The organism is Streptomyces sp. BE20 (assembly GCF_036322525.1).
Classification (GTDB): Bacteria; Actinomycetota; Actinomycetes; order Streptomycetales; family Streptomycetaceae; genus Kitasatospora.
This window is the reverse complement of sequence record NZ_JAQYWW010000341.1, coordinates 1-51,620: the sequence shown is the minus strand read 5'-3', so window position 1 is coordinate 51,620 and position 51,620 is coordinate 1. Positions and strand designations below refer to the sequence as shown.

47 protein-coding genes and 3 pseudogenes are annotated in these 51,620 nt (G+C 73.3%); 12 read left to right on the top strand and 38 right to left on the bottom strand.

Annotated elements, in window-relative coordinates; all coding sequences use genetic code 11:
• Positions 1-211: hypothetical protein (locus tag PUR61_RS02260; RefSeq protein ID WP_329875038.1), on the top strand; the 211-nt coding region annotated here is incomplete at its 5' end.
• The gene (locus PUR61_RS02255; RefSeq protein WP_329875035.1) at positions 208-480 is read left to right on the top strand and encodes a hypothetical protein; all 273 of its coding nucleotides are present in this window, start codon (positions 208-210) and stop codon (positions 478-480) included. The genes PUR61_RS02260 and PUR61_RS02255, both read left to right, overlap by 4 nt.
• A 280-nt stretch (positions 481-760) precedes the next feature.
• Here PUR61_RS02255 and PUR61_RS02250 read toward each other — a convergent pair whose 3' ends face one another.
• Positions 761-3,616 (bottom strand): DEAD/DEAH box helicase, encoded by a 2,856-nt coding sequence (locus PUR61_RS02250; RefSeq protein WP_329875046.1) that lies wholly within the window; start codon positions 3,614-3,616, stop codon positions 761-763.
• Positions 3,617-3,879: 263 nt separating this feature from the next.
• Between PUR61_RS02250 and PUR61_RS02245 the strand changes: the two genes are divergently transcribed.
• The gene (locus PUR61_RS02245) at positions 3,880-4,254 is read left to right on the top strand and encodes a hypothetical protein (RefSeq protein WP_329875033.1); all 375 of its coding nucleotides are present in this window, start codon (positions 3,880-3,882) and stop codon (positions 4,252-4,254) included.
• Between the two features lie 35 nt (positions 4,255-4,289).
• Positions 4,290-4,622, top strand: a pseudogene (locus tag PUR61_RS02240) (ArsR/SmtB family transcription factor); the annotation flags it as partial.
• A gap of 208 nt (positions 4,623-4,830) precedes the next feature.
• Here PUR61_RS02240 and PUR61_RS02235 read toward each other — a convergent pair.
• On the bottom strand, positions 4,831-6,000 hold the full coding sequence (locus PUR61_RS02235; protein WP_329875031.1) for an aminotransferase class V-fold PLP-dependent enzyme: 1,170 nt from the start codon (positions 5,998-6,000) through the stop codon (positions 4,831-4,833).
• A 95-nt stretch (positions 6,001-6,095) separates the two neighbouring features.
• On the opposite strand from PUR61_RS02235, the gene PUR61_RS02230 reads away from it, so the two are divergent.
• The gene (locus PUR61_RS02230) at positions 6,096-8,189 is read left to right on the top strand and encodes a S9 family peptidase (RefSeq protein WP_329875029.1); all 2,094 of its coding nucleotides are present in this window, start codon (positions 6,096-6,098) and stop codon (positions 8,187-8,189) included.
• Between the two features lie 67 nt (positions 8,190-8,256).
• Here the strand turns inward: PUR61_RS02230 and PUR61_RS02225 are convergent, their stop codons facing one another.
• On the bottom strand, positions 8,257-9,369 hold the full coding sequence (locus tag PUR61_RS02225) for an LLM class flavin-dependent oxidoreductase (protein WP_329875027.1): 1,113 nt from the start codon (positions 9,367-9,369) through the stop codon (positions 8,257-8,259).
• An 86-nt stretch (positions 9,370-9,455) separates the two neighbouring features.
• Positions 9,456-9,929: a MarR family winged helix-turn-helix transcriptional regulator gene (locus PUR61_RS02220; protein ID WP_329875025.1), complete on the bottom strand. Its 474-nt coding sequence runs from the start codon at positions 9,927-9,929 to the stop codon at positions 9,456-9,458.
• Positions 9,930-10,056: 127 nt separating this feature from the next.
• On the opposite strand from PUR61_RS02220, the gene PUR61_RS02215 reads away from it, so the two are divergent.
• The gene (locus PUR61_RS02215; protein WP_329875023.1) at positions 10,057-12,429 is read left to right on the top strand and encodes an immune inhibitor A domain-containing protein; all 2,373 of its coding nucleotides are present in this window, start codon (positions 10,057-10,059) and stop codon (positions 12,427-12,429) included.
• Positions 12,430-12,526: 97 nt separating this feature from the next.
• Here the strand turns inward: PUR61_RS02215 and PUR61_RS02210 are convergent, their stop codons facing one another.
• Positions 12,527-13,981 carry an MFS transporter gene (locus PUR61_RS02210; protein ID WP_329875021.1) on the bottom strand — a complete coding sequence of 485 codons (1,455 nt, stop codon included), beginning with the start codon at positions 13,979-13,981 and terminating at the stop codon, positions 12,527-12,529.
• A gap of 74 nt (positions 13,982-14,055) precedes the next feature.
• Here PUR61_RS02210 and soxR point away from each other — a divergent pair, with 74 nt between their 5' ends.
• The gene (gene soxR, locus PUR61_RS02205) at positions 14,056-14,793 is read left to right on the top strand and encodes a redox-sensitive transcriptional activator SoxR (protein WP_329875019.1); all 738 of its coding nucleotides are present in this window, start codon (positions 14,056-14,058) and stop codon (positions 14,791-14,793) included.
• Positions 14,794-14,983: 190 nt separating this feature from the next.
• Here soxR and PUR61_RS02200 read toward each other — a convergent pair whose 3' ends face one another.
• Genes PUR61_RS02200 through PUR61_RS02180 form a run of 5 tightly spaced genes read right to left on the bottom strand, consistent with a single transcriptional unit; the run spans position 14,984 to position 20,666 of the window.
• Positions 14,984-15,961: an ABC transporter ATP-binding protein gene (locus PUR61_RS02200; protein ID WP_329875017.1), complete on the bottom strand. Its 978-nt coding sequence runs from the start codon at positions 15,959-15,961 to the stop codon at positions 14,984-14,986.
• Positions 15,958-16,959, bottom strand: a complete 1,002-nt coding sequence (locus PUR61_RS02195; RefSeq protein WP_329875015.1) for an ABC transporter ATP-binding protein — start codon at positions 16,957-16,959, stop codon at positions 15,958-15,960. Before PUR61_RS02195 ends, PUR61_RS02200 begins: the two co-directional genes overlap by 4 nt.
• Positions 16,959-17,945, bottom strand: coding sequence for an ABC transporter permease (locus PUR61_RS02190; protein ID WP_329875013.1), 987 nt, complete (start codon positions 17,943-17,945; stop codon positions 16,959-16,961). Before PUR61_RS02190 ends, PUR61_RS02195 begins: the two co-directional genes overlap by 1 nt.
• Positions 17,942-18,901, bottom strand: a complete 960-nt coding sequence (locus tag PUR61_RS02185) for an ABC transporter permease (RefSeq protein ID WP_329875011.1) — start codon at positions 18,899-18,901, stop codon at positions 17,942-17,944. The genes PUR61_RS02190 and PUR61_RS02185 overlap by 4 nt, the downstream gene beginning before the upstream one ends.
• Positions 18,902-18,914: 13 nt before the next feature.
• Positions 18,915-20,666, bottom strand: a complete 1,752-nt coding sequence (locus tag PUR61_RS02180; RefSeq protein WP_329875009.1) for an ABC transporter substrate-binding protein — start codon at positions 20,664-20,666, stop codon at positions 18,915-18,917.
• 238 nt (positions 20,667-20,904) lie between these two features.
• Between PUR61_RS02180 and PUR61_RS02175 the strand changes: the two genes are divergently transcribed.
• Both PUR61_RS02175 and PUR61_RS02170 read left to right on the top strand, forming a co-directional pair.
• Positions 20,905-22,416 carry an aminopeptidase P family protein gene (locus tag PUR61_RS02175; protein ID WP_443035110.1) on the top strand — a complete coding sequence of 504 codons (1,512 nt, stop codon included), beginning with the start codon at positions 20,905-20,907 and terminating at the stop codon, positions 22,414-22,416.
• 251 nt (positions 22,417-22,667) lie between these two features.
• Complete coding sequence (locus tag PUR61_RS02170; protein ID WP_329875005.1) at positions 22,668-23,078, top strand: MerR family transcriptional regulator; 411 nt, start codon at positions 22,668-22,670, stop codon at positions 23,076-23,078.
• On the opposite strand, the gene PUR61_RS02165 is transcribed toward PUR61_RS02170, so the two are convergent.
• The 3 genes from PUR61_RS02165 to PUR61_RS02155 form a co-directional block, all read right to left on the bottom strand.
• Positions 23,038-24,078 carry a nitronate monooxygenase gene (locus PUR61_RS02165; RefSeq protein WP_329875003.1) on the bottom strand — a complete coding sequence of 347 codons (1,041 nt, stop codon included), beginning with the start codon at positions 24,076-24,078 and terminating at the stop codon, positions 23,038-23,040. The two genes, PUR61_RS02170 and PUR61_RS02165, sit on opposite strands and share 41 nt — an antisense overlap.
• A 65-nt stretch (positions 24,079-24,143) precedes the next feature.
• Positions 24,144-24,794: a response regulator transcription factor gene (locus tag PUR61_RS02160; RefSeq protein ID WP_329875001.1), complete on the bottom strand. Its 651-nt coding sequence runs from the start codon at positions 24,792-24,794 to the stop codon at positions 24,144-24,146.
• Positions 24,791-26,008 (bottom strand): sensor histidine kinase, encoded by a 1,218-nt coding sequence (locus tag PUR61_RS02155; protein WP_329874999.1) that lies wholly within the window; start codon positions 26,006-26,008, stop codon positions 24,791-24,793. The genes PUR61_RS02160 and PUR61_RS02155 overlap by 4 nt, the downstream gene beginning before the upstream one ends.
• Positions 26,009-26,172: 164 nt before the next feature.
• On the opposite strand from PUR61_RS02155, the gene PUR61_RS02150 reads away from it, so the two are divergent.
• Both PUR61_RS02150 and PUR61_RS02145 read left to right on the top strand, forming a co-directional pair.
• Positions 26,173-27,249, top strand: a complete 1,077-nt coding sequence (locus PUR61_RS02150) for an ABC transporter permease (RefSeq protein ID WP_329874997.1) — start codon at positions 26,173-26,175, stop codon at positions 27,247-27,249.
• Positions 27,246-27,917, top strand: a pseudogene (locus PUR61_RS02145) (ABC transporter ATP-binding protein); the annotation flags it as partial. The gene PUR61_RS02150 and the pseudogene PUR61_RS02145, both read left to right, overlap by 4 nt.
• A 335-nt stretch (positions 27,918-28,252) precedes the next feature.
• Here the strand turns inward: PUR61_RS02145 and PUR61_RS02140 are convergent.
• Both PUR61_RS02140 and PUR61_RS02135 read right to left on the bottom strand, forming a co-directional pair.
• A complete protein-coding gene (locus PUR61_RS02140; protein WP_329874995.1) occupies positions 28,253-28,966 on the bottom strand; it encodes a GntR family transcriptional regulator in 714 nt (237 codons plus the stop codon).
• Positions 28,967-29,190: 224 nt separating this feature from the next.
• The gene (locus PUR61_RS02135) at positions 29,191-29,484 is read right to left on the bottom strand and encodes an imine reductase family protein (RefSeq protein ID WP_329874993.1); all 294 of its coding nucleotides are present in this window, start codon (positions 29,482-29,484) and stop codon (positions 29,191-29,193) included.
• Here PUR61_RS02135 and PUR61_RS45110 point away from each other — a divergent pair.
• Positions 29,402-29,875 carry an LmrA/YxaF family transcription factor gene (locus PUR61_RS45110; RefSeq protein ID WP_443035109.1) on the top strand — a complete coding sequence of 158 codons (474 nt, stop codon included), beginning with the start codon at positions 29,402-29,404 and terminating at the stop codon, positions 29,873-29,875. The genes PUR61_RS02135 and PUR61_RS45110 overlap by 83 nt on opposite strands.
• Here the strand turns inward: PUR61_RS45110 and PUR61_RS02130 are convergent.
• The 23 genes and pseudogenes from PUR61_RS02130 to dop all read right to left on the bottom strand — a co-directional run bounded on the left by PUR61_RS02130 (position 29,805) and on the right by dop (position 51,256).
• Complete coding sequence (locus PUR61_RS02130; RefSeq protein WP_443035108.1) at positions 29,805-30,803, bottom strand: ornithine cyclodeaminase family protein; 999 nt, start codon at positions 30,801-30,803, stop codon at positions 29,805-29,807. The genes PUR61_RS45110 and PUR61_RS02130 overlap by 71 nt on opposite strands.
• Entirely contained in the window at positions 30,800-31,837 is a 1,038-nt protein-coding gene (locus PUR61_RS02125; RefSeq protein ID WP_329874991.1) for a proline racemase family protein, read from the bottom strand. The genes PUR61_RS02130 and PUR61_RS02125 overlap by 4 nt, the downstream gene beginning before the upstream one ends.
• On the bottom strand, positions 31,837-33,201 hold the full coding sequence (locus PUR61_RS02120; RefSeq protein ID WP_329874989.1) for an aldehyde dehydrogenase family protein: 1,365 nt from the start codon (positions 33,199-33,201) through the stop codon (positions 31,837-31,839). The genes PUR61_RS02125 and PUR61_RS02120 overlap by 1 nt, the downstream gene beginning before the upstream one ends.
• 44 nt (positions 33,202-33,245) lie before the next feature.
• The gene (locus PUR61_RS02115) at positions 33,246-34,250 is read right to left on the bottom strand and encodes a proline racemase family protein (protein ID WP_329874987.1); all 1,005 of its coding nucleotides are present in this window, start codon (positions 34,248-34,250) and stop codon (positions 33,246-33,248) included.
• 97 nt (positions 34,251-34,347) lie between these two features.
• Entirely contained in the window at positions 34,348-35,211 is an 864-nt protein-coding gene (locus PUR61_RS02110; protein WP_380358807.1) for a dihydrodipicolinate synthase family protein, read from the bottom strand.
• Positions 35,212-35,329: 118 nt separating this feature from the next.
• A complete protein-coding gene (locus PUR61_RS02105; RefSeq protein ID WP_443035107.1) occupies positions 35,330-36,847 on the bottom strand; it encodes an FAD/NAD(P)-dependent oxidoreductase in 1,518 nt (505 codons plus the stop codon).
• Complete coding sequence (locus PUR61_RS02100; RefSeq protein WP_329874983.1) at positions 36,828-37,142, bottom strand: (2Fe-2S)-binding protein; 315 nt, start codon at positions 37,140-37,142, stop codon at positions 36,828-36,830. The genes PUR61_RS02105 and PUR61_RS02100 overlap by 20 nt, the downstream gene beginning before the upstream one ends.
• 98 nt (positions 37,143-37,240) lie before the next feature.
• Positions 37,241-38,413 carry an NAD(P)/FAD-dependent oxidoreductase gene (locus PUR61_RS02095; RefSeq protein ID WP_329874981.1) on the bottom strand — a complete coding sequence of 391 codons (1,173 nt, stop codon included), beginning with the start codon at positions 38,411-38,413 and terminating at the stop codon, positions 37,241-37,243.
• Between the two features lie 137 nt (positions 38,414-38,550).
• Positions 38,551-39,441 carry a twin-arginine translocase subunit TatC gene (gene tatC, locus PUR61_RS02090; protein WP_443034528.1) on the bottom strand — a complete coding sequence of 297 codons (891 nt, stop codon included), beginning with the start codon at positions 39,439-39,441 and terminating at the stop codon, positions 38,551-38,553.
• A gap of 152 nt (positions 39,442-39,593) precedes the next feature.
• Positions 39,594-39,905 (bottom strand): Sec-independent protein translocase subunit TatA, encoded by a 312-nt coding sequence (tatA, locus tag PUR61_RS02085; RefSeq protein WP_329874977.1) that lies wholly within the window; start codon positions 39,903-39,905, stop codon positions 39,594-39,596.
• 341 nt (positions 39,906-40,246) lie between these two features.
• Entirely contained in the window at positions 40,247-40,426 is a 180-nt protein-coding gene (locus PUR61_RS02080) for a hypothetical protein (protein WP_329874975.1), read from the bottom strand.
• A gap of 63 nt (positions 40,427-40,489) precedes the next feature.
• Positions 40,490-40,723 carry a hypothetical protein gene (locus tag PUR61_RS02075; protein ID WP_329874972.1) on the bottom strand — a complete coding sequence of 78 codons (234 nt, stop codon included), beginning with the start codon at positions 40,721-40,723 and terminating at the stop codon, positions 40,490-40,492.
• Between the two features lie 3 nt (positions 40,724-40,726).
• Positions 40,727-41,683 (bottom strand): helix-turn-helix transcriptional regulator, encoded by a 957-nt coding sequence (locus PUR61_RS02070; RefSeq protein ID WP_329874971.1) that lies wholly within the window; start codon positions 41,681-41,683, stop codon positions 40,727-40,729.
• Entirely contained in the window at positions 41,680-42,660 is a 981-nt protein-coding gene (locus PUR61_RS02065) for a helix-turn-helix transcriptional regulator (protein ID WP_329874970.1), read from the bottom strand. Before PUR61_RS02065 ends, PUR61_RS02070 begins: the two co-directional genes overlap by 4 nt.
• 169 nt (positions 42,661-42,829) lie before the next feature.
• Entirely contained in the window at positions 42,830-43,210 is a 381-nt protein-coding gene (locus PUR61_RS02060) for an FKBP-type peptidyl-prolyl cis-trans isomerase (protein WP_329874968.1), read from the bottom strand.
• A 147-nt stretch (positions 43,211-43,357) separates the two neighbouring features.
• Entirely contained in the window at positions 43,358-44,671 is a 1,314-nt protein-coding gene (locus PUR61_RS02055) for an FKBP-type peptidyl-prolyl cis-trans isomerase (RefSeq protein ID WP_329874967.1), read from the bottom strand.
• A 219-nt stretch (positions 44,672-44,890) separates the two neighbouring features.
• The gene (locus PUR61_RS02050) at positions 44,891-45,880 is read right to left on the bottom strand and encodes an FKBP-type peptidyl-prolyl cis-trans isomerase (RefSeq protein ID WP_329874965.1); all 990 of its coding nucleotides are present in this window, start codon (positions 45,878-45,880) and stop codon (positions 44,891-44,893) included.
• 171 nt (positions 45,881-46,051) lie between these two features.
• Positions 46,052-47,413, bottom strand: coding sequence for a Pup--protein ligase (gene pafA / locus PUR61_RS02045; RefSeq protein WP_329874963.1), 1,362 nt, complete (start codon positions 47,411-47,413; stop codon positions 46,052-46,054).
• A 123-nt stretch (positions 47,414-47,536) separates the two neighbouring features.
• Positions 47,537-48,304, bottom strand: a complete 768-nt coding sequence (gene prcA, locus PUR61_RS02040) for a proteasome subunit alpha (RefSeq protein WP_329874961.1) — start codon at positions 48,302-48,304, stop codon at positions 47,537-47,539.
• Between the two features lie 35 nt (positions 48,305-48,339).
• Positions 48,340-49,134 (bottom strand): proteasome subunit beta, encoded by a 795-nt coding sequence (gene prcB, locus PUR61_RS02035; protein WP_329875040.1) that lies wholly within the window; start codon positions 49,132-49,134, stop codon positions 48,340-48,342.
• A pseudogene (locus PUR61_RS02030) lies at positions 49,131-49,208 on the bottom strand (endonuclease VII domain-containing protein); the annotation flags it as partial. The pseudogene PUR61_RS02030 and the gene prcB, both read right to left, overlap by 4 nt.
• A 144-nt stretch (positions 49,209-49,352) precedes the next feature.
• A complete protein-coding gene (locus tag PUR61_RS02025) occupies positions 49,353-49,571 on the bottom strand; it encodes a ubiquitin-like protein Pup (protein ID WP_329874959.1) in 219 nt (72 codons plus the stop codon).
• A gap of 173 nt (positions 49,572-49,744) precedes the next feature.
• Positions 49,745-51,256, bottom strand: coding sequence for a depupylase/deamidase Dop (dop, locus tag PUR61_RS02020; protein WP_329874957.1), 1,512 nt, complete (start codon positions 51,254-51,256; stop codon positions 49,745-49,747).
• Between the last annotated feature and the right edge of the window lie 364 nt (positions 51,257-51,620).

Genomic DNA, 51,620 nt, shown 5'->3' with positions numbered 1-51,620 from the left:
CCGCACCTACACCGAGTCCGAGGTCGCCGCGCTCCTCCGCGAACTCCACGAAGCGGGCCGCCCGTTCGGCATCCAGTGGGGATCGGCCGCCACCAACGGCACCACCGTCGACGGCCGCCTCCTCGTCGACTTCGGCAACGCGCCCGTCTCGACCCTCCTGAACCTCCTCAATATCCTCCGCGACACCGAGAGGCACGCCCGCTCCCAATGAGCAGCTTCCTCGTCGGCACCGCCTTGGCCGTCCTCCTCGCGCTCGCCATCACGACCGTCGTCGTCGGCGTGGTCACGAGCTTGCGCATCGAGGACACCCCGCCCCCGCCGCCCATCACCCGCCACGGCCGCTGGGAACTGCGCCGCCTTCCCGACGGCAGCACCGAGTACGCCTGGATCGCCCGCCAGGCCGGCCACTTCAGCCCCGAGACCAACCCGGCCCCCGACCGGCGGAGCCGTGGCCGCCACCGCATATCCCCTAGCCGTTGACCGCGTGCCTCGTCGGATCGCCCCGACGAGGCACGCGGCCGTCCCCGCGCGGTGACGGGACGAAGGCGTCGTGGTTGGCCTCCTCGCTCGGGTCGAGCGGGGGCCACCGAGAGCACTGCCCGCCAGCCCGAGCGTCCTTGGACGACGGCAGCCTGCGGCTGTGGAGTGGGACGTCGGACCGGCCGACTTCCTGTGCGCGCGGTGGTGCGGGCCCGGAACAGGACGATGCCGGCCTTCGAGAGGAGTCTCGAAGGCCGGCATCACGGCAGCGGAGTCGGGCTCAGCTCACCGAGGAGTAGGCGATGATGCCGCGGCGCAGGCCGTCGACGGCCTTGCGGGCGGTCTTGCGCAGCTCGACGTCCTCGCCCGCCGCGTCCTGGATCTGGCCGAGCACGTCGATCAGTTGCTTGGTCCAGCGGACGAAGTCACCGGCCGGCATGTCGGCGTCGCGCAGCACCTGGTCGAGCGAGTGGCCGAGCGCCCAGCGGTAGGCGGCCCAGGCGAAGCCGAGGTCCGGCTCGCGCTGGCCGACGCCTTCGGCCGTGTTGATCCGGTGCTGCTCCTCCAGGGCGTCGAGGTGGCCCCAGATCCGGACCATCTGGCCGAGCGCCTCCTTGGCCCCGCCCTCGGGCACCCGGGGGGCGGTGGCGTCGTCGGACTGGCGGGACTCGTAGACCAGCGCCGAGGCGCAGGCGGCCAGTTCGGCGGCGGCCAGGCCGTTCCAGACGCCCTCGCGGATGCACTCGGAGGCGAGCAGGTCGAGCTCGCCGTAGAGGCGGCCGAGCCGCCGGCCGTCGTCGGTGACGGTGTCCCCGCTGAGGTAGCCGAGGTCGGTGAGCAGCCCGCAGACCCGGTCGAAGGTGCGGGCGATGGTGTGGGTGCGGGAGCGCATCTTGCGCTCCAGCAGCTCGGTGTCCCGGTGCAGCCGGTGGTAGCGCTCGGACCAGCGGGCGTGGTCCTCGCGCTGGTCGCAGCCGTGGCACGGGTGCTGGCGCAGGACGGTGCGGAGCCGGGTGATCTCCGGGTCGTCGGCGGCGGCCGCGCGGCCCTTGCGGAACCGCTCGGGCTCCAGGTGGCCGGCCTTGGTGCGCAGCGCGGAGGCGAGGTCGCGGCGGGACTGCGGGCTGCGGGGGTTGAAGGACTTGGGGATGCGCACCCGGTCCATGGCGACGACCGGGTGCGGGAAGTCGATCATGGCGAGCCGCTTGACCTGCCGCTCGGCGGTGAGGACCACCGGGCGCGGGCCGTCCTGGAAGTCGGGGTGGCGGGGGCCGCCCCGCGGCGAGCGGACGACCGGCGGCAGGCCCGGGTCGAGGACGAGCGCCAGGCCGGCGAACTTGCCGGTGGGGACGTGGATGACGTCGCCCGGCTTGAGCTGCTCGATCGACTCGACGGCCGCCGCGCGGCGCTGGCTGCTGCCCTCGCGGGCGAGCTCGTTCTCCCGGTCCTTGAGCCGGCGGCGCAGCGCCATGTACTCGTCGAAGTCGCCGAGGTGGCAGGTCATGGACTCGCGGTAGCCGTCCAGGCCCTCCTCGTTGCGCTGGACCTGGCGGGCGATGCCGACCACCGAGCGGTCGGCCTGGAACTGCGCGAAGGACGTCTCCAGCAGCTCGCGGGAGCGGTGCCGGCCGAACTGCGAGACCAGGTTGACGGCCATGTTGTAGGACGGCCGGAACGAGGACTTCAGCGGGTAGGTGCGGGTGCCGGCCAGGCCGGCGAGCGCCTCCGGGTCGAGGCCGCGCTGCCAGAGCACCACGGCGTGGCCCTCGATGTCGATGCCGCGACGGCCGGCCCGGCCGGTGAGCTGGGTGTACTCGCCGGGGGTGATGTCGGCGTGGGTCTCGCCGTTCCACTTGACCAGCTTCTCCATGACCACCGAGCGGGCGGGCATGTTGATGCCGAGCGCCAGGGTCTCGGTCGCGAAGACGGCCTTGACCAGGCCCTTCACGAACAGCTCCTCGACGACCTCCTTGAACCGGGGCAGCATCCCGGCGTGGTGGGCGGCGATGCCGCGCTCCAGCCCGTCCAGCCACTCGAAGTAGCCGAGGACGTGCAGGTCCTCGTCCGGGATGTCGGCGCAGCGCTCCTCGACGATGGCGCGGACCCGGCCGCGGTCGCCCTCCTTGTTGAGCCGCAGGCCGGAGGAGAGGCATTGCTGGACGGCGGCCTCGCAGCCGGCCCGGCTGAAGATGAAGGTGATGGCGGGCAGCAGGCCCTCGGCGTCGAGCCGGTCGATGACGTCGACCCGGCCCGGGGTCCAGATCTTGCCGGGGCGGCCGTTGGGCATGGACCGCCCGCGGCCACGGCCGAACTTGTCGCGGGGGTTGCGGTCCAGCTCCGAACGGGCGAGCCGGACCAGCTCGGGGTTGACGGCCTTGGCCGGGTTGCGCGGGGCGTCCTTGGGGCGGCCGTCGCGGTCCGGGTTGGCGAACAGGTCGTACATCCGGTTCCCGGCCATCACGTGCTGCCAGAGCGGCACGGGGCGGGTCTCGGAGACGATCACCTTTGTGCCGCCGCGCACGGTGTCCAGCCAGTCGCCGAACTCCTCGGCGTTGGAGACGGTGGCGGAGAGGGAGACCAGGGTCACCGACTCGGGGAGGTGGATGATGACCTCCTCCCAGACGGCTCCGCGGAAGCGGTCGGCGAGGTAGTGGACCTCGTCCATCACCACGTAGCCGAGGCCGTCGAGGGTGCTGGAGCCCGCGTAGAGCATGTTGCGGAGCACCTCGGTGGTCATCACCACGACCGGGGCGTCGCCGTTGACGGTGTTGTCACCGGTGAGCAGGCCGACCTTGGCGGCGCCGTAGCGCTTGACCAGGTCGCCGAACTTCTGGTTCGACAGGGCCTTGATCGGCGTGGTGTAGAAGCACTTGCGCCCGCCCTGGAGGGCGAGGTGGACGGCGAACTCGCCGACGATGGTCTTGCCGGAGCCGGTGGGAGCGGCGACCAGGACGCCCTCGCCCGCCTCCAGGGTGCGGCAGGCCTCCAGCTGGAAGTCGTCCAGCGGGAAGTCGTAGAGCTGCTGGAAGCCGTACAGGGCGGTGGCCTGTTCCTTGGCCCGCTGCCGGAAGGCCGCGTACGCCTCGGCGGGGCTGAGGTCCCGGTCGTCGGAGGGCTCGGGCTCAGGGGTGTTCATCGCCGTCCGGGGGTCGTTGGTGTGATCTCGCATCTCAGCGAGAGGTTACCCGGCAGGACTGACATCGATAGCACCGTTTTTCCCGGGCGTCGGATCAGATCTCTCTCACATCCATAGTTGCAAATGTCTTCAAGTGATCGGAAAGTCACCGACTGCGAACGTCTCCGGTCATTCCGGGTGGCAGGCCCTCCGGCCTGCCTACATTCGGTGTCGCGGCCGGCACCCACCGTCCGCATCCACCGGACGCACGGGAGGAACAGACGATGGCGAACCTGGAGACGTCGCTCAAGGAGGCCATGGCGATCGAGGGCGCGATCGGCGTCGCCCTGGTCGACTACGGCAGCGGCATGGCGCTCGGCACCCTCGGCGACGGCGGCGAGCTGGACCTCAACGTCGCCGCGGCCGGGAACACCGACGTGGTCCGGGCCAAGATGCGGGCGATGGAGCTGCTCAACCTGCACGACAACGAGATCGAGGACATCCTGGTCAGCCTCACCAGCCAGTACCACCTGGTCCGCCCGCTCACCACGCAGACCGGCCGGGGGCTCTTCCTCTTCCTCGCGCTCAACCGCAACCGTGCCAACCTGGCGATGGCCCGCCACCAGCTGAAGCGGATCGAGATCTCGCTGGAGATCTGAGGGACCGGAACGGACGGCACCAGGGAGGGATCGCTGTGGCGGTCGCGCTGTACCAGGCCAAGGCCGAGTTCTTCCGGATGCTCGGCCATCCCGTCCGAATCCGGGTACTGGAGCTGCTGCAGGCCGGACCGACGCCCGTCCGCGACCTGCTCGCCGAGCTGGCGGTCGAACCGTCCAGCCTCTCCCAGCAGCTCGCGGTACTGCGCCGGTCCGGCATCGTCACGGCCACCCGCGAGGGCAGCACGGTGGTGTACGCGCTGGCCGGCGGCGACGTGGCCGACCTGCTCCGGGCGGCGCGCCGGATCCTCACGGGTCTGATCTCGGAGCAGAGCGTGCTGCTCGCCGAACTCCGCGCCACCGCGGACCCGCCCACGGACCGGGCGGCGGAGCCCGCGGCGGCGGACCGGGCGGCCGGCGAAGCGGCGGCGGACCGGGCGGCGGCGGACCGGGCGACAACGCCGCCACCGGCCGAGCCCGCCGTGCCCACCGCCCTCGCTCCACGAGCCGCGCCCGCCGAGCCCACCGTGTCCGCCGAACCCACCGCGCCCGCGACGCCCACGGCGCCGGACGGGCCGGTCAGCCCAGCAGCTCCGCCACCCCCGCCGCCAGGACCTCGTACTCGTGCGCCCGGTTGTACACCTGCGCACTGACCCGCATCACCCCGCCGCCCGGCCACGGGCGCGCCACCGTGCGGACGGCGTGCCGCCGCCACATCCCGGCCATCAGCTCCTGCGCCTCCGGGAGCGTCTCGGCCACCCCGGGCGGCAGCCGCAGCGCGCGCATCGACAGACCGGCCGAGACCGGCAGCGGGGTCAGCCCGGCGCGCTCGGCGAGCAGGGCGGCGCCGTACGCGGCGAGCTGCTCGTTGTGCCGACGGACCCGGTCGGCCCCGAGTTCGTGCAGCAGGTCGAGGCCGGCCGGGGCGGCCAGGTACGGCGTGTAGTCGTAGGTGCCGCGCCACTCGACGTTGTGCGGGAAGCCCCGGTAGTCCTCCCAGGAGAGGGCGAGCGAGCGGACCTTGCCGGTCCACTCCGGGCCGACCACCAGGGCGCCGGTGGCGCGCGGGGCGAAGGCCCACTTGTGCAGGTTGCCGAACCAGAAGTCGGCGCCGCCGGGGACCGGGCCGGCCAGCATGCCGGGCTCGTGCGCGGCGTCCACGACGGTGGTCACGCCGTGCCCGCGCAGGGCGGCGAGCAGGTCCGGGGTGGCGATCCGGCGGGCGGTGGGCGAGGTGATGCCGTCGAGCACGGCGAGCACCGTGCGGTCGGTGACCTCGGCCAGGACCGTCTCCCGGACGGCGACGCCGTCCGGGGTGTCCAGCGGCAGGGTGACGGTGCGCAGCTCCGCGCCGGTCTCCTCGGCGCGCCGCCGGACGGCCTGGGTGACCGTGCCGTAGCCGTGGTCGGTGACCAGGATCTGGTCCCCGGGGGCGAGCGGCACGCACGCGAGGGTGACGGCGATCGCGTCGGTCGCGTTGGGGACGAGGGCGAGCCGGTCCGCGTCGGTGCCCAGGGCGGCGGCGATCCGGGTGCGGGCGGCGGCGACCCGCTCGGGCAGGTCGGCGTAGAAGCCGTCCGGGTCGGCCTCCTGCTCCTCGTGGAACCGCCGCTGGATCCGCTGGACCGGGACGGGCACGGAGCCGAAGGAGCCGTGGTTGAGGTGGAGCACCGCCCGGTCCAGTGAGAACAGCTCGTCCGTTCCGGCCAGCGGCTCGGGGGGTCCGACGGTCCGCGAATGCTCGGTCACTGCGTCTCCTCCTGATATACGCATCAATGTGGTGTGTGACATTTCACATGTCGCCCTACTGGCCCGCGAGGCCGCCGCACGGCGACCATCGGGCGGTGACCATCACCGACCCCTACCTCTCCCTCAGCGCCCGGACCGGCCGCTTCGGCTTCGGTGCCCCGCGAGCGATCTCGCTCAACCAGGACGGTACCCGGCTCCTGCTGCTCCGCTCCAGCGGTCCCGAGGACCCGGTCGACCGGCTCCACCTCCTCGACCTGACCACCGGCGAGGAGCGCGAGGTCGCCGACCCCACCGCGCTCGCCCCCGACCGCACCGGCGACCGGGACGACCTCCCGGCCGTCGAACGCCGGCTGCGCGAACGGACCCGGCTCGTCGCCGCCGGCATCGGCACCTACGCGGCCACCGCCGACCTGGCCGTCGCCGCCTTCGCCCTGGACGGCCGACTCTTCCGCACCGACACCGCCACCGGCCTGACGGTCGAACTCCCCACCGCCGGGCCCGCCTTCGATCCCCGCCCCGAGCCCCGCGCCGGCGAACGCGTCGCCTACGTCGCCGACGACGCGCTCTACGTCACCGCCGCGCCCGGGCAGCCGCCCGCGCCGCTCCGGCTCAGCCCGGCCGACGGCGCCCGCTGGGGCGTCGCCGAGTTCGCCGCCGCCGAGGAGCTGGGCCGCGCCCGCGGCCACTGGTGGCGCCCCGACGGCGGCGCCGTCCTCGCCGCCCGGGTGGACGAGTCCGCCCTGCCCGCGGTCCACTTCGCCGACCCGGCCCGGCCGACCCGCGAGCCCGAGCAGTTCGCCTACCCGCAGGCAGGCGGCCCCAACGCCGACGTCCAGCTCTGGGTGCTCGGCCTCGACGGCGCCCGCACCCGCCTGGACTGGGACGCCGAGGCCTTCCCGTACGTCTGCGCCGCCGGGTGGGACGGCGAGGACGAGCTGCTGCTCACCGTCGCCGACCGGCTCCAGCAGCACGTCCTGCTGCTGAGCGCCGACCCGGCCACCGGCACCACCCGCGAACTCTCCCGCACCAGCGACGAGTTCTGGGTCGACGACCTGCCCGGCACACCCGCCCGGCTGGCCGACGGCCGGCTGCTCACCGTGCACGACACCCCCGGGGCCCGCGGCCTCGCGCTCGACGGCAAGCCGCTGGACACCACCGGCCTGCAGATCCGCCGGGTGGTCGGCCGGCTGGGCGGCCGGCTGCTCTGCGAGACCGGCGAGGGCGACCCGTACGACCAGCACGTCCACCTGGTCGACCCGGACGGCGGGGCGCCCGAGCGGCTCTCCGACGGCCCGGGCACGCACTCCGCACTGGCCGCCGGCGAGACCGTCCTGCTCACCACGGCCGGGCCGGACGGCATCCGTCGCCGCACCCTCGGCCCCGGCGGCGGGCTCACCCTCGACGACCGCTGCGCCGCGCTGCCGTTCCGCGTCGAGCCGCAGCTCGCCCGGGTCACCGAACGCCGGCTGCCCAGCGCCGTGGTGTACCCGCGCGACCACGTCCCCGGCCGGCGGCTGCCGGTGCTGCTCGACGTCTACGGCGGGCCCGGCTACCAGGCGGTGGCCAACGAACCGCGCCGCTGGCAGCTCAAGCAGTGGTGGGCCGACCAGGGCTTCGCGGTGGTCACCACCGACAACGGCGGCACCCCGTTCGTCTCCCCCGACTTCTCCCGGACGATCTTCCGCCGGTTCTCCCAGGTGGCCCTGGACGACCAGGTGGACGCGCTGCACGCACTCGCCGAGCTCCACCCCGACCTCGACCTCGCCCGGGTCGGCGTCCGCGGCTGGTCGTACGGCGGCTACTTCGCGGCGCTGGCCGTGCTGCGCCGCCCGGACGTCTTCCACGCCGCCTGTGCGGGCGCGCCGCCCACCGACTTCCGCCACTACGACACCGCGTACACCGAGCGCTACCTCGGTCTGCCCCGGGAGAACCCGGACGGCTACGCGGCGGACTGCCTGGTGGACGACGCGCCCGGGCTCAGCCGCCCCCTGCTGCTGATCCACGGCCTGGCCGACGACAACGTGCACCCCTCGCACACCCTGCTGCTCTCCCAGGCCCTCACCCGGGCGGGCCGACCGCACAACCTGCTCGCCCTCCCGGGCATCACCCACATGACCCCGGGCGGGGTCAACGAGCAGCTGTCCCAAGCCGAACTCGCCTTCCTGCAGCAGGCACTGGGGCTTCAGTAGGCACGGCGCCGAGGTCCTCCACGGGATCCGCGGCGGCAACGGCGTGCGCGACCGGGCCTTCCCCGCGTCACACCGCCGGCGCCGTCCGCGGCCGCCCGTCGCCCCCCGGGGCGGCCAACGGGGCGGCCAACGGGGCGTCCAACGGTGCCTCCGCAGGCGCGTCCAACGGGCGGCTCGGCAGCTCGCGGCGGAGCACCGGGGCGATCTCGGAGAAGAAGAGCTCCAGGGTGCCGAGGTAGTCGGCGCGGTCGAGCACCTCGCCGTCCACGTGCAGGTGCAGCAGCTCGTGGCCGAAGTGCGCGTGCTGACCCAGCACCTTCTCGATGATCTGCTGCGGGCTGCCGACCAGCACCGAGCCGTGCTCGATCAGGTCCTCGACCTCGTCGAACCGGAGCGAGCTGCCGTCGAAGGCCCGGTTGACCTTCAACCGGGCCTCGAAGACCGGGCGGTAGCGCGCGACGGCCTCCTGCGAGGTGCGGGCCCCGAAGTAGCCGGCCGTTCCCGCGCCGACCAGGGCGCGGGCCGGATCGTGCCCGTACGCCGCCCAGCGCTCCCGGTAGTGCCGCACGATCTCGGCGTACGGGCCGATCGGGCCCGCGCCGTTGGGCGAGAAGACCGGGTCCCCGTGGCGGGCCGCGAAGTCGGCGGAATCCGGGTTGTGCCCGGCTCCGTGCCAGATCCGGATCTCGGGCTGGTACGGGCGGGGCAGCGGCTCGGCGTCCTCCAGCGAGCGGCCGAGCCGGCCCTCCCAGGTCACCTTCTCCTCACGCCAGAGGGTGCGGAACAGCCGGTAGTTCTCCTGGAGGAGCTCCCACTGGTTCTCCTTGGTCACGCCGAACAGCCGGGAGGATCGCGGGTAGGCGCCCTTGGCCACGATCAGGTCGAGCCGCCCCTCGGCGAGGTTGTCCAGGGTGGCGTAGTCCTCGTAGGCGCGCAGCGGGTCGAGCATGCCGAGCGTGGTGACGGCGGTGAAGAGCCGGATCCGCGAGGTCACGGCGGCGATGTGGGAGAGCAGGACGGGCGGCGCGCTGGAGACGGCGGGGCGGTCGTGGCGCTCGCCGATGCCGTAGGCGTCGAACCCCACCTCCTCGGCGAAGACGGCGTAGTCGACGAGCTCGCGGAGCTGTTCACGGTCCGACGTGGACTGGTCGGGGACGTGGGGCAGGAGCAGGAAGCGCATGGCGGTCCCCCCGGGGTGCCATCGGGTTGATGTGTCAACCCCAGCATGGGCGCACCGGGTTGACGCGTCAACCCGCTCCCGGGGGTTCAGCCGGCCGGGTCCTCGCCCTTCAGCCGGGCCAGCAGTACGGCGGATATCCCGACCAGCGCTTCCTGCTGACGTCCGGTCAGGGGGTCGGTCAGCCAGCGGCGGATGTGCGCCGCCCGGCGCGGCAGGGCAGCGGCGACGGCGGCCCGGCCGTGCTCGGTGAGCGCGATGACGGCGCCACGCTCACCGTCCGGACAGGACTCGCGGGCGACCAGGTCACGGCCGGCCATCCTGTTCAGGTGGTGGTGCAGCCTGCTCTTCTCGAACTGGGTGACGCCGCCGAGCCGGTACTGCCGCAGCCGGCCGTCCGGGGCGGCCAGCAGCGCCTGGAGGATGGCGAGGTCCGGCTCGGAGAGGCCGGTCTCCTGCTGCAACTGCTGGGCGAGGCGGCGCCAGAACAGCACCTGGGTCTCGAAGAAGCCGTTCCAGACCTCGTCCTCGCGCTCGTCCAGCCACTCCGCCCGCTCACCCATGTGGCAGATGCTACCGACCCGCCCGATCCGCCGGAGGGCCCTGCCGACATCTTCCGTGTGACCCATGACATGTGAAATATTACCTGCGCTTCACCAGATCACCCACCGTCCGGAAAGGACCGGTCAGTTGCGCAGACTGTCCGCGGTACTCGCGGCCGCGCTCACCACGAGCGCGATAGCGGCCACGCTTCTCGGCTCCCCAGCCCAGGCCGCTCCCCCCGCCCCCTCCCTCACCATCGCCGCCGAGGCCGACAGCGCCGAGGCCGGCGGCGCCGAGGCCCCGTCCGGCCCGCTCGCACCCCAGGAGCGCGAGCGCCAGTCGCTCCGCACCAAGGCCCTGGAGCAGGTCAACAAGGGCGTCGCGGCGAAGACCTCGGACCGGCGGGCCCCCGCCAAGGTCCGGATCGGCAACGACTACGTCCAGCTCGCGCAGCAGCGCAAGGACAAGGTCTTCGTGATCCTCGCCCAGTTCGGCGACGACGTCGACACCACCACCCAGCACAACGGCCAGCCCCGCTACGGCGGCACCCCCGGCCCGCGGCACAACACCATCCCGAAGCCCGGCAAGAGCGACAACCACACGCTCTGGACCGAGGACTTCAGCCGCGACTACTACCAGAAGATGTTCTTCGACGACTCGCCCGGCGCGGTCTCGATGCGCAACTACTACCGCACCCAGTCCTCCGGCCGGTACGACATCGAGGGCACCGTCAGCAACTGGGTCACCCTCCCGTACAACGAGGCCCGGTACGGCAGCAACAAGGGCCCGCAGGGCTCCGGTGCCTGGACCCAGGGCCAGGAGTTCATCCGGGACGCGGTCAAGGCCTGGTACGACGGCCAGATCGCCAAGGGCAGGCCGGCCGCCGCCATCAAGGCCGAACTGGCCCAGTACGACGTCTACGACCGCTACGACCACGACAAGAACGGCGAGTTCAGCCAGCCCGACGGCTACCTCGACAACGTGATCGTCGTGCACGCCGGCGTCGACGAGACCTGGGGCGGCGGCACGCAGGGCGCCGACGCGCTCTGGGCGCACCGCAGTTGGACCTTCCCGGACCCGGCCGGCCAGGTCGGCCCGGTGGGCAACAAGATCGGCGGCGCCCCGGTCGGCGACAGCGGCCTGTTCGTCTACGACTACGTCCAGGCCGGCGAGAACAGCGGAGTGGGCCTGTTCGCCCACGAGTTCGGCCACAACCTCGGCCTGCCCGACCTGTACAGCACCTCCGGCGGCGACAACAGCGTCAACTTCTGGTCACTGATGTCCTCCGGCTCGTACCTGGGCAAGGGCAAGAACACCACCGGCGGCTACCCCGGTGACCTCGACGCCTGGAGCAAGCTGCAGTTCGGCTGGCTCAACTACGACGAGGCGCAGGCCGCCACCCGCTCCAGCCACGCGCTCGGCGTCAGCGGCTACAACACCGACCAGGCCCAGGCCGTCCTGGTCCACCTGCCGGACGGCACCACCAGCACGGACCTCGCCGACCCGCGCGAGGGCTCCAAGCAGTGGTGGAGCGACACCGGCGACAACCTGGACAACGCGCTGGCCCGCGAGGTCGACCTGCGCGCGGTGACCGGCCCGGCCGCCCTCGACGCGGCGGTCTGGTACGACATCGAGCAGGACTACGACTTCCTCGCGGTCGAGGCCTCCACCGACGGCGGCAAGAGCTGGAAGTCCCTCGGCGGCACCGTGGACGGCGCCCCGATCGGCAACACCACCGCCAACACCCCGGGCCTGAGCGGCACGTCCGGCGCGTTCCGGCAGCTGCACATCCCGCTCGACGGCTACGCCGGGCAGAACGTCCGGCTGCGCTTCCACGTCACCTCGGACGGCAACACGCACGGCAAGGGCGTGCTGGTCGACGCGGTGAAGATCACCGCCGGCGGCACCGAACTGTTCGCCGACGGCGCCGAGAACGGCCTCAACGGCTGGACCGCCACCGGCTTCGAGGTGGTCACCGGCCGCACCGCCGTGAAGCAGCACCCGCGGGCCTACCTCGTCGAGAACCGCCGGTACACCGGCTACGGTGCCTTCCTCAAGACCGGCCCGTACAACTTCGGCTACACCGGCGTCGAGGGCAAGAAGGACATCGTCGACACCTACTCCTACCAGGAGGGCGTGCTCATCTGGCTCTGGGACACCGGGTACGGCGACAACAACACCAAGGACCACCCGGGCGGCGGCCTGATCCTGCCGATCGACGCCCACCCGACACCGATCCGCTTCGCCGACGGCACCCTGGTCAACGGCCGCGCCCAGACCTACGACGCGACCTTCTCGCTCAAGCCGACCACCGCGTTCACGCTGCACAAGGCCGGCGTCCCGGTCCGGATCGGCTCCAAGCCGGCCGTCCCGGCGTTCAACGACCGGACCGGCGTCTACAGCGACCCGGCCACCCCGCAGCTCGGGGTGAAGGTCCCGGACACCAACACCAAGATCGAGGTGGTCCGCGAGTCCCAGGGCGGGAAGATCACCACTGTCCGGGTGAGCCCGGCGTCCTGACCCCGGCGCTCTGACGCCGGCCCCGCGAAGGACAGGTAGCAGGTAGGCCGCCCCGGCCCTCCCCCACACGGAGGACCGGGGCGGCTCCGCGCGTGACCTACCGCGCCTTCCGAAGGCTCATTGCGGCGGTGAGCACACCGAACACGGTGAGCCCGCCGAGACCGAAGATCATGTACCGGGCCGCGTCCAGCCGCGAGTCACCGCCGACGCTCACCAGCGTGCCGGCCAGGGCCGAGCTCACCGAGTAGGCGATCAGCTGGGTGGTGTTGAGGCCCGCGGCGGCCTTGGAGCCCTCCACCTCGTCGTCGGTGCTGCGCATCGCCGAGACGCTCAGGTGCGGGAAGGCGATGCCGATGCCCGTACCGCCGACGATCAGCACGGCGGCCCAGAGCAGGATCCGGCCGGTCGACGCCGAATCGGTCTGGAGCAGCCCGTACGCCAGCAGCCCGGCCGTGAGCACCGCCGGGCCGATCCGGATCGCCAGCTCGCGGGCCCGGGCCGAATCCATGTTCACGCTGAACAGCTGGGCGGACGTCCAGCCGGCCGACACCGTCGCCCCGAGGAACCCGGCCGCCAGCGGGCTCAGCCCGCCCAACTCCTGCCCGAACAGCGGGATGAAGGTCTCGGTCATCACGCCGGCGCAGTACACCGCGACGGTCAGGTAGATCCACTTCAGGTGGTTGCCCCGCCGGTAGGTCAGCTTGGGCAGGACGGTCGCCGAACCGCCGCGCTCGACCAGCACGAAGCCGGCCAGCAGCACCAGGCCGGCGCCGATGCAGAGCGCCGTCGCCCAGCCGCGCGGCACCGTCGAACTGATGCTGAACGTGGCCGCCGACAGGGTCAGCAGCACCAGCGAGGGCAGCGGCAGCGGCTCGGTGTGCTGCCCCGTACCGGACGGCCCCGGCAGCGAGCGGCGGGCCAGGACCGCCAGGACCAGCGCGGCGACCAGCAGCAGCAGGTACGCCCCGCGCCAGATCCCCAGCTCCGCGAAGAGCCCCCCGAGTGAGGGCCCGACCAGCGTGCCCACACCCCACATGGCCGAGACCAGGCCGGCCGCACGGGTCCAGAGCCGCTCGGGCAGCGCGGTGCGGATGACCGCGTAGCCGAGACCGGCCACCAGCCCGCCGCCGAAGCCCTGGACCACCCGCCCGACGATCAGCGTCTCCATCGAGGGGCTCGCCGCGGTCAGCGCCGCACCGGCCCCGAAGACCAGGAACCCGGCCAGGTAGGCGCGGGAGGCACCCAGCCGCGCCAGCAGCCGGCTGACCAGCATCGCGGCGATCACGGCGGCCATCAGGAAGCCGGTGGCGACCCAGGCGTAGTACTTGGCGCCCCCGATGTCCTCGACGATCGAGGGCAGCAGGGCGGCCGTGAAGTAGAGGTTCATCGCGTACAGGGCGACGCCGCCTGCGAGGATCGACGCCGAGGCGGCGAATCGCCGGGAGAACAGTTCACCCCACCCGCCGGAGGAATCCGGCGGCCCTGCCTCCGGCGGGTAATCGCCCTGGTCGGAGGGGGCGGAGGCGGTCGGTGCATGCGAGGAGTCGGTCACGCTTCGGTACGCTAGTAGTTCAAGAGAACTTGAAGTCAAGGACGCGATATGCGCAGCACCGCCGAAAGCTCCCCGTGATCCCCGCGACCCCGGCAGCTTCCGCGAGCCCCGCAGCCCCCGCGGCTGCGGAGACCGGCCCGGCCCCCGCAGCCGGCGCGACCCGGCGGCCGGGCGACCTGCTGAGCGTGGGCGAGGTGGCCCGTCGGGCCGGCGTGGCGCCCTCGGCCGTGCGGTTCTACGAGGACCAGGGGCTGATCGCCTCCGAACGGTCCGCCGGCAACCAGCGCCGCTACCACCGGCACGTGCTGCGCCGGCTCTCGCTGATCCTGGTCGCCAAGCGGCTCGGCATCCCGCTGGCCGAGGTGGCCGAGGTCTTCGGGGGCCTGCCGGCCGACCGGATGCCCGACAAGCGCGACTGGGAGCGGATCTCCCGGCGCTGGGCGGCCCTGCTCACGGCGCGGCGGCGGGAGATCGAGCGGCTGGAGCAGGAGCTGACGGGCTGCATCGGCTGCGGCTGCCTCTCGCTGCGCCGCTGCCGGGTGCTCAACCCGCAGGACTCGCTCGGCACCGACGGACCGGGCCCGCGGCGCCTGCTCGACGACGAGTTCGACCCGGACGACCCGGACGACCCCGATGATCCCGACGGCCTCGGCGACCTCGCAGGCCCCGGCGGCCCCGACGGTCCTGCGTTCGGCCCCGCAGGCTCGGGCGATCCCTGCGGCGCGGGCCTGCCGGACGACGCCGACGGGCCCGACGGATCCGCCGATCCCGTCGGGCCCGAGGGCGCCGGTACCGGTCCCGACGAGCGGTGACCGGCGTGGACCCGGTCGGGCGCGGCCCTCGTGAGGTTCCCCGCCGCGCCCGACCGGGGGCATGACGCGCGAGGGCGGAACCCTCGCGCAAGTGGTGCCGTACCGTCCTCCGTGGGGGTCGGACGGTACGGCGGCTTCGATCGGCCGGACGGCGCACGGCGGCGCCTCCGGCCCGGCCCCGGAGGCCGGCTCAGTTCTCCGGGAAGTGGCAGGCCGCCTCGCGTCCGCCGGTTCCGGCGATCTGCAGCAGCGGACGTTCGGTCCGGCAGATCTCCTGGGCCTTCGGGCAGCGCGGGTGGAAGCTGCACCCGGGCGGCGGGTCGGCCGGGCTCGGCGGGTCGCCGAGCAGCACGATCCGCTCGCGCGCCCGCTCCGCCGCCGGATCCGGCAGCGGGACGGCGGAGAGCAGCGCCTTGGTGTACGGGTGCGCCGGGTTGCCGTAGACCTGCTGCTTGTCGCCGATCTCGACGATCCGGCCGAGGTACATCACCGCGACCCGGTCGCAGACGCGCTTGACCACCGAGAGGTCGTGCGCGATGAAGATGTACGCCAGCCCCAGCTCCTTCTGGAGCCGCTCCATCAGGTTGACCACCTGGGCCTGGATGGAGACGTCCAGCGCGGAGACCGGCTCGTCGGCGACCACCAGGCGGGGCGAGGTGGCCAGCGAGCGGGCGATGCCGATCCGCTGGGCCTGGCCGCCGGAGAACTCGTGCGGGTAGCGGTCCAGGTGCTCGGGGATGAGCCCGACCAGTTCCATCAGCTCGCCGGCGCGCTTGCGCGCGTCGGCCGCGCCGGTGCCCTGCACCAGCAGCGGCTCGGAGATGATCCGGGCCACCGTCTGCCGGGGGTTGAGCGAGGAGTACGGGTCCTGGAACACCATCTGCAGCTCCCGCCGGTGCGGGCGGAGCTGGGCCTGGCTCAGGGCGCCGATCTCGGTGCCGTCGAAGGTCACGGTGCCGGAGGTCGGATCGGCCAGCCGGACGATCATGCGCCCGGTGGTGGACTTGCCGCACCCGGACTCACCGACCAGGCCGAGGGTCTCGCCCGCGCCGACGTCGAAGCTGACCCCGTCCACGGCGCGGATCGGCGCACCGGGCCGGCCGGTACGGGTACGCCGACCCGGGAAGGTCTTGACGAGATCCCGGACGGACAGCAAGGGCTCGGTCATCCGAGGACTCCTTCCGGCACCAGCGGCAGATGGCAGGCGGCCTGGTGGCCGGTGGCGAGCGGCCCGAACTCCGGGCGCTCGGACAGGCAGCGGCTGTGTTCCTCGGCGGTGGCGGCGGCGGTGCGGGCGCAGCGCGGGGCGAAGGAGCAGCCGGGGGCGGGGGCGATCAGCGACGGCGGGCTGCCGGGGATCGCCCGCAGCGGTGCGTCGTCGGTGTCGTCGAGGCGGGGCAGCGAGTCGAGCAGCCCTCGGGTGTACGGGTGCGCGGGGGTGCCGAACAGCCGGTCCACGGGGGCCTGTTCGGCGGCCCGGCCGCCGTACATGACCATGACCTCGTGGGCGACCCGGGCGACCACGCCGAGGTCGTGGGTGATCATCACGACGCCGAGGCCGCGTTCCTGCTGGATCCGGGCGATCAGGTCGAGGATCTGGGCCTGGACGGTGACGTCGAGGGCCGTGGTGGGCTCGTCGGCGATCAGCAGCTCCGGTTCGCAGGCGAGCGCCATGGCGATCATCACGCGCTGGCGCATGCCACCGGAGAACTGGTGCGGGTACTCGTCGACCCGGCGGGCCGGTTCGGGGATGCCGACCTCGGTGAGCATCTCGATCGCGCGCTGCCGGCCGGCCTTGCGGGAGGCCTTGAAGTGCACCCGGTAGTGCTCGGCGATCTGCTCGCCGACCGTGTAGAAGGGGTGCAGGCTGGAGAGCGGGTCCTGGAAGATCATGGCGATCCGCCGGCCCCGGACGGTGCCGAATTCCTTCTCGCCGAGGCCGTTGAGCTCCTGGCCGTTCAGCCGGATCGAGCCGGTGACGCTGGCGCCGCGGTGCAGGCCCATGACGGCGAGCGAGGTGACGGACTTGCCGCTGCCGGACTCGCCGACCAGGCCGAGGGTCCTCCCCGCCTCGACGGCGAAGCTGATGCCGTCGACGGCCCGGACGATGCCGCGCGGGGTGTTGAACGCGACCCTGAGGTCGTCAACCTCCAGAAGACCGGTCATCAGTACCTCACTCTCGGGTCGACGTACGCGTAGAGCACGTCGACCAGCAGGTTCGCGACCACGATGAAGAAGGCCGCGAGCAGGGTGACGCCGAGGATGATGGGCTGGTCGGAGCGGAGCAGGCCGTCGTAGAAGAGCCGTCCGACGCCGGGCAGGCCGAAGATGGACTCGGTGATGACGGCTCCGGCCAGCAGGCCGCCGAGGTCCATGCCGAAGATCGTGAGGATCGGCGTCATGCCGGAGCGCAGCCCGTGCTTGACGGTGACGGTCCGGGCCGGCAGGCCCTTGGCGCGGGCCGTGCGGATGTACGGCTCGGCCATGGTCTCGATCATCGAGTTGCGGCTCTGCCGGGCGTACATGGCCGCGTTGAGCAGGGCCAGGGCGATCCACGGCAGCAGCAGGTTGGAGGCCCAGTCGAGAGGGCCGTCGGTGAACTGGTGGTACGCCGGGTAGGGCAGCAGGCCGGCGGTCCGGACGACGCCCCAGATCAGCATGATCGACGTGAAGTAGACCGGCAGCGAGGCGGTTCCGACCGAGAGCACCATCAGGGCGCGGTCGGCGAGGCTGCCCTTGCGCAGGGCCGAGGTGACACCGGCGCCGAGGCCGAGGGCCAGCCAGAGCACGGACGCGCCGAGGGCGAGCGAGACGGAGACCGGCAGGCGGTCGACGAGCAGGTCCCAGACCGGCAGCGAGTACTCGTAGGAGTAGCCGAGGCACGGGAATCCGCAGTGGACGGCGCTCGGGCCGCTGCCGTAGTCGCGGCCGGCCACGATGCCGGAGAGGTAGGAGCCGAACTGTTCCCAGATCGGGGCGTCGAGGCCCATCGCGGCCTTGACCTCGGCGAGCCGCTCGGGGCTGCAGGTCTTGCCGCAGGCGGCCGCGGCCGGGTCGTTGGGCAGCAGGTAGAAGATGGTGAAGGTGATGGCGCAGATGGTCAGCAGGATGCCGGCCACGCCGATCAACCGGCGGCCGAAGTAGAGGATCACGACCTGCCTCCCCGGGGGTCGAGGATGTCCCGCAGCGCGTCGCCGAGCAGGGTGAAGGCGAGCACGGCGGTGAAGAGGAAGGCCGTCGGGATCAGGAAGTACGTCGGGTCGATCTCGTAGTGGACGATGGACTCGGCGATCATCTGGCCCCAGGAGGCCGTGGGCGGGCGGACGCCGACGCCGAGGTAGGAGAGCGCGGCCTCGGTGGCGATCATGCCGGGGATCAGCAGCGTGGTGTACGCGATGATCGGGCCGGAGACGTTCGGCAGGATCTCCCGGGTCAGGATGCGCCAGGAGCGTGCGCCGCCGACCTTGGCGGCCTCGACGTACTCGCGGTGCTTGAGCGAGAGGGTCTGGCCGCGGACCACCCGGGCGATGCCGGGCCAGCCGAACATGCCGATCACCACGGTCATCAGCAGGATCCGGTTGACGTCCTTGGCCACCGACATCATCGCGATCATGAAGATCAGCGACGGGAACGACATCGTGAGGTCCATCAACCGGGACAGCACCGTGTCGACGCGGCCGCCGAAGTAGCCGGCCGCGATGCCGGCGAGGGTGCCGGCGACCACGACCAGGGCGGTGGCGGTGAAGGCGATCAGCAGCGAGACCTGGCCGCCGTGCAGGACGCGCGCGAACAGGTCGCGGCCGGTGACCGGTTCGACGCCGAACCAGTGCCGGGCGCCGATGCCGCCGAAGTCACCGATGGGCACGCCGCCCATGTACGGGTCGATGGCCCGCTTGTCGAACTCCTCGGGGGACCAGCCGCCGAGGGCACTCAGTGGACTGGCCAGGGCTGCCAGCAGCAGCAGGACCCCGACCGTGATCAGGCCGAACCGGGCCGCGCCGCGGGCCCAGAGCTGGTCCCAGACCAGCCGCCAGGGCCCGCGCCCGGCCTTCGCGGGGCCCGCCGCCGCGACGGGCGCGGCAGCGGGCTCAGTGGAAGTACTACTCATCGCGAACGGTCCCTCAGCCCTGGCTCTTCGCGGGGTCCTTGAGACCGATCACGGCCATGTCGATCATGCCTGCGTAGCCGGAGTTGCCGAACGCGCCGGCCACGTTGGTGCCGACCAGCAGGGGGCGACGCTGCCACATCAGCGGGATGGCCGGGGCCTTCTTCATCAGGTCCTCGTCCAGCTGCGACCAGGCCTTGTTGGCCTCGTTGACGTCCGTCATGGCCGCGATCTGGTCCATCCGGTCCATCGTGGCCTGGTCACGGAACTGGCTGTAGTTGCCCTGGTTGCCCTTCTCCTTGATGGTCCGGCCGTCGAAGAGGAACGGGAAGAAGGTCGCGGCGGACGGGTAGTCCGGGCACCAGCCCTGGATCAGCAGGTCGGGGGCGTTCTTGATGTCGCCGACCGTGTCGGCGAAGGCCGACGGGTCGACGGTGTTGACGGTGACCTGGATGCCGGACTTGGTCAGCGACTGCTGGAGGGCCTCGCCGCGGGTCTTGTCACCGAGCGAGACGGTGAGCGAGAGCTTGAGGTCGGTCTTGCCGGCCGCCTTCAGCAGCTCCTTGGCCTTCTCCGGGTCTCCGGTGGCCGGGATCTTCAGCGGGTCGGCCTTGGTGCCGCCGTTCAGCGACGGCGGCAGGAAGGAGGTGGCGACGTCGGCCATCGCGGGGCCGCCGAACGCGGTGACCTGGCTCTCCCGGTCGACGGCGTACATCATCGCCTCGCGGACCCTCGGGTCGTCGAAGGGCGCCTTGGAGGTGTTCAGGTAGAGGCTGTCGGTACAACCCGTGCGCTCGGCCACCATGCGGGCCTTGACGTCCGGCTTGGGCAGCACCTTCGGCACGGACTCGGGGCGCATCCACGGCATCTCGATGGCGGAGGCGTCGGCGCCGTCGCTGGCGATGATCCGGTCGTCGGCCTGGCCGCCCTTGAGGCCCTGGGTCACCACGATCTTGTCCGGATAGGCCTTGCGGACCGTGTCGCTGGCGGCGTCCCAGTTGGTGTTGCGGACCAGCACCAGCTGCTTGCCGCGGTCGTAGCTCTCGATCTTGTACGGGCCGGAGGAGAACGGGCGGATGTCGTACTGGGTGCCCTTCTCCTGGGCCTGCGGCACCGGGGAGAAGGTCGGCAGGGTCGCGGTGTAGGCGAACTCGGCGACCGAGCGCTTGAGGCGGAAGACGATGGTCTTGTCGTCCGGCGTCTCGATGCTCGGCAGGTGCTCGCCGGTCAGCGGGCCCTTGTAGTTCTCGCCGCCGGCGAGGTACTGGACGGCGTAGTCGGGGCCGCCGGTGAGGTCGGGGGAGAACGAGCGCTCGACGTTGTACTTGATGTCGGCGGACTTGATCGGGGTGCCGTCCTCGTACTTGAGGCCGTCCTTCAGGGTGAAGGTCCAGGTCTTGCCGCCGTCGGAGGGGCGGCCGGTGTCCGTGGCGAGGTCCGGGACGATCTCGTTGCCGGCGGCACCCGGCTCGGCCTTGAAGGTGACCAGGGTGCGGTAGATCAGGCGGGTGCCGAAGTCCATGTGCGGCAGCACCCAGTTGCGGGCCGGGTCGAGGTGGGCGAAGTCCTGGTTGGTCAGCACCGTGAGGGTGCCGCCCTTGACCGGCGAGCCGCCGATGATCGTGCCGGACTCGGCGCCCGGACCCTTGGTGGAGCTCGGCGCGGCGTCACCGCCGGTGTCGCTCTTGTCCTTGGCACAGGCCCCGAGGCCGAGGGTCATTGTCGCCGCGATGGCCGCCGCGAGGGCAGCCTGGGTACGCCTGGTCATGTGCAACTCCGCTGTGGGGGGCCAACCGTGACCGGCCCGTCGTCCGCCCCGGGGTGATCCGGGGTCCTGCCGGGAGGGCGACCTCAAGGGGTCTAGCCGCTCCTCGGTGTGACCCGTAACATAGTAATGTGAAATTGCACTGCACAAGAGGTGACGCGACCCGTTACCGAGCTGTGTCCGTGCCGCCCCCGCGCCCCGATCGCCCGAAGCCCGACCCGCAAGGGCCTTGATCAGGGAAATCCCGTTCCAGGAAGCCCGCTTAGGAGTACCCCCGGTGACCCTCCGTCAGACCGGCCTCAACACCGGCAGCCACGACCTCCCCGTCTCCCCCGCCCTCGACGCCTTCATGGGCACCTCCTGGGCCCCCACCCCGCTCCCCGCCGCGAACCGGGTCCCCGCCCACGCCGCGCTGCCGGGCCGCCACGCCCGGCTCTCCGCCGCCTTCCCCGGCGAGCGGCTGATCGTTCCGGCCGGCCGGCTCAAGGTCCGCAGCAACGACGTCGACTACCGGTTCCGCCCGCACAGCGCCTACGCCTGGCTCACCGGCCTCGCCGGCGAGGACCAGGTCGGCCACGTCCTCGTCCTCGAACCGACCGGTCCCGACGGCCACGAGCCCGTCCTCTACCTGCGCCCCCGCTCCCCCCGCGGCGGCGACCCGGTCCGCGGCGCCGAGTTCTACCGCGACCGCCGCTACGGCGAGTTCTGGGTCGGCCGCCGCCCCGACCTCGACGAGGCCGCCCGGCTCACCGGCATCCGCGCCGAACACCTCGACGACCTCGACAAGCTCCTCGCCGGCCCCCAGCCCGCCACCCGCGTGCTCGCCGGCATCGACAGCGAACTCGACACCGCCGCCGGCCGCCCCGGCGCCGCCGCCCGGGCCGAGAACGACGCCACCCTGGCCGCCGTCCTCTCCGAGCTGCGCCTGGTCAAGGACGCCTGGGAGGTCGAGCAGCTCCAGCTCTCCGTCGACCACACCGTGCTCGGCTTCCAGGACGTCGTCCGCGCACTGCCCGACGCACTGCGCCACCACCGCGGCGAGCGCTGGATCGAGGGCGTCTTCAACCTGCGCGCCCGCGCCGAGGGCAACGGCATCGGCTACGACACCATCGCCGCCACCGGGGCGCACGCCTGCGTCCTGCACTGGATCCGCAACGACGGCGCCATCGACCCGAACGCGCTGCTGCTCCTCGACGCCGGCGTGGAGACCGACACCCTCTACACCGCCGACATCACCCGCACCCTCCCGCTCAACGGCACCTTCAGCCCGGTCCAGCGCCAGGCCTACGAGCTCGTCCTCGCCGCCCAGAGCGCCGGCATCGCCGCGCTGCGCCCCGGCGCCCGGTTCCGCGACTTCCACCACGCCGCCATGCGGGTCATCGCCGAAGGCCTCGCCGACTGGGGCGTGCTGCGCGTCTCCGCCGAGGAGGCCCTCGCCGAGGACAGCGGCCTCTACCGCCGCTACACCCTCTGCGGGACCGGCCACATGCTCGGCCTCGACGTCCACGACTGCGCGAAGGCCCGGGCCGAGACCTACCTCGACGGCGTCCTGGAGGAGGGCCACGTCCTCACCGTCGAGCCCGGCCTCTACCTCCAGCCCGACGACGAGACCCTCCCCCTGGAGCTGCGCGGTCTCGGCATCCGGATCGAGGACGACCTCGTCATCACCGCCGACGGCGCCCGCCTGATGTCCGGCGTCCTGCCCCGCTCCGTCGCCGGCATCGAGTCCTGGATGGCCGACCTCCTCGCCTGATCCCGGGCGGGCCGACCGGCCCGCCCCGTGGCAGGGGGCCCTCAGGCGACCTTGATCGTCCGATCCCCCTGCCGCACCGTGCCCTCGACCTCCCCGCCGATCTCGGCGGCGTACGCGCGGAGGTTCTCCAGGCTGTCCACCTGCCCGTGGAGGTGCCGCTCGGATTCCTCCGCCGACCCCCGGCGGGGGACGGCATGTCCGCTGCCGCACGCCCCGGTGGTGCGCTCATATCCGGTGGGATGATCGGCCGCATGAGTGGAGCCGGTACGGAGATGCTGTCGCCCGCGGAGGCGGTGGCGCGGTCGGGGTTCAGCCTCGACACGCTGCGGTACTACGAGAAGATCGGGCTGCTGGACGCCGTACAGCGCGACCGCACCGGGCGGCGGCTGTTCAGCGAGCACGACCTCGCCTGGCTCGGCATGCTGCGGTGCCTGAGGGACACCGGCATGCCCATCGCCGGCATGCTCCGCTTCACCGAACTCGCACGCAGCGGGGACCTCACGGTCGCCGAGCGGCTCGCCGTGCTGGAGGAGCACGACGCCCGGGTCGAGGAGCAGATCGCCCATCTGCGACGGCAGCAGGGCCGCATCCGGGCCAAGATCGGCCACTACCGCGCGGTGCTCAGCGACCCGCGGCCCGAGCCCGCTCCCACAGCTCCTTGACGAGCTCCGCCGCCGGCCCGCCGCGCGCCGCCCGGTGGCCCGTCCCGGCCCACAGGTGCATCGCCGCGGTGTCCCCCCGGCGGGTCGCCGCCGCGCGCAGCGGCTGCGTCAGGTGGTGCACCTCCGGGTAGGCGGCCGGCGCGTACGGCTCGTACCGGTCGATGAACGCGTTGCGCAGGCCGCGTGCCGGGCGCCCGGTGAACGACCGGGTCACCACCGTTTCCTCGAACTCCGCCAGCGCCGACCGGTGCGCCTCCGACGCCCCGGACTCGTCCGCGCACAGCATCGCCGTCCCGAGCTGGACGGCCACCGCGCCGGCCCGCAGCGCGCCCGCGACGGCCGGGCCGTCGGCCAGCCCGCCGGCGGCGATCAGCGGCAGTCCGGTCACCGCCCGGACGCCGGCCAGCAGTTCGAGCAGCGGCCGGTCCCCCGGGCGGTCCGCCACCCGGTGGGTCGCCCGGTGCCCGCCGGCCTCCGGACCCTGGACGCAGAGCGCGTCCATCCCGACCGCCTCGGCCCGCCGGGCCTCCTCGGGGGTGGTCACCGTGCCGACCTGGAAACTCCCCGCGGCCCGCAGCGCCCGCGCCTCCTCGGCGGAGGGCAGCCCGAAGGTGTAGGAGACCACCGGGGCGGGCCCGGCGAGCAGCGCGGCGATCTTGGCGTCCCAGTCGTCCCGGTCGGGCGCGATCGTCTCCGGCAGCGTCACGCCGTGCCGTTCGGCCTCCGGCCGGAGCCGGTCCCGGTAGGCCGCGACGGCCGCCGGGTCGCCCGGCTCCGCGGGCACGAAGAGGTTGACGCCGAACGGCCGGTCCGTCGTCTCCCGTACCCGGTGGATCTGTTCGAGCATCGCGGCGGCGCTCCGGTACCCGGCGGCCAGGAAGCCGAGCCCGCCGGCGCCGTTCACCGCGGCGACCAGCTCCGGTGTGGACGCCCCGCCCGCCATCGGCGCGGCGATCACGGGCACGGCGAGTCGGTCGAGTGCGTCGAGTCGGACGGCCATCCGGAGGTCCTCCACCGAGGTGTCGCTAAGCGGTTCGAACAGCCACCACCCTACGCCCCAGCGGTCTACGGCCCCCGGCGGATCAGTCCCCCGGCCCGCGCCGCCCGTACCGCGGCCGTGCGCGACTCGACCCCCAACTTGGTGTAGACGTGCACCAGGTGCGACTTCACCGTGGCCTGGCTGAGGTGCAGCTCCCGGCTGATCTGCTGGTTGGTCAGCCCGTCCGCGACCAGCCCCAGCACCTCCGTCTCGCGGACGCTCAACGCCGCCGCCGGCGTCCGCATCCGTTCCAGCAGCCGGTCCGCCACCGTGGCCGCCAGCGCCGACCGCCCGGCCGCCGCGGACCGGACCGCCCGGGCCAGCTCCTCCGGCGGCGCGTCCTTCAGCAGGTAGCCGGTGGCCCCGGCCTCCAGCGCCGGCAGGGTGTCCGCGTCGGTGTCGTACGTGGTGACGACCAGGACCCGCGGCGCCCCCGCGCCCCGGGCGGTGATCGCCGCGGTGGCCTGGGCCCCGTTCATCGCCGAGCCGGCCCCGAACTGCAGGTCCATCAGCACCACGTCGACACCCGGGTCCGCCGCCAGTTCGACGGCCCGCTCGGCGGTGGCCGCCTCCGCGACGATCACGAAGCCCGGCTCGCTCTCCAGGACGGCCCGCAGGCCGGCCCGGACCACCGGGTGGTCGTCGGCGATCAGCAGGCCGATCGTGCCGTCGGTCATGCGGACTCCTCCGGGGTGGCAGCGGGCACCGGCAACAGTACGGCGAGCGCCGTGCCCTCGCCCGGCGCCGACTCCACCGCGAAGGTCCCGCCGAGCGAACGGGCCCGGGCCCGCATGGACGGCAGCCCGAACCCGCGGTCGCCGTCGCCCGGACCGGCCTCGGCCAGGGCCTCCGGGTCGAACCCCGCCCCGTCGTCCACCACGTCCAGCGCGACCTCTCCCGGCGTGAAGCCGAGCGTCATCTCCGCATGGGTCGCCCCGGCGTGCCGCACCGTGTTGCCGAGCGCCGACTGCGCGATCCGCAGCAGCGCCACCTCGTGCGGCACGGGCAGCCGGACCCGTTCCCCGGAGACGTGCAGCCGCACGGGCAGTCCGCTGCGCACCGACGTCGTGGCGCAGAGCCGCTCCAGCGCGTCGGGCAGCGAGCCGCTCTCCAGGTCGGGCGGGGTGAGGGCGCGGACGAAGCGGCGCGCCTCGGCGAGGTTGTCCTGGGCGGCCTGCCGGGCCTGCTCCACGTACTCGGCGACGGCCCCGGTCCGCTCCGGCAGCGCCCGCTGCGCGGCCCGGAGCAGCAACTGGATGCTGGTGAGGCTCTGCGCGAGGGTGTCGTGGATCTCCCGGGCGAGCCGCTCGCGTTCGGCGAGGACGCCGGCCGCGTGGTGGGCGGCGGCGAGGTCGGCGCGGGCCGCGGTGAGCTCGTCGATGAGCCGGCGGCGTTCCTCGCTCTCCCGGTAGAGCGCCTGGTAGCCGAGGACGGTGGCGACGGCGACGGCGGCCCCCAGCAACGGCCCGATCGCGGCGGCGACGCTGACGGTGTGCTCGTGCGCCGAGTACGCGGTGATGGCGGCGACGGCGGTGAGCAGCACCGCGGCCGGTCCGGCCCGGCGTCCGAGCAGGTGCAGTTCCAGGAAGTACAGCGGGAAGGCCACCCAGACCCCGTCCGGGGTGGCGACGAGGACACCCGCCCAGGTGACGCCGAGCAGGGCCAGCCAGAGCACGGAGGCCCGGCGGGAGCGGCGGACGGCGCCGATCAGCGGTCCGGCCGCGTAGACGGCGGCCATCGCGGTGGCGGCGGAGGTGACGGCCGCGAGGTCACCGCCCCGGCCGACCGCGGCCCGCGCGACGGCCAGCGCCAGCAGGCCCGCCACCGACAGGTGCAGGCAGACCTGGAGCATGCGGGCGACGGGGGTGGTTCGTGGTCGTTCGGTCGCCATCCGTCCAGCGTAGGGTCCTCGGCCGCATCCGGCATCAATCAAAGGGTTGAGCTCCGCCGCGGCCCTTCGATGCGGAGGTTCCCATCCCCGGTGCGATGCCCGGAGGCGCCCTCCCCGGCCAGTCTCGTCAGTGTCGGAAAACGCGTCGGGAAGAAGGGCCGAAGGTGTTCGTCGCCTGGAGGGATCTGAGGTTCGCCAAGGGGCGGTTCGCCCTGATGGGAACCGTCATCGTACTGATCACCGTGCTGGTCGGCCTGTTGTCCGGGCTGACGGCCGGGCTGGGCCGGCAGAACGTCTCGGCGGTCACCGGGCTGCCCGCCGACCACCTGGCCTTCGCCAGACCGGCCGACGGGCAGAAGCTCTCCTTCACCGACTCCCGGCTGACTCCCGAGCAGTGGCAGGAGTGGGCGCGGGTCCCGGGCGTCACCTCCGCGGAGCCGCTCGGCATCACGACCACCAGGGCGGCGGCCGGTCCGCGGAGCGCCGCGCTCTCCGTCTTCGGGGTGCCGGACGGCTCGGCGCTGGCCCCGCAGGGTGCGCTGCTCGGCCCCGGCCGGGCGGTGCTGTCGCAGACCGCCGCACAGGACCTCGGCGGTCTGCGCCCCGGCGACGCGTTCACGCTGGCCGGTCGGCCGCTCCGGGTCGCGGCGGTGGCGGGCGACGCCTCGTTCAGCCACACCCCGGTCGTCTGGGCGAGCCTCGCCGACTGGCAGCAGACCGCGCCGGGCGGCGCGGGTCACGCCACCGTGGTCGCGCTCACCACCGCCTCCGGTGCCGATCTGGCCGCCGCCGACGCCCGCCTCGGCACCGAGACCCGCAGCCGGGCGGACTCGCTCGCCGCGATCGGCTCCTACACCTCGGAGAACGGCTCGCTCCAGCTGATGCGCGGCTTCCTGTTCGCCATCTCGGCCCTGGTGATCGGCGCGTTCTTCACCGTGTGGACGATCCAGCGCAGCGGCGACATCGCCGTCCTGAAGGCGCTCGGCGCCTCCACCCGCTACCTGCTGCGGGACGCCCTCGGCCAGGCGGTGGTCCTGCTCGTCCTGGGCACCGCCGCCGGCACCGCGATCGCGGCCGGCGCCGGCGCGCTGATCGGCTCGGCCGTGCCGTTCGTCCTGGACGCGCCGACCGTGCTCGTCCCGGCCGCCGTGATGATCACGCTCGGCGCGGTCGGCGCGGCCCTGTCCGTCCGCCGGATCACCTCCGTCGACCCGCTGACCGCTCTGGGGAGCGTCCGATGAGCCTGCACCTCGACCGCATCACCCTCACCTACCCCGACGGCGACGGCCGGCTGACCGCCCTGGACGAGGTCTCGCTGACCGTCCCGAAGGGCACGGTCACGGCGGTGGTGGGTCCGTCCGGCTCCGGCAAGTCCAGCCTGCTGGCGGTCGCCGCGACGCTGATCGCCCCGGACTCCGGCCGGGTGGTGGTGGACGGCACCGAGACCGCCGGCCTGGGCCGCGCCGCGCTCACCGCGCTGCGCCGGGACCGGATCGGGATCGTCTTCCAGCAGCCCAACCTGCTGCCCTCGCTCACCGCGGCCGAACAGCTCCAGGTGATGGCCCACCTGGACGGCCGCTCCCCGCGTGCCGCGCTCCCCCGGGCGCTGGACCTGCTGGACGCGGTCGGCCTGCGCGGGCAGGCGGCCCGCCGCCCGCACCAGCTGTCCGGCGGTCAGCGCCAGCGCGTCAACATCGCCCGCGCGCTGATGAACGATCCGACCGTGCTGCTGGTGGACGAACCGACCAGCGCCCTGGACCACGAACGCGGGGCGGCCGTCCTCGACCTGCTGACCGCGCTCACCCATCGGCGTGCCACGGCCACCGTCCTGGTCACCCACGACCGGACCCACCTGACGGCGGTCGACCAGGTCGCCGAGGTCCACGACGGACGCCTCACCGTCCCCGCAGCGGTCTGCCCCCCTGACGGGTCCTACGTCTTCGCCGCCAGCACGTCGTCCACCGACAGCGTCACCGGGGCCCCGATCGACTCGGGCAGGGCGAACGGCTGCCCGGGGTGGTGGACGGCGTGCACGCGGCGGTCGCCGCCCTGACGGGCACCCCGGCGGACGCGTACGCGGAGGGCTTCTTCTTCAGGTCGTCACTCAGGCTCGACGACGTGACCTCCAGGACGAGGCGGAACACCGCCGGGTCGTACGTGCTGCCGATGTCGGGAACATCATCGAAGGAGCCGGGCCCGTTCCCCGGCCGATCGCCGGAACGCACCCGTCCGGGTGACTCCGCCCTACCGCGCGCGGAGGCGCAGCGCCGGGCGGGCCTCCTCCGCGGCCTCCTCCTGGCCCTCCGCCCACAGCGAGCGGACGTGGCTGAGGTGGCGGGACATGCAGGCCTCGGCGGCGTCGGCGTCACCGGAGATCATCAGGTCGAGCAGCGCCAGGTGCTCCTCCGCCGAGGAGACCAGCTCGCCGCGCTCGGCGAGCCGGTTGAGGCCGTAGAGGCGGGAGCGCTTGCGCAGGTCGCCGACGACCTCCACCAGGCGGGCGTTGCCGGCCAGCCCGAGCAGGTCGAGGTGGAACTGGCGGTCGGCCTCCAGGTAGCCGATCAGGTCGTGCTTGCCGGCCGCGACGACGATGGCCTCGGCCTGCGGGCGCAGCGCCTCCAGCTGTTCGGCGGTGGCGGAGCGGGTGACCCGGCCGACCGTCGGGACCTCGATCAGGGCGCGGATCTCGGTGAAGTCGTCGAGGTCGCGCTCGGTCAGCTCGGTGACCCGGAAGCCCTTGTTGCGGACGGCCTCGACCAGGCCCTCGCGGGCGAGGTCCAGCATGGCCTCGCGGACGGGGGTGGCGGAGACGCCGAAGTCGGCGGCGAGCGCGGGCGCGGAGTAGACCACGCCGGGGCGCAGTTCACCGGAGATCAGGGCGGCGCGGAGCGCGTGGGCGACCTGGTCGCGCAGCCGCTCCTGGACGGAGATCAGGGTGCGGGGTTTGAGGTCGGCCATGGTGTTCCTCCGGGTGGGTGCAGAACACCAGCGTACAATGTCACGTTACGTTGAGTGTGCAACAGTCCGCGATTCGGAGATCCCGTCAGCGGTCGGATCTTGCGCCGGACCCCATCGTGGCAGGGCCGCCGACCGGTGGCAACGGTCGGCGGCCCCGGACCCGCGTCACTCCCCGGCCGCCCCTCCCCCCGCCTCCGTCGCGCCCTCCCCCCTGAACGGCTCGATCAGGCTGTCGCACTGGACCCGCCGTGCCCGGCCTCGACGCCGCGCCGGAAGGTGTCCGCCAGCAGCCGGGGAAGCGCGCCGTCCACCCCCGACGCCTCCACGGTGTGCAGGACGTGATCGAGGCTGGCGGCGGCCATGACGAGCCGGTCGACGTCACCCCCGTGGTGCCCGGCGGTGATCCGGGGCGCGTAGAAGGACAGGAATCCGGGCATCGAGGCGGCCGTCGTCGAGGCGTTCGCGCGCTGGCGCGCGATCGTCGAGGAGAAGCTGCACACCTCGGGGATCGGCCTCACCGACGCCCGTGAACTCGCCGCCACCGTCATCAACACCCTGGAGGGCGCGGAGCTGGCCGCCCAGGTGGCCCGCCGCCCCGGCACCGCACCGCTCAGGCACCGCACCGCCGACCGGCCCGGACACGCGAAAGCGGCCGACGCGACCGGGGATCCCTCCCGGTACGTCGGCCGCAGCTCCGGCCCACTCCTCCAACGACCAACCAGTGTCCGAGGAAACGGACTTGACGCCCGGCACGCCGAGCGCGCCGGCCGCACCGGGCGCACTCGACGTGCCGGACCTCCGGGCCCCGGGCCGTCGGCCCGGGCACCCCGGCGGAAGATCAGCGCAGACCGCGCCGATGCACCTCCGCCGCCACGGCAAGGTCCTGCCAGGCCATCCCCACGCTCTTGAAGAAGCGCGGGCGGTCCGCCGGCACCGGCGCCTCGCCGCGCACCAGCTCGGCCAGGTTCCACAGCTCGTCGGCGGCCGTGACGCCCGCCATCAGCAGGTCGCCGGCCTCCCGGAGCGCGGCGGACCGCGCCTCCACGTACAGCGCGGACCGGCCGACCAGGAGCTCGTCCACCTCGCGGGCGTCCACCTCGTGCGAGCCGACCGCCGCCACCGCCGCGCGGTCCGGCACCAGCGAGCCGTCGAACAGCGGCGTGCGCGCCGTGGTGCAGCAGACCACCACGTCGGCGTCGGCCACGTCGGCCGGCGTGCCGAGGGCCGCGGCCAGGCCGCGCGCCCGGGCGTACCGGGCCAGCGCCTCGGCCGGCCGCTCGCTGCGGGCGACCACCGTCACCCGGGTCAGCGGCAGGACGCCGAGCAGCGCGTCCAGGTGCCCGTACGCCTGCGGGCCGGCCCCGAAGAGGACCAGGTGCGCGGCGTCCGGCGCGGCCAGCCGGCGCAGCGCGGCCGCGGTGACGGCCGGCGTGCGCAGCGCGGTGAGCGCGGCGCCGTCGAGCAGGGCGACGGGCTGCAGGGTGGGACCGTCGAGCAGCAGGTAGCTGCCGGTGATCCGGGGCAGCCCGGCCGCCGGGTTGGCGGGCGCGACTCCCGCGATCTTGACTCCGGTGTACGCGGCGGAGGCGGCCGGCATCAGCAGCAGTTCGCCGGCCGGCACCGGCATCGCCGAGCGGGCGGGCCCGGCCTCCGGGTCCAGCCCGTCGAGGAGCACCTGCTCGATCGCGGCGACGGCCTCGGCCGGGGTCAGCCCGACGGCGCCCTGCCCGACCTCACCGACCTGCCCGGCCGGGCCGACCTCACCGACCGGCGCGGCGGGCGGCGGCGGGGCGTCCGTGCCGACCGGCCCGAGGCCGCCCCGGAGCTCGCCCGTCACAGCAGGAACCCCACGCCGAGCTCGTCCCGGGGGTCGAGCAGGAACCGGTGCTCCCCCGTGCGGTAGGCGTGGCCCGTCACCTCGGTGACCACCCCGTCACCCCACGGGTCGCCGCCGGCCAGGATCCGGCCGCCGAAGACCGTTCCGACGATCGACTCGTGCCGCAGCTCCTGCCCGGGCAGGAGCCTGCCTTCGGCGGCGAGCACGGCGAGCCGGGCCGAGGTGCCGGAGCCGCACGGCGAGCGGTCGATCTGCCCGTCCGCGAAGACGGTGACGTTCCGCTGGTTCAACCCTCCGTCGGCGGAGGGGAGTTCGTCGTACAGGATGACCCCGTAGACGCCCGACAGCCGGCGGTCCACCGGGTGCTGGACCGCGGGTTCGTCGGCCAGCGCGGCCTGGATCTCCCGCCCGGCCGCGGTGAGCTCGGGCAGCCGGTCGAGGCTGACCGAGAGCCCCAGCGCGGCGGCCGGCACCGAGGCGTAGCAGGCCCCGGCGTGCGCGACGGCCACCTCGACGGTGCCGCGCGAGGTCGAGACCGGGACCTTGAGGTCGCCGACCCAGGCCGGGACGTTGCGGAAGGTCACCCCGGTGGTGCGCCCGCCGCTCCGGTGGACCAGCGCGGTGACGCGGCCGGACGGGACGTCGATCCGCACCCGGGCGACGCCGAACTCCGGCGCCGGGACGAGCCCGGAGTCCACCGCCCAGGCGCCGAGCGCGATGGTGCCGTGACCGCAGGCGGTCGAGTAGCCGTCCTTGTGCCAGAAGAGCACGCCGAGGTCGGCCTCGTCGTCGTCCGGCGGCACCAGGAACCCGCCGTACATCCCGGCGTGCCCGCGCGGTTCGCGGGTGAGCAGCCGGCGCACCTCGTCCAGCGGGCCCGGCCGGGGCGAGGTGGCGGTGCCGCCCGCGCCGATCGCGATCGCCCGCCGCTCGGCGACGGTGTCCCCGGGGACGACCGGGGCGCCACCGACCACGATCCGGAACGGCTCGCCGGCCGTGTGGTAGTCGACCGTGTCGACGTGATCGACCCGCATCAGGCACCGCCCGCCGGCAGCAGGGTGACCGTGCGGCCCTGGGTGTAGAAGTCGAGCGCGGCCTCGCCCTGCTCCCGCGCACCGTGGCTGGCGCCCTTGGCGCCGCCGAACGGCAGGTGGAAGTCGACGCCGCTGGACGGCGCGTTGACCCGGATCATCCCGGCGTCCAGCCGGTCGGCGACGGCGAGCGCGACGTCCAGGCTGCGGGTGTGCACGGAGGCGGCCAGCGTGTACGGGGTGTCGTTGGCGAGCGCGACCGCCTCGTCCAGGTCGGCCGCGGCGTGCAGTACGGCGATCGGGCCGAAGAACTCCTCGCGCCGCAGCGGGTGCCCGTCCGGCACCCCGGCGACCAGGGTCGGGTCCAGGTACCAGCCGGCCCGGTCCGGGACGCCGCCGCCGGCCAGCACCTCGGCGCCGGCCTCCCGGGCGGAGGCGAGGGCCTCGGTGATCTGGTCGCGCGAGGCGGCGTTGATGACCGGCCCGCAGGCCGTCTCGTCGACCTGCGCCAGCGCCTTGACCAGCGCGGCGCGCAGCGGCTCGTAGGCTTCGCCGACGGCGATCACCCGGCTGGTGGCGGTGCACTTCTGCCCGGCGTACCCGGCGATCGCCGCGGCCAGGTGGGCGGCGGCCTGCTCGAAGTCGGCGTCCGGCAGGACCAGCGCGGCGTTCAGCCCGCCGAGCTCGGCCTGGACCGGGGTGCCCCGCTCGGTGGCGGTCCGGACGACCTGCTTGCCGACCCCGGTGGAGCCGGTGAACGAGACCACGTCCGCGGCGCCGACCAGCGTCCCGCCCTCGGCCCCGCCGCCGGGCAGCACGGTGAAGACGTCGTCCGGCAGCCCGGCCTCGGCGACCAGCTCGGCGAGGCGCTTCGCGCAGCCGATCGCCTCCGAGGACGGCTTGAGCACCACGGTGTTGCCGACGGCCAGCGCCGGTGCGGCCTTCCAGGTGGGGATCGCCAGCGGGAAGTTCCACGGCGTGATCAGCCCGGCCACGCCGTACGGACGGCGGCGGGTGAGCAGCAGCCCGGGCCCGGCGGCGGTCTCGTGCACGGAGCCGGACGCCGCGTACGGCGCCTGCGCGTAGTACCGCCAGATCGCGGCGGTGCGGGCCACCTCGCCACGTGCCTCGGCCGCCGGCTTGCCGACCTCGCGCACGATCAGCGCGGCCAGCTCCTCGGCGTGCGCCTCGACCACCTCGGCGATCCGGGTGAGCGCGGCCGAGCGACCGCCGGCGCCGGCCGCGACCCAACCGGGCTGCGCGGCACGGGCGCGGGCGACGGTGGCCTCGACGGCCTCGGCACCGGGGGCGGGCGCCTCGGCGACGAGGTCCGCGGGGTCGGCGGGGTTGTACGAACGGATCGTCACGGCAACAAGCCCTTCAGGGGGGTCGGCGGGTGAGGCGGCGGGCTTCAGAGCAGGAAGCCGGCCGGGAACGGGTCGCTGGGGTCGAGGAAGTACTGGGCGGTGCCGGTGATCCAGGCCCGCCCGGTGACGGTGGGGACGACCGCGGGCCGTCCGGCCACCTCGGTCTCCTCGACCAGGCGCCCGGTGAAGGTCGTCCCGATGAAGGAGTCGTTGCGGAAGTCCCGGCCGAGCGGCAGCTCTCCGCGCGCGTGCAGCTGCGCCATCCGGGCCGAGGTGCCGGTGCCGCAGGGCGAGCGGTCGAACCAGCCGGGGTGGATGGCCATGGCGTGCCGGGAGTGCTCGGCGGTGGAGCCGGGGGCGAGCAGCTGGACGTGGTGGCAGCTGTGGATGGACGGGTCCTCCGGGTGCACCGGCCGGTCCGGGCTCCCGTTGATCGCCTCCATCAGCGCCAGGCCGGCGTCCAGGATGTCCTGCTTGCGCTCGCGTTCGAAGGGGATCCCGAACTCGGCGAGCGGCAGGATGGCGTAGAAGTTGCCCCCGTACGCGAGGTCGTAGCCGACGGTGCCGTACCCGGGCACCTCGATCGTGCGGTCCAGCGCCACGGAGTAGGACGCCACGTTGCGGATGGTGACCGAGGTGGCCGCGCCGTCCTCGACCGCGACGTCGGCGATCACCAGGCCGGCCGGGGTGTCCAGCCGGACGGTCGTGACCGGCTCGACCACCGGCACCATCCCGGTCTCGACCAGCACGGTGGCGACGCCGATGGTGCCGTGCCCGCACATCGGCAGCAGGCCGGAGACCTCGATGTAGAGCACCCCGAAGTCGGCGTCGGGCCGGGTCGGCGGCTGCAGGACGGCGCCGCTCATCGCGGCGTGGCCGCGCGGCTCGTACATCAGCAGGGTGCGGAAGTGGTCGAGGTGCTGCTGGAAGTGGACCCGGCGTTCGGCCATGGTGGCACCGGGGATGACGCCGAACCCGCCGGTGACGACCCGGGTGGGCATGCCCTCGGTGTGCGAGTCGACGGCGTGGAAGACGTGGCGGGTGCGCATCTGGCGAAGCTCCGGGGGGGTGGGGGTGAATGGTGGGGCCGGAGGCCGGCTGCCCCCGCAGCCGGCCGTCCCGGACACCGGACGTACGGAGCGGCGGTTACGCGTGGCCCTCGGCCAGGGCCTTCTCGGTGGCCGCACGGACGGCCGCCTCGACCTCCGGGGTCAGCGGCCCGCGGGGGGCGCGGACCGGACCGCCGGGGCGGCCGGCGATGTCCATGGAGAGCTTGATGGCCTGGACGAACTCGGTCTTGGAGTCCCAGCGCAGCAGCGAGTGGAGCGAGGTGTAGAGCGGCAGCGCGGTGTCCAGGTCACGTGCGACGGCGGCCCGGTAGAGCGCGACGCTCGCCGCGGGCAGCGCGTTCGGGTAGCCGGCGATCCAGCCGACCGCACCCGCGAGGGCCAGCTCCAGCAGCACGTCGTCGGCGCCGATCAGGAGGTCGAGACCCGGGGCCAGCTCGGCGATCTCGTAGGCCCGGCGGACGTCGCCGCTGAACTCCTTGACCGCGACGATCGAGCCCTCGCCGTGCAGCTGCGCGAGCAGCGCGGGGACGAGGTCGACCTTGGTGTCGATCGGGTTGTTGTACGCCACGATCGGGACGCCGGCCTTGGCCACCTCGGCGTAGTGCGCCCGGACGGCGTCGTGGTCGGCCCGGTAGGCGTTGGGCGGCAGCAGGAGGACGGAGCCGGCGCCGGCCTCGGCGGCCTGCTCGGCCCAGCGGCGGGACTCGGCGCTGCCGTAGGCGGCCACACCGGGCATGACGCGGGAGCCGTCACCGGCGGCCTCGACGGCGACCTCGACGACCCGGGCGCGCTCCTCGGCGGTCAGGGTCTGGTACTCGCCGAGCGAGCCGTTGGGGACGACGCCGTCGCAGCCCGACTCGATCAGCCAGCGGACGTGGTCGGCGTAGGCGTCGTAGTCGACGGAGAGGTCCTCGCGCAGCGGGATCGTGGTGGCGACCATGATGCCGCGCCAGGGCCGGGTGGTGTCGTGCGGGGTGTGGGACACAGCTTCTCCTTGGTGAGGTGTGACATTTTATTAGAGATCGCGCGGTGGAGACAAGAGTCCCCGACCGGCGAGTTCAGTCCAGGTCCGAGCCCTGCGGCCCGTCCCCGTGCAGTTCGGCCGCGAGCTGCCCGAGCGGGACCGGGCAGGAGAACGGGCGGCTGTCCGGCCGCACCTCCTCCTCGCCGATACCGGCACCGGCACCGACGCCACCACCGGCACCGGCGAGGCAGGCCACCGCCGGACCGCACATCCGGCCCTGGCACCAGCCCATCCCGGCCCTGGTCAGCAGCTTCACGGTGCGGGCGTCTCCCGCGCCCAGCTCCTCCACCGCCTCCCGGATGACACCGGCCGGCACCTCCTCGCAGCGGCAGACGTCGGTGTCCGGCCGCAGCCAGCCGGTCCAGCCCGGGCCGGGCCGGTGGGAGGCGGCCATCAGCTCGGCGAAGGCCCGCAGCCGGGTCCGCCGCCGCAGCAGCGCGGTGCGCACCGGACGGTCCGCCACCGCGTGCGCGGCCAGCTCGCCCTCCGCGATCGCGAGATCGGCGCCGCCGACGCCGCAGGCCTCGCCGGCCGCCCAGAGGCCGGGCACGGTGGTCCGCAGCCGGGCGTCGACCGTGAGCGCGGCGGTCCCGTCGGGGGTGGTCCGGGTCGCCGCCCCCAGTTCGGTGGCCAGCTCGATCTGCGGCAACAGCCCGTGGCCGACGGCGAGCGCGTCGCACGCGATCCGCCGCTCCGTGCCGGGCACCGGCCGCCACTCGGCATCCAGCCGGGCCACCGTGACGGCGGTGACCCGGTCGGTGCCGTGCGCCTCGACCACCGCGCTGCTGCGGCGCAGCCGAACGCCGTGCCGCAGCAGAGCGGAGCCGTGCCCGGCGCCCTCGACCAGCTTGGCCGGGACGGCGGCCAGCACACCGGGGCGCCGGGCGTAGCCGAGGTAGTTCGCGGCCTCGACCACCGCGGGCACCTCGGCCCCGGCGGTGACGAGCGAGGACGCCGCGGCGAGCAGCAGCGGACCGCTGCCGGCCACCACGATCCGCCGGCCGGGCAGGACCAGACCGGCCTTGAGCATGGCCTGCGCACCACCGGCGGTGACCACTCCGGGCAGCGTCCAGCCAGGGAAGGGGAGCTGCCGCTCGTAGGCGCCGGTCGCGAGCAGCACGGCCGCGGACCGGACGGTGGCCCGGTCGTCGGCGGCGGGTCCGGTGGTGGCGTGCAGCCGCCAGTCCCGGTCCCCCGCCCGCTCCAGCGCCCAGACCTGGTGGCCGGCCAGCAGCTCGACCCGCCCGGCCGCCCGGTGGGCGTCGAGCCGGTCGGCGAGGCCGGTGTAGACGGACCAGCCGTGGTGCAGCCGGTCCGGCCGGGCGGCGCCGAGGCCGGGCGCGGGGTGGCGGTAGTACTGGCCACCGGTGCGCTCTCCCGCGTCGAGCAGGGCGCAGCGCAGCCCGAGGTCAGCGGCGGTCACGGCGGCGGCCAGGCCGGCCGGCCCGGCCCCGATCACCGCGAGGTCGTACGGCGCCCGCGCGGCTTCGGCGGGTCCGGTGCCCGCGGGGGATCCCGCGGCTCCGGCGGACTCAGACGGCGAGGTCGGCACGGCCGTGGCCCTCCTGGGTGGTGACGGTGGTGCCGGGCTCGGCCGGCAGCAGGCAGGTGCGCCGGTTGGGCTGCCCGTCGACGGTGGCCAGGCAGTCGTAGCAGACGCCGATCCCGCAGAACGCCCCGCGCGGCTTCCCGCCGACCCGGGTGGTGCGCCAGGCGAGCACGCCGTCGGCCCAGAGCGCGGCGGCGATCGTCTGCCCGGGCAGTGCGGGCACGGACCGGCCGTCGAACTCGATGGTGTGCGCGGGCCCGGGTTCGGCCCGGACCAGGTCGGCGGGGGTACGGCGCATGGGTGGGGTTCTCCGTTCAGCTCATCCTGGGGCGCGCGAGCGCCGTCGTCCCGGTGCGTGCGGGCACCGTGCGGATTGCGGTCAGCGCTCCGCGCAGGTCACGAGGGGCCGTCGGCGACCGGGAAGCGGTCGGCGCGGAACGGCGTGAGGTCCAGTTCGGGTCCCTTGCCGATGAGCTGCTGCGCGATCAGCAGCCCGGTGGCCGGGGCCAGCCCGATGCCCGCGCCCTCGTGGCCGCAGGCGTGGTAGAGCCCGGGTACCCGCGGATCGGCGCCGATCGCGGGCAGGTGGTCCGGCAGGTACGGCCGGAACCCCCGGTAGGCGCGCATCACGCTCACCCCGGCCAGCACCGGGAAGAGCGCCGCCGCCTGCACGGCCAGCCGGTGGAGCACCTCCACGGAGAGCGTCCGGTCGAAGCCGACCCGCTCCCGGCTGGCGCCGATCAGTACCGGCCCGCCCGGGGTGCCCTCGACCACGGCCGAGGTCTGCAGCGCGGCCGATCCGCTGGCCACGTCGGCGACGTAGTCGGCGGCGTACACCTTGCGCCGGACGATCCGCGGCAGCGGCTCGGTCACCAGCACGAAGCCGCGCCGGGGCAGCACCGGGAGGTGGACGCCGGCCAGCGAGGCGAGCTCGCCGCCCCAGGTGCCGGCGGCGTTGACCACCGCGGGCGCGTCCAGCCGCCGCCGGTCGGTCTCGACGCCGCGCACGGTGCCGTCGGCCGCCAGGCGCACCGCCCGGACGGTCTCGCCGGTATACAGCCGGGCGCCGGCCGCCCGGGCGGCCCGCAGCAGGTGGGCGGCGGCCAGCGCGGGCTGGACCTGGGCGTCCTGCGGGTACAGGAACCCGCCGGCCAGTCCGGGCGCGAGGTGCGGTTCCAGCTCCCGCAGCCGCTCGCCGGGGATCTCCTCGGAGGTGACGCCCACCGCGGTCTGCTCGGCGGCGAAGGCGCGCAGCGCGTCCTGCCGGGCCGGCGTGGAGGCGACCACGAGCCCGCCCTTCGGCTCGTACTCGACGGCGGTGCCGAGCTCCTCGGCGATCTCGCGCCAGAGCCGGGTGGAGTACAGGGCGAGGTCGAGCTCGGGACCGGGCTCCTTGTCGGAGACCAGCAGGTTGCCCTCGCCGGCGCCGGTGGTTCCGCCCGCGACCGGGCCGCGGTCGACGACGGCGACCGCGAGGCCGGCGGACGCGGCGTAGTACGCGCAGGCGGCGCCGACGACACCGGCGCCGACCACCACGACGTCGGGGAGGAGTCTCTGGGAGTGGGACACGGCAGTAATATGTCACATGCCATGCATCGTGCCAAGACCGCCCGCCCCACCGCGCCGGGAGCGGACCGCCCGCGAAAAAGCCCCGACCCGCCGCGATGCGGCAGGTCGGGGCTTACGGGACGCTCGGCCCGGTCGGATCAGGTGATGTCGTCCATCTGCTCGTGCCGGGCCGCGGGCACCGACGCGGAGGCGGTCGGCGTGCCGGAGGCCTCGATCGCCTCGGCCCCGGAGACCGGCGCCACCGTGAGGTCGACGTGGGACGCCTCCTCGTCGCTCAGCTCCAGGTCCGGGTTGCGGCGGGCCCGGCGACGGTCGTTGATCATCGCGATACCCACCGCGACGAAATACAGCGCCCAGATCGGCGCGGCCAGCGCCAGCATGCTCAGCGGGTCCGCACTCGGGGTGGCGAAGGCCGCGAAGACGGTGATGCCCATCACCATGCCGCGCCACCAGCCGAGCAGCCGCTTGCCGGTGACGACGCCCACCAGGTTGAGCATCACCAGCAGCAGCGGGAACTCGAAGGCCAGGCCGAAGACCAGCACCAGCCTGGTCGCGATGTCGAAGTAGTCCGCGGGCGGCAGGATCGGCGTGGTGTCGTTCGGGGTGAACGAGATCAGCACCTCGACGGTCATCGGCAGCAGCAGGATCGCCAGCCCGACACCCGCCAGGAACAGCGGCGCACCGCACACCATGAAGATGACCGTGTACTTGCGCTCGTGCTTGTGCAGGCCGGGCGCCACGAACGCCCAGAGCTGGTACAGCCAGACCGGCACGGTGGCGACCACACCCGCCGTCAGGGCGACCTTCAGCATCCAGTTGAAGCCCGCGGTCAGGCCGATGGTGGAGACCTGTGCGCAACGGCCCTCGGATTCGAGGATGACCTCGGGGGTGCACTGCGGCAGGGGCTTGAGCAGGAACGACTCGATCTGCTTGTGGTAGATCAGCGCGACGATCGTGAACACCACGATCGCCAGGACCGACTTGACCACGCGGTTCCGCAGTTCCCGCAGGTGGTCGGCGAGGGCCATCCGCCCCTCGGGATCCTTGGGCGCCTTCTGCGCCTTGGTGAGCTTGCTCAACCCCGGTCCTCAACTCGTGCGTCGAGGCCCGCCGGTCGGCGGGCCTCCAGTGGTCGCGTGCGTCGCGTGCCTCGCGTGCGCGTCTTCACGGCGGGACGTGTTCAGTGCGCCCGGCCGCCGTCGGACGCGGCAGCACCGGCGGACCGTCCCGAGGGCTGCTCGCTCACCGGCCGGGAGGTCGCGGACGCCCCCGGCGCGGACTGGATGGTCTTCGCGGCGACGTCGTCGGCCACCGCCGGCGCGGGCGGGGCCGAGGCGTCCGCCGCCCCCTCCGAACGCATCGCCTGGGTCTCGCTCTTCAGGATCCGCATCGACTTGCCGAGCGAACGCGCCAGGTCGGGCAGGCGCTTGGCCCCGAAGAGGAGAATGGCAAGGACCACGACCACCAGAATCGCGATCGGCGAGATCCGCATGCTCGACCACCTTCAGTCTCGGCGGCACCGGCGGGCCGCCCGCTGCGGGGATGGTAACCGCTGCGGATGACACCGTGACGACGGCCGCCCGAACAGGACAGCGGCCCCCTCGCACTCAGGAGCCTGCTGAGAGCGTAACGCGCCGGTACCCCCGTACAGCAGCCCCCCGGCACCCCCGACCGCCGATCCCGGCAGGTCGGCCCGGTCCGGAAGAGGTCGGACGACCGCGGGCGGGAGCGGACGGACGGCGTGGAGCGGACGGACGGACCGGACGGACGGCGCGGACGGGAGGCGACACGGCCGCCGCGCGGGCTCCGGGGCCGACCCGCGACGGCTCGGGGTCAGGAACGTCCGGGTGCCGAGGCCGCGAGGTCGCCGGCCGCCTCGGCGAGTGCCCGGGAGGCGGTGTCCACTCCCTCGGCCAGCGCCCGCACGTCCAGCCAGAGCCGGACCGCGAGGACGCCGAGCACCAGCAGGCCGGCGGTGGCGACGAGGACGGCGGCGACGAGCATCCAGGACATGGCCCCACCCTATCCGCCGCCGCGGGCCGCGCCTCCCCCGCTCGGCCCCGCCCCGCCGCCCGCTCAGCCCTCGGCCGGCATCAGCCGCATGGTGCGCACCCCGGCCACGGTCAGCGCCGCGACGATCTTCTCCCCCGCGGGCTTGCGCACGGCCGCCCCGCAGAGCGGGCAGCCGAAGCTGTAGTGCGCCTGGGCCGGAGTCCGGCCGAACGTGAGGCGAAACTGCTCGGCGGGCAGTTCCACCTTCTCCCGGCACTCCGAGCAGTAGACCTTGAATCTGGTACCGGCGGGCTCCACGGCTCAGACCAGCCCCTCCCCGTAGTGGGCCAGCGCCTCCAGCGCCGCCGCCCGCGCCTGCCCGGCGAGCGCCGGCGGGGAGACGATCCGCCCGTCCCGGCCCAGCCGCAGCGCCAGCGGGCGCAGCTGCGAGGGGTCGGCGCTGCGCAGGGTGATCCGCAGCCCGCCGTCCGGCAGCTCCTCGGCCCGGTCGTGGGTGTAGTACTCGGCGACCCAGCGACCGCCGGAGGACACCTCGACCACCACCTCGGGGTCGTCGGCCGAGGGGTTGACCAACCCCCCGGAAAGGTCGCGCGGCTCCCGCTTGGGCGGATCGGCGGGGACGTCCAGCACCCGGATCTCGGCGACCCGGTCGAGCCGGAACATCCGGTGGTCCTCGGAGGTCCGGCACCAGGCCTCCAGGTAGGTGTGGCCCTCGGTGAGCAGCCGGATCGGGTCGACCTCGCGCTCGGTCATGCCACCGCGCCCGTGCGAGTAGTAGCGCAGCCAGAGCCGTCGGCCCTCGCTGAGCGCGCGGTCGATGTCGGCGAAGACGTGGCTCTCGGCCTCGAAGGTGACGCCGACCCGGGCGCTGCCCTCGGCGTTCTCCCCGGCCGCGTTCTCGATCTTGGCGACGGCCCGGGTGAGCGCCTCCCGGTCACCGGCCCGCAGGCCGGGCAGCCCGGCCACCGCGCGGGCGGCGACCAGCAGGGCGGTCGCCTCGTCGGCGGCCAGCCGCAGCGGCTGCGCGACGTCGTCGACGTTGTGCCACCAGATCCGCTCGCCGTCGGTGTCGATGTCGAGCAGGTCGCCGCCGCGGAAGCTGGTGCCGCACATCGGGAGCACGTTGAGGTCGCCGATCAGCTCGCGCTCGGTGATGCCGAACGCACGGGCGACCTCGGCCACCTCCGCGCCGGGGCGCTCGCGCAGGTAGGTGACCAGCGAGAGCATCCGCCGGGTCTGGTCGATCGCGTTGCTCATGCCCGCACACCCTCCACCACAGTGCCGGCCACCGCGCGCAGCCGGTCGATCACGTCGGCCCGCAGCTCCTCCGGCCCGACCACCAGGACGTCCGGCCCGAACTCCGCCAGGTCGGCGCCGAGCCCGTTGCCGTACGGGATCTCCAGCTCGTCCCAGCCCTCGTCGGTCCGCCGGGTGGAGAGCGCCTTGGTGCGCAGCGGGAACCCGGCGCCGCGGCGGATCCTCACCACGGCCGTGGCGGTGGCCCCTTCGCCGGCGAACTTGGCGACGGTGGCCCGGACGTCCACGTGCTCGGGCACGGTGCCCAGGAAGGCGCCGGAGCGGGCGCGGATCTTGCCGGTGATCCGGCTGAGCCGGAAGACCCGGGCGTCCTCGCGGTCGCGGTCCCAGCCCGCCAGGTACCAGTGGCCGCGCCAGCACTCCAGGGCCCAGGGCTCGACGCTGCGCTGCTCGGCGGCGGCGGCCCCGGCCTTGCGGTACTCGAAGGTGACCGGGCGGCGGTCGCGGGCGGCGGTGAGCAGCGGCTCGAACGCGGCCTCCCGGGCCGGGATCCGCGGCTCCAGGGCCGGCCGGCCCTCGGTCTCGGTGAACGGGACGCCGGCCGCGCGGAGCTTCTGCAGCGCGCCGCTGGCGGCACCGGACATCTTGGCCTGCTGCCAGACGCGTGCCGCGAGGGTGAGCGCGGCGGCCTCCTCGGCGTCGAGGGCGATCTCCGGCAGCCGGTTGCGGTCGGCGCGGGCGAGGTAGCCGAGCTCGCCGTCGAGGGCGTTCTCGTCGACGTCGATGACCAGTCCGAGCTCGCGCAGGTCGTCCTTGTCCCGCTCGAACATCCGGTTGAAGGCTTCCTCGCTGCTGTTCTGCCAGGCCTCGCGATACGCCTCGATGGATTCCCGCAGCTCCTTCTTGGAGAGCGGACGTCTGGTGTTCATCAGGCACAGGGCGAGATTCATCAGCCGCTCTGCCTTGGCGATCGCCATCGCTGACCCTTCCGGTGTGCCGCGCCGCGCGCGGGGTGTGCCCGCCGGGCCGTCGTGGGACCCGGCGGGACCGACCGTACCGGTAGCGGTACGCAGTGCAAAAGCCGAGTCCGGAAACGCGTGGGGCCGCACCCCGTTCCCGGGGTGCGGCCCTGCGTCACGACCGGTTTCAGACGCCGATCAGGTCGACCACGAAGATCAGGGTCGAGCCCGCCGGAATGGCCGGGGTCGGCGACTGGTTGCCGTAGCCCAGGTGCGGCGGGATGACCAGCTCGCGACGGCCGCCGACCTTCATGCCGGCGACGCCCTGGTCCCAGCCCTTGATGACGCGGCCGCCACCGAGCGGGAACTTGAACGTCGAGCCGCGGTTCCAGCTGGCGTCGAACTCCTCGCCGGTCGCGAAGGTCACGCCGACGTAGTGGACCTCGACGACCTGGCCGGGCTTGGCCTCCTCGCCGGTGCCGACGACGATGTCGCGGATCTTGAGCTCGGCCGGCGGGTCGCCGACCGGGAAGTCGATCTCAGGCTTGCTCACTGTGCCTCTTCTCACGGTTGGTTCGGTCCATGACCAAGCGGCGGGCGCCCGCACCCCCGGTCCGTTCCCGGACCACGGTACGGGCGCCCGCCGCCCGTCCGGGCACGGGCCACGCGGCCCGGCCCGAAGGTCACACGCACACCATTGTCACCCGAAAGTGGATCAGCCCTGACCGGCGTCGAGAATGTCGACGACGAAGACCAGCGTGGAGTTGGCCGGGATGTCGCCCTGGGCCTGGTCCTTGTAGCCGAGCGACGCCGGGATGACCAGCTCGACGCGGCTGCCGATGGTCTGGCCCTCCAGGCCCTGGTCCCAACCGGCGATGACCTGGCCGCCGCCGAGCGGGAAGGAGAACGCCTGGCCCTTGCTGAGCGAGGAGTCGAAGACCTTGCCGTCCTTGAACAGCGCGCCGGTGTACTGGACGAGGATCTTCTCGCCCTTCTCGACCTTGCGGCCCTCGCCCTTGATCAGGACGTGGGACTTCAGCTCGGTCGGGTCGGCCGCGCCGGCCACCGGCGTGATGTCGGCCGGCTTCTTGCCGTTGTCCTTGACCTGCGGGAAGTCCGCGGGCGGCGGGGTCACGGTGCCGCTGACCACGGCGTCCGGGGCGTTGCTGTTGCGGATGTCGATGACGAAGATCAGGTTGTCCTTCGCCCCGATCGACATGCTCGGGTTGCCCTGCGCCCCGAAGGCGGCGGCCGGCGGGGCCACCACCAGCAGCCGGCTGCCGGCCTTCTTGCCGACCACGGCCTGGTCGAGCGCCGGGATCAGCGCGTCGGTGCCGGCCTGGAAGATCTGCGGCTTCCCCTTCTCGTCGTACGAGGAGGGGATGTCCTTGCCGGTGTTCCAGTCCTTGCCGGTGTAGTCGACCGAGGTCCAGGAGTTCTTCTCGACCTTGGGGCCGGTGCCCTCGGTGAGGACCTTGACCACGAAGTTGCCGTCCGACTGGTCGGCGGGCACCTCGATGGTGGCCTTCTTGCCGAAATCGCCGGTGACCGTCGGCAGCACCTTCGCGGTGTCCTTGATCGGCGGGACCGGGTCGGCGGTCGGCGTGGCCGGGGCACTCTTGGCGGCGTCCGGCTTGGCGGCGGCGCTGTCCGACGAGTCGTCGTCCTTGTTCACCAGGTACAGCGTCACGGCGCTGCCGATCAGCAGCACGGACAGCACGGTGCCGAGGATCACACCCAGCTTGCCGACGTTCCCCGGGTTCTCGTCGTACCCGGCCTCGGAGGTGTCCTGGCGGCGCACGGTCGACGCGAAGATCTGCGGGGTCTCGTCGGTCTTCGTCGCGCCCGTCGGCCGCGGGGCATCGCCGGGCTGGGCCCAGCCGGCCTGCTGCTTCAGGATCGACGGCGGTACGACGATCGACTCGCCGTCGCCCGGAAGCGGGCCGCCGGGCCGCGAGTCTGCCGGGTCACCGGCGGAGTTTCCGTTCGCGGTGCCGGCTCCGCCCGGGCTCGACGCTTTCTCAGACATGACTCCCCATCCATCTCGCCACGAGGTCTTCGAGGTCTACGGCCGGCGTGGTGGGCGCCGGAGTGCTGTCGCACTGCGCGCCCGGACCCCGGACGCCGGCGGCGCCTACCACAGTGCGAGGGCAGTATGACAGGTCAGGATGAGGGCGGGCGCTTCCCTGTACGAGCGCCCGCCCAAGCGTACGGAATCGCCGCGGCCTTTCCCAGGCCGCGGCGGAGGCTACACGGCCTCCAGGATGTCGATCACGAAGACCAGCGTCGAGTTCGGCGGCACCGCGCCCTGCGCCTGGTCCTTGTAGCCCAGGGCCGGCGGCACCACCAGTTCGACCCGGCTGCCGACGGTCTGGCCCACCAGACCCTTGTCCCAGCCCTCGATCACACTGCCGGTGCCGATCTGCAGCGCCTGCGCACCCCCGTGGCTCCAGGAGGAGTCGAACTGCTGGCCGTTGCTCCACAGCACCCCGGTGTACTGCACCACCAGGGTCTGTCCCTCCTTCACCTGCTTGCCCTCGCCCTTGATCAGCACCGCCTGCTGGAGCTCGGTCGGCGGGGCCTGCCCCGGCGGCACAGTGATCGTCACCGCGGCCTTGCCGTTGTCCTTGACCTGCGGCATGGTCGCCGGCGGCGGCGTCATGGTGCCGGAGAGCGTGGCGTCCGGCGGCAGGCTCTCCATGATGTCCAGTACGAAGACCACGGTGTCCCCCGGTCCCACCCCGAGCTGGGTGCTGCCCTGGGTGCCGAAGGCGGCGGCCGGCGGGGCCACCACGAGCAGCCGGCTGCCGACCTTCTTGCCGATCACGCTCTGGTCGAAGGCGGGCACCAGCTGCCCGCTGCCGGCCTGGTAGAGCTGCGGCTTGCCGCCCGCGTCGTACGAGCTGGGCAGGTCCTTGCCGGACGACCAGTCCTTCGCGGTGTAGTTGACCGTGACCCAGTCGCCCTTGTTGACCGTCGACCGGTCGCCCTCGCTGACGGTGTTCACCACGAACTGGCCGCTCGGCTGGCCCTCGGGGAGGGTGATGGTGGCCTTGCTCCCGAACCCGCCGCCGGACAGCGTCGGCATCGGCGAAGCCTCGTTCACCGGGGTCGGCACGGTGGGGGCGACACTGGGCGACGCCGTGGGCGTGGCCGGGCTGGCGGGTCGGGTGGAGCTGCTGCAGGCCACCGCCAGCAACAGGGGCAGGGTGAGAAGCAACCCGGCGGTGCGGCGCACGGTGTTCCTAACTGTCGGTCAAAGTCGGCTCTCCGGACTCGACGGACAGCGTATTCCCCGACGGTGCCCGGCCCCGGTAGACACCACCGGGCCCGGGCTCCGCAAAGATCACACCGCCGGGGGGACGCCGCACCCCGGCGGCGCCCCCGTTCAGCTCACCACCCCGTGCGCTCACATCCCCGCGATGAGCTTCTCCACCCGCTCGTCGACCGACCGGAACGGGTCCTTGCACAGCACCGTCCGCTGCGCCTGGTCGTTCAGCTTCAGGTGCACCCAGTCGACGGTGAAGTCGCGGCGCTGCTCCTGCGCCCGGCGGATGAAGTCACCGCGCAGCCGGGCCCGGGTGGTCTGCGGCGGGATCGACTTGGCCTCGAAGGTCTTGAGGTCGGTGGTCACCCGGAGCGCCTGGTTCTTGGCCTGGAGCAGGTAGAACAGGCCCCGCCGGCGGTGGATGTCGTGGTACGCGAGGTCGATCTGGGCGACCCGCGGGTTGCTCATGCTCATCTGGTGCTTCTCGCGGTAGCGCTCGATGAGCTTGTACTTCATGATCCAGTCGATCTCGGTGGCCACGTCGTCCAGCCGCTCGGTCTTCACGGCCTCCAGGGTGCGGCCCCACAGCTCCAGGACGCGCGCGATGGTGCCGGTGTTGATGCCCTTGCGGTCGGCGAACTCCAGCGCCTTCGTGTAGTACTCCTCCTGGATGTCCAGCGCGCTGGCCTCCCGGCCGTTGGCCAGCCGGACCTGGTGGGTCCCGGTGAGGTCGTGGCTGACCTCGCGGATCGCCCGGATCGGGTTCTCCAGGGTGAGGTCGCGCATCACCACGCCGGCCTCGATCAGCCGGAGCACCAGGTCGGTGGAGCCGACCTTGAGCAGGGTGGTGGTCTCGGACATGTTGGAGTCGCCCACGATGACGTGCAGGCGCCGGTACCGCTCGGCGTCGGCGTGCGGCTCGTCGCGGGTGTTGATGATCGGACGGGAGCGGGTGGTCGCCGAGCTGACGCCCTCCCAGATGTGCTCGGCCCGCTGGCTGACGCAGTAGACCGCACCGCGCGGGGTCTGCAGCACCTTGCCGGCGCCGCAGATCAGCTGCCGGGTCACCAGGAACGGGATCAGCACGTCGGCCAGCCGGGAGAACTCGCCGTGCCGGGCCACCAGGTAGTTCTCGTGGCAGCCGTAGGAGTTGCCCGCCGAGTCGGTGTTGTTCTTGAAGAGGTAGACGTCCCCCGCGATGCCCTCCTCGTGCAGCCGCCGCTCGGCGTCGACCAGGAGTCCTTCGAGGATGCGCTCGCCCGCCTTGTCGTGCGTCACCAGCTCGACGACGTCGTCGCACTCGGGGGTGGCGTACTCGGGGTGGGATCCGACGTCGAGGTAGAGGCGGGCACCGTTGCGCAGGAACACGTTGCTGCTGCGGCCCCAGGAGACTACGCGGCGGAAGAGGTACCGGGCCACCTCGTCCGGGGACAGCCTGCGCTGCCCGCGGAACGTACAGGTGACGCCGTACTCGTTCTCCAGCCCGAAAATTCGGCGGTCCATGGGCCATCCATTCTCTGATGGGAGCTGTCCGAAACCGCCTCCGCGGCGCCGTCCGGGCCGCCGCAGGGGCACCGGGGTCCCTGCGCCGGTCGTTCGCCGGCCGCCGCGGGGACCCCGCAGGCACTACTGGTCGGAGGCGGCCGGCGGGGTGGCCGCCGGCTTCTCCTCGTCGTCGGTCTCGGCGGACTCGTCGCCGTCGAGGAGCCGGGCGAGCTGGCCGCCCAGGATCCGCTTGAACTTGCGCTGCTGGAAGCGCTGGCGGTCCAGCACCGCCACCTCCAGCTGCTCGGGGGTGAGGGTGCGCGGGCTGCCGCCGTTGGGGTCGCGGGCGAGCGAGTCCACGGCCACCTTCACCGCGTCGGTGAGCGAGAGCCCGGTGCGGTGGCGCTGGCCCAGGTAGTTGCCGATGGAGTCGGCGTTGCCGCCGACCACCACGTAGTTCTGCTCGTCGACGACCGAGCCGTCCGGGGTGAGCCGGTAGATCTGGTCCTCGTCGGTGGTGCGGCCGACCTCGGCCACGATGAGCTCCACCTCGTAGGGCTTCTCACCGACCGAGGAGAAGATGGTGCCGAGCGTCTGGGCGTAGACGTTGGCCAGACCCCGCGCGGTGACGTCGGCCCGGTCGTAGGAGTAGCCGCGCAGGTCGGCGTAGCGGACGCCGCCGATGCGCAGGTTCTCGAACTCGTTGTAGCGGCCGACCGCGGCGAAGGCGATCTTGTCGTAGATCTCGGAGACCTTGTGGAGCGCCCGGGAGGTGTTCTCGGCGACGAAGACGATGCCGTCGGCGTAGGTGAGCACGACCACGCTGCGACCGCGCGCGATGCCCTTGCGGGCGTACTCGGCGCGGTCCGCCATGGCCTGCTGGGGCGAGACGTAGAACGGTGTCGACACCGGCGGTCGTCCCTTCCTTGGTAGGTGTGGCGCGGCTAGAGCAGCGGGGCCTGCGGGCCGTTGGGGCGGCCCAGGCGGTGGTCGGTGATGGAGACGACGATGTCGGAGACCTCGGCGTCGGTGAGCCGGCGGAAGCCGTCCTCGGTGATCAGCGACACGATCGGGAAGATCCTGCGGGCGAGGTCCGGGCCGCCGGTGGCGGAGTCGTCGTCGGCCGCGTCGTACAGGGCCTGGACGACCGCGGTGGAGGCCTGCTCGGCCGTCAGGTCGTCGCGGTAGAGCTTCTTCAGCGAACCGCGGGCGAAGACCGAGCCGGAACCGGTGGCGGCGAAGCCGCGCTCCTCGGAGCGGCCGCCGGTGACGTCGTAGTTGAAGATCCGGCCGCGGCCGAGGTCGAGGTCGTAGCCGGCGAAGAGCGGGACGACGGCCAGACCCTGCATCGCCATGCCCAGGTTGCCCCGGATCATGGTGGTGAGCCGGTTGGCCTTGCCCTCCAGCGAGAGCACGGTGCCCTCGATCTTCTCGTAGTGCTCCAGCTCCAGCTGGAACAGCCGGACCATCTCCACCGCGAGGCCGGCGGTGCCGGCGATGCCGACCGCGCTGTACTCGTCGGCCGGGAAGACCTTCTCGATGTCCCGCTGGGCGATCACGTTGCCCATGGTGGCCCGGCGGTCACCCGCGAGGACCACGCCGCCGTCGAACACCGCCGCGACGATGGTCGTCCCGTGCGGGGCCTGGACGATGCCTTCGGGCAGGCCGCGCCGGCCCGGGATCAGCTCCGGCTGGTGGTCGGCGAGGAAGTCGAGGAACGACGAGGACCCCGGGGTCAGGAAGGCAGCCGGTAGACGCCCGGTGCCACGAGTGTTGGCTTCCACACGATTCCTTCCAGGTAGCTTGAAGCGCGCGCTGCCCGCACCCTACCCGCCGGACGATCACTGTCCAGTGCGGTGGAGGGCCGGACCGGGGCGGACGGACGGCTCACGCCGCCCGCCCGCCGTTCTCGGTCGCAACCGCGAAATTCCGGAATACCCGCGCAGGGGTGCCGGGCTTACTGCCCGCCCTTTTGCACGAACTGCCGCACGAAATCCTCGGCGTTCGACTCCAGGACCTCGTCGATTTCGTCCAGAACCGCGTCGACGTCGTCGCTCAGCTTTTCCTGGCGTTCCTTGAGCTCGTCGGAATTCTGCGTTTCCGCGGCCTGCTCCTCGACCTCCTCGGAGGAGCGGTTCGCCCGCTGCTGGCCGCCGTCGGTGTCCTTGCTCGCCATTTCCCTCACCCCGCTCGATCGTCTGGCACGGTTTGGTCGTTGCTTGCTGCACCGACCCTATACACAAGGTGCGACTACCCGCTTCCGGTTTGCCGGGGCGCATCCTGTCCAACACCCGCTGCCACCCCGGATGATTCCCATTCGCCGGGAGTTCACCCGTGGTGATCGGAAAACTACCCGCCGGAGAGCACCCGGAGCAGGTCCTCCGCGGTGCGGCAGCGGTCCAGCAGCTCCTTGACGTGGTTCCGGGTGCCGCGCAGCGGCTCCAGGGTGGGAACCCGCTGGAGCGAGTCCCGCCCCGGCAGGTCGAAGATCACCGAGTCCCAGGAGGCGGCCGCGACGTGCTCCGCGTACTGGTCGAGGCACCGCCCGCGGAAGTACGCCCGGGTGTCCTCCGGCGGCTTGGTGACGGCCCGCGCGACCTCGTCCTCGGTGACCAGCCGGTCGAACCGCCCGCGGGCCACCAGACGGTTGTAGAGGCCCTTCTCGGGGCGCACGTCGCTGTACTGGAGGTCGACCAGCTGGAGCCGCGGACTGTCCCACTCCAGGGCGTCCCGGCTGCGGTAGCCCTCCAGGATCTCCCGCTTGGCGATCCAGTCCAGCTGGCGGGAGAGCGACATCGGATCGCGCTCCAGCCTCCCCAGCACGTCCTCCCAGCGCGCCAGCACGTCCACGGTCTGCTCGTCGGCGTCGGTGCCGAAACGGTCCTCGACGTACTTGCGGGCCAGCTCGAAGTACTCCAGCTGGAGCTGGACGGCGGTGAGCCGGCGCCCGCTGCGCAGCGTGATCAGGTGTTTGAGCGTGGGGTCGTGGGAGACCCGGTGCAGGGTGCGGACCGGCTGGTCGACGGCCAGGTCGGAGGCGATGAAGGCGTCCTCGATCATCGCCAGGACCAGGGAGGTGGTGCCGAGCTTGAGGTAGGTGGAGATCTCGGAGAGGTTGGCGTCCCCGATGATCACGTGCAGCCGGCGGTACTTCTCGGCATCGGCGTGCGGCTCGTCGCGGGTGTTGATGATCGGGCGCTTGAGGGTGGTCTCCAGGCCGACCTCGACCTCGAAGTAGTCGGCCCGCTGACTGATCTGGAAGCCGTTGGCCGAGCCGTCCTGCCCGATCCCCACCCGGCCGGCGCCGGTGACCACCTGGCGGGAGACGAAGAACGGGGTGAGGTGGCGGACGATGTCGGCGAACGGCGTCGCCCGCTTCATCAGGTAGTTCTCGTGGGTGCCGTAGGAGGCGCCCTTGTTGTCGGTGTTGTTCTTGTACAGGTGGATGTTCTGCCCGTTGGGCAGTTCCAGGGCGCGCTGTGCGGCGGCTGCCATGATCCGCTCGCCGGCCTTGTCCCAGAGCACGGCGTCGCGCGGGTTGGTCACCTCGGGCGAGCTGAACTCGGGGTGCGCGTGGTCCACGTAGAACCGCGCGCCGTTGGTGAGGATGATGTTGGCGAGGCCGATGTCCTCGTCGGTCAGCTGGCTGGCGTCCGCGACGTCCCGTGCGAGGTCGAAGCCCCTGGCGTCGCGCAGCGGATTCTCCTCCTCGAAGTCCCAGCGGGCCCGCCGTGCCCGGTGCATCGCCGCCGCGTACGCGTTGACGATCTGGGACGAGGTGAGCATGGCGTTGGCGTTGGGGTGCCCCGGCACGGAGATCCCGTACTCGGTCTCGATGCCCATCACGCGCCGTACGGTCATGCGGCCCTCCTTGCCCGGTGTACCGCCCCCGACGGGCGGAACACGCTGACGTACCGCTGTGCAACACCGGCGCCGGCCGTCTGCCTGCGAACGGTGGGTCGAGCCTAGAACGCGGCACCGACCGGCGGGCCCCGAGACGCGCCGTCCGGCTGCGGGGCCACGAGGCACCACAGCCGGACGGGGCGCGGGTTCCGGGACCGCCGACGGTCCGGACCGGATCGGTTACAGGTACTGCCCGGTGTTGGCGACAGTGTCGATCGAGCGGCCGGACTCGGCACCCTGCTTCCCGGTGACCAGGGTCCGGATGAAGACGATCCGCTCGCCCTTCTTGCCGGAGATCCGGGCCCAGTCGTCCGGGTTGGTG

Bases quoted from the DNA above. Each gene is read 5' to 3' on its own strand.
- PUR61_RS02100 (WP_329874983.1), bottom strand. From the start codon at position 37,142: ATGCGCCGTACCCCCGCCGACCTGGTCCGGGCCGAACCCGGGCCCGCG.
- PUR61_RS02070 (WP_329874971.1), bottom strand. From the start codon at position 41,683: ATGAGCAACGCGATCGACCAGACCCGGCGGATGCTCTCGCTGGTCACC.
- tatC (WP_443034528.1), bottom strand. From the start codon at position 39,441: ATGGCCCTCGCCGACCACCTGCGGGAACTGCGGAACCGCGTGGTCAAG.
- PUR61_RS02250 (WP_329875046.1), bottom strand. From the start codon at position 3,616: ATGAACACCCCTGAGCCCGAGCCCTCCGACGACCGGGACCTCAGCCCC.
- tatA (WP_329874977.1), bottom strand. From the start codon at position 39,905: ATGCGGATCTCGCCGATCGCGATTCTGGTGGTCGTGGTCCTTGCCATT.
- PUR61_RS02165 (WP_329875003.1), bottom strand. From the start codon at position 24,078: ATGGCCGTCCGACTCGACGCACTCGACCGACTCGCCGTGCCCGTGATC.
- dop (WP_329874957.1), bottom strand. From the start codon at position 51,256: ATGACCGTACGGCGCGTGATGGGCATCGAGACCGAGTACGGGATCTCC.
- PUR61_RS02055 (WP_329874967.1), bottom strand. From the start codon at position 44,671: ATGTCTGAGAAAGCGTCGAGCCCGGGCGGAGCCGGCACCGCGAACGGA.
- PUR61_RS02160 (WP_329875001.1), bottom strand. From the start codon at position 24,794: ATGACCGACGGCACGATCGGCCTGCTGATCGCCGACGACCACCCGGTG.
- PUR61_RS02255 (WP_329875035.1), top strand. From the start codon at position 208: ATGAGCAGCTTCCTCGTCGGCACCGCCTTGGCCGTCCTCCTCGCGCTC.
- PUR61_RS02110 (WP_380358807.1), bottom strand. From the start codon at position 35,211: ATGGTCGCCACCACGATCCCGCTGCGCGAGGACCTCTCCGTCGACTAC.
- PUR61_RS02065 (WP_329874970.1), bottom strand. From the start codon at position 42,660: ATGGCGATCGCCAAGGCAGAGCGGCTGATGAATCTCGCCCTGTGCCTG.
- PUR61_RS02025 (WP_329874959.1), bottom strand. From the start codon at position 49,571: ATGGCGAGCAAGGACACCGACGGCGGCCAGCAGCGGGCGAACCGCTCC.
- PUR61_RS02185 (WP_329875011.1), bottom strand. From the start codon at position 18,901: ATGAGTAGTACTTCCACTGAGCCCGCTGCCGCGCCCGTCGCGGCGGCG.
- PUR61_RS02125 (WP_329874991.1), bottom strand. From the start codon at position 31,837: ATGCGGGTCGATCACGTCGACACGGTCGACTACCACACGGCCGGCGAG.
- PUR61_RS02155 (WP_329874999.1), bottom strand. From the start codon at position 26,008: ATGGCGACCGAACGACCACGAACCACCCCCGTCGCCCGCATGCTCCAG.
- PUR61_RS02180 (WP_329875009.1), bottom strand. From the start codon at position 20,666: ATGACCAGGCGTACCCAGGCTGCCCTCGCGGCGGCCATCGCGGCGACA.
- PUR61_RS02115 (WP_329874987.1), bottom strand. From the start codon at position 34,250: ATGCGCACCCGCCACGTCTTCCACGCCGTCGACTCGCACACCGAGGGC.
- PUR61_RS02170 (WP_329875005.1), top strand. From the start codon at position 22,668: ATGAGTGGAGCCGGTACGGAGATGCTGTCGCCCGCGGAGGCGGTGGCG.
- PUR61_RS02080 (WP_329874975.1), bottom strand. From the start codon at position 40,426: ATGTCCTGGATGCTCGTCGCCGCCGTCCTCGTCGCCACCGCCGGCCTG.
- PUR61_RS02140 (WP_329874995.1), bottom strand. From the start codon at position 28,966: ATGGCCGACCTCAAACCCCGCACCCTGATCTCCGTCCAGGAGCGGCTG.
- PUR61_RS02245 (WP_329875033.1), top strand. From the start codon at position 3,880: ATGGCGAACCTGGAGACGTCGCTCAAGGAGGCCATGGCGATCGAGGGC.
- PUR61_RS02220 (WP_329875025.1), bottom strand. From the start codon at position 9,929: ATGGGTGAGCGGGCGGAGTGGCTGGACGAGCGCGAGGACGAGGTCTGG.
- pafA (WP_329874963.1), bottom strand. From the start codon at position 47,413: ATGGACCGCCGAATTTTCGGGCTGGAGAACGAGTACGGCGTCACCTGT.
- PUR61_RS02195 (WP_329875015.1), bottom strand. From the start codon at position 16,959: ATGACCGGTCTTCTGGAGGTTGACGACCTCAGGGTCGCGTTCAACACC.
- PUR61_RS02225 (WP_329875027.1), bottom strand. From the start codon at position 9,369: ATGCGCTTCCTGCTCCTGCCCCACGTCCCCGACCAGTCCACGTCGGAC.
- PUR61_RS02200 (WP_329875017.1), bottom strand. From the start codon at position 15,961: ATGACCGAGCCCTTGCTGTCCGTCCGGGATCTCGTCAAGACCTTCCCG.